The organism is Erwinia mallotivora, assembly GCF_000590885.1.
GTDB classification, from domain to species: Bacteria; Pseudomonadota; Gammaproteobacteria; order Enterobacterales; family Enterobacteriaceae; genus Erwinia; species Erwinia mallotivora.
The window spans coordinates 1-57,671 of the sequence record NZ_JFHN01000025.1 but is presented as its reverse complement, the minus strand read 5'-3'; the positions used below and the strand labels follow the sequence as shown (position 1 = coordinate 57,671).

Here is a 57,671-nt window from a genome sequence, read left to right as displayed (position 1 = left end):
GATGAAAACTATCCGGTTAAAATATTTTTCGCTTTTCACCACGCCACCTCAAAAATATTTCCCCATCCTTCGTTTCGCAAGTAGGGACTGATTCTGATAACGCTGGGATTTAATCCAGGGGAAGTAATGAAGTCGAATTCTATTTTCAATTCTTCTTCACTCTCTTTCATTAATGTATTTTTAATTTCCTCAGCGTGGAATATTTTTTTCTCCAGAAGGTCGTTATTTTTATTGTAAACGCCTATGTGTAATTTCACTATGTCTGTAAAAGAAAATTCAAGCTTAGCTCTGGGCAGGGACAAGGTCTTTTTATTTAACCTGATAAGTCTTTTGCGCCAGTCTTCTCCGTTATGACTGACAAAAAATGCGCAACGTTCTTTTTCGACAACTTCAGGTAATACGCTACATAACCTGAAATCTACGCCTGTTATGTCTTCAAATTCTTTTAGTGAACGTTTATTTCCCAGAGAATAGCGTGCGTCAATGCTTTGTTCATTTGATTCATTTTCAAGTAAACAGCGCACTCGTTTTTTAGCGTCACGATCTCTGTCCCACCACGCCTTGTCCACGGCACCCGTATTTTTAGCTTCACTATTATGATCCGACCAGATTTTGTTATGATCTTTTCGACCATAAAAATGCCACAGTAAAATTTTATGAGGATGCCAGATGTCATAACCAGAGGTATAGGCTCTTGCAGCCATGGCAATTTCTTCGCCCTCAAAAAATATCTGAGGATCATTAGGTACATCAACAACAAATGATCCTTCGGCAAAAATAAATCCACCAGCGAGATAACTTCCTCTCACCGGTGCATCTGCTTTGAAATCAACAGAGCTCAGTTGGAGGATTTTTTCATTTGAGAAGCCCCGAAACACCAGGCGGCTGACAAAATTCTTCCTGCTACTGTCATCACCGGGTTGGTAGGCAGGTGGATATGAGGAGAGAACAGGGTGGTGACTTTTATCTTTTAACAGGGTAAGCATACACATCATTTCTTTATCCCAGTTTTTGATAAAACGACAGTGTGAGTCAATTTGCAAAAAATAATCTTCTCCATGATAAAATTTTTCGCATATGCTTCTTGCCCAACACGCCCCCTGACTGTGGAAATAATGAATGCTCAGGATAGTAATCTCAACATTACAATAACTGAAAATGTAAAGAGGGTGGCCGTTATGAATTTTTTCCTCAAGCAACGCCATTCCATTCTTCAGAAATAAATTAATATCACCCTTATCTTGCCAGCAAACAGCAATTCTCAAGAAACACGAACCCGAAGACATATTTATCATGTCATGCAGCGTGGGAAGCAGTTCCGTATCTCTGTAGCTGGCAATGCTTACAAAAATTCCAGGCTTCAAATCCATATGTCACCAGTTTTTAAACTATATTAAATTAATTTAACTGTAATAAAATCTCTGCCTGCGCAGTAAAACTGCCATTTTGTGGCCTTGTTTTATCTGTGCCAGCGTTAACAAGTTTTGCGGTCCAGTTAAATTCTGCGGCAACACCACTGGCAACGGTACTTGATTTTTCCAGGACATTACCACTTAAGCTCATCTGACCACCGCTGCTGTTATAAATTTCTATACCCAGTTGATTGTCACTGTTTCCACTTGAGTCTGTCACACGAATATATTTATTGTCAGTTGAGCTGGTTGTGGAAGTAATGGATGCGTTTGCTGAATAAGAGCCATAATCTGTTTTACAGGTCAATCCGAAAACCAGCGGCTTTTCAACACCCCCACTGGTCAGCATGGCTGGCGTTACGGTCGAGAAATCAATGGTCTTACTGGAATCAAAGGTACATGCCGGTGTGCTGATTACCTTTATCTGGTTGATGGTAAGACTGATTCCGCGTGTCGCATCATCCTGGACCCATTCATACGCCAGAGAACCAGCATCAAGCACCACATCTCCAGTTGGGTCGGAAAGAGAGAGGGTATCCGCAGTTTTGTAAAACTGTACCCGGTAGTAGCTCCCTGCCTTCCAGTCAAAAGTACCTGTGCTTTCACCACCACTAAAAGATACAGTGTAATCAAGAGGATAAGTACCAAACCCCGTTCCGGTATAAGCCTGTACTTTTACTCCGATTCCTTCTACGTTGGTTTTAAATAGCTTGGTTGCAACAGTTTCGCTTAAACCTATCAGGACTCTGCCTGCGGGAATACCGGCAACGCAACCATCGTATCCAATATTTGTAGGTATGGCTGACGTGGTGTATATCGCCCCTGAAATGGGTGTTGACGTATCGGCAGCTGCATCAGCACTGACGGTAATAGTCTGGGCTGCCAGCGTTAATGTGGTTGGCGTTCCTCTGGCAAGGACACATTCGGCGGCGGCGTTCGTTGCTGCTAATCCGCTGAATGATAAAAGTATAACCTTCCGTAGCATCAGTGTTACTCCTTGTCTGTATTCATCTTCTCTATCATGTCGACGGGTAATAGTTTCAGCAAAGCCGAAAAACTCTTACCAACGGTTGATTCTGCAAATGCCAATAAAGGAATGACAGGACTACTGGGTTCCATTTTGGTAAACCATGTCCGTATTTCTCTGAGTTTTTGAACTGCATCTGAGCGTGTTTTAATTCCTGTTTGTACAGGCAGATGAGCGCTTTTAATGACCGGATCTTCCGGCGCAGTAATAACAGCATCAGTTGGCACGACAGCCTGCGGCTCGGCTTCTGGTTGTTCACTCAGAAATGGTGGCGCAGATTCAGGCAATACCGCGGGCTGGGAAGAGGAAGAGACAAATAAACTCAGTAAAGCCCCAAGTCTTGCGAAGTCGGGGGCATCATTTCCCAATGATTCGTCAAGAAGGCTTTTTATCTCTTTCAGACAGATCCCGGCTGCATAGAGTGAGTGGATGGTCGGGTCTTCCCGCTCCTGCCATTCATTGAGCAGGGCAGAGATAACGGATTCTGGTAAAGCTCCTTCTTCACGTGGAGAAGCGTTACCCTTTTCGAAATCTTTAATCGTAATTTGTAAACCTGCACCCTTCGGTAGTGGTTGATTACGAATATCGCCCAGCAGACCACCTATATCCTCAAGTTCGGAGAATGCGTTCGCCCTCAGCAGTGGGACAAATTCATCTTCATCCAGAAGCTGTGGATGAAGGTCTGCCGGGAAAGCAATCAGTAAATGACGAAGAGCGTCCAGACCTTCATAAAGTGCTGCCAGACCAATTTGCCGAATGCGGCAGCGGATCAGCGCAATCACCAAACGGATATCTTTGCTTTTTTCCAGTAATATCAGACATTCCCGTTCCGTTTCTGCCCAGTTAATGGGTTCCGCCGCTTCTGTGAAGCTGCCATATTCCACATTAAGGCGCGGCTGCAATCGGGACTGAAGCATGATAAACCCGGGATCATATTCCAGACTTTCGCCGCAGGCGTGTTCTTCGGATATTTTGTTCAGCAGGTGCTGATAATACTTACTGAGTTGCTCTCTGTTTATTTCAGCCATAGCTAAATCATCCTTATTTGAAAAATGGCTGTTATTGATCCTGTCCCTGTTCGCGTTACCAATAATGGTCTCTGTCATGCTCCTTCCTGATAAAGTTCAGGTTCAAAGCTCATACCGTAGACAGGAAGATCGGTTTCATATCTTTCAAGCCAGGTGGCGTAGCCCAACTGATGCTCACCGCCCAAAGTGGCCTGAGGGACTTCACTGGCTGCCAGCATTAATTGGGTATCCCACGCATACTCAAAGCCAATAAAGTTGCGTACCCATTCGCGCAGGACGGGTAAATCCTGTCCCCAGGGGCTGAAACGCATATATTGTTTCAGCGTCAGCGGTCCAAGAATGAGTTTAAATTTATGCTGTCTGTCTTTCACCGTATTGCCCAGAATAGCGCCATCGCCTAACGTCATTGCACCGCTGTCTTCGCCTAAGATTGACTGATCCTGTGGCGCCAGAAAAATCCACTGGCTGGCAAACTCTTCTAATCTGGCTGGTACTTCAAAATAATATTGTAATGCGCCAAGCAGACCTTCCGGATTACGCGCTTCCCTAATTAAATGGGCAGTAGAAGCAAGACGCGCATGCGTCGGCAGAACCTTGCTGTTGAGTTCCTGCGGGTCCATGCCAGCCAGGCTTGCGACATAGAAGGAAAATCGCTCATCATCAGCGCGATCCAGTGACGCGGTATCCTGTGCTACAAACCATGCCCGATAAAACAAAGAGAGTGCGCGGTGATGAAAAATATCCAAAAAATCAATCATCGTCTGGTCATGCAGTTCTGCCCGGGAGTAGATCAATTCTGATATACCCAACGGCATTGCGCCCTGGGGGCCCCATATGCCAAGACCGAAAAGCTGTAACCTCGTCCTGCCCTCTTCAGTGCTGATACGTGCTATCTCGCGTGGCGAAAAAATCATCGTGGCCAACTGGCCGATGCGGTATTTCTCCTGAGAAGGCAGCGTTGATGTACCCGGATGAGGTGTTGATGGGTTTTTGGCTGCAATAGCCCGCATCAGGCTGATAAAACCCGCATCCCATGGCTGCTCGTTGTTAAACCAGGCGTCCAGCGCCGACAGATTACTTTCCACTTCAGAGCGCCCCTCTCTTACCAGGACGTCCCTTCCAGCTTGCAATCAGCCCTCTCTGCATTGAATGCAATTCAGTTTCAGTAAAAATATTGATGGCGGCATGGCGGGATAAATAATTTTCCATGATCAACCCGAACAGATACGGGCTCACTCCAGAAAAACCTTCTTCATCGATAGTCAACGTACAACGCACTCCACGACCATAGACCATCAATCCATCACCAGGGAGTCTGCGAATCACCGGTTCGCTTTTACAACCAATCAGACTGTTGACCTGGCTGCCAGACTCATGATCTGAACTGTTAAGAAAAAGTCGCAACATGCTGCGCAGGGATTCTCCTCCCAGACTGTGTTCCATATCAGAAAGTGGCAGGTAGTTGAAACTTAATTGACGAATCAACCGCCATGCAGACTCACCAAGTGCGAAAGGAGCACGGGGGGCACTGGGCTGACAAATAAAAGTCGCACCCGTAACCGGTACTGCATCATTCATTGAGAGTTCAAAGCTACCACTTCTTGAGATCAGACGAGGAAGATCCCGGTTTGTAACCATGGCTTCGACGGTCAGATATCTGATGTGATCGGCATACGGCGCTTCCTGTTGCTCGACCAGTGATACGAAGACTTCTGTGCCCATATAAGGCGTTCTTGTATCGTATTTTCTGGTCGTTTCTTCTTTGGTCCTGATTTCGCGTTGAATTGAAAAATACCGGCTGAAATTGCCGAAGTCGCAGTGCCGTGTCTGATAAAGTGGATTAAATACAACCTCTTCGCTTTTTTCCGCCTGTTGACCGAGAACCTTGTTGACTGAAAATACCTCGAAATCCATAGGCCGGCTGCGGTCGGGAACAACATGAAAGGCATTGAGCGCTCGGTTAACTTCAATCCTGTCGACGACTTTGGAAAAAAGATTAATCACCGGGGTGCAAAACAGGAGAAACTTAGAGGGGTCAACGTGTCCGATCAGATTCTGGGGCAGGCGATCTAACAAGATAATTAATTCTGCTTCATTGGTTTGATTGTGCCGTAACCCTTGATCCAGTTGAGTTAAGGTAAAGAAGTAAAAACGCTGGCGGCAGGCAAAATATTCATGGATTAAATTATGTCCATGGAACATGTTCCATGCCATTGGCAGCAGGGTTTGATCAGGTTTCAGTCCTTCGAAAGCCAGTGGCTGCTGGTTAATCACCACGTCTGGTGTTTTCGTATCACCGGAACGGATGATCATCGCAATATTACTGGTATGTACCAGCTCAAAAATATGGGAAACCACTCTTTCATCACCATCGATATAAAGTGGTAGTTCGCTCAGGCCTTCCAGTTGCGAAAAAGTCTTATCGCCCTGTAGTTTTAACTTTATACGTAATGCACCTTTAAGCTTTGAATACGCAATACGGTATTTTTCAAGATTAGGAAGGTCAGGGGGAATAGAAGTTAAACGCGCTTCGGTCATTTCTATTGGCCAAAGCGTGACCTCCTGTCCGCTGCGAAACTCGCAACGTGAATTTTCTCCGGGTAATATTCTGGTATAAAACGCGCTGTTTTTGGGAACCAGATAGCCATGAGTAAGATCACCTTCTTTCAGGTTTGGTGTCAACTGAACAACACCCATTGAAGGAGTAGGTGAGTTATAGTTTGGATAAACAATATCCAGAAGTCTTCTGGTGAATTTTGGAAATTCAGCATCCAGTTTTATTTGTGTTCTGGCAGATAAAAAACAAAATGCTTCAATCAGCCTTTCAACATAAGGGTCGGCAACTTCAATCCCTCGCATCCCCAGACGGGCCGCTATTTTTGGGTGTTTATCGGCGAACTCACGTGACATTTCTCTCATAAATGTCAGTTCATGATTATAATAATCAAGAAATTTATGATCCAACTGTGTAGCCCCATTATTTAATTATTTATTAAATTTCCGTTTTCCTGGGATATCAAGCCCTGGCCCGCGTCATTCCACACGGCCTGATTGCTGGGTGAATATCACCCGGTAGTTGTAAACTTTTCGATGATAATCGTAAAGAGCACAGCCTGAAAGATGGCTAAACTAAACATAGTATTAATTCCCGAAAACACCTGGGTGGGTGAGGTGTCAGGGGCTTTATTTAATGTGTCAGATAATAACAGAGATGGTATGCCTTTCACCCAGTATCCTGCTGGAATCATTATGCGCCCCTCCTTGTTCGCGTCCGGAACCTTATATCATGCCAGTTATGACGACTCAATCTGAAGATGTCTGTAATTGTTCATCCTGAGATTTATTTTTCAATATCTTCTGAAGAAGATACCTTTAATAATAAACAATTGACCTTGGTGCGTAATGGGAGGAAGGATTTTTTTTCGGTCAAAAATCCTAAAATTGGATCGACGATGGTTGTCTGATTTGTTTTTCTGTGACCTTCGCGGCATAGTATTACACGTTTGAGGCACGATGGATGTGCACGTATAAAAGCCCAAAGGAATTGGACTATCATTATGGCTATTACCCGGCAGAATTTATTTGGAAAGCTTAACGCTACATTATTCAGAAGTATTGAAAACGCGACAACCGTATGTAAATTACGTGGCAATCCTTATGTTGAGTTGGTTCACTGGCTGAATCAGCTCTGGCAGCAGGAAGAAAGTGATTTACGTTTAATAGCGCGTCATTTTGAAGTTGATTTTGATGCTATGGAACGTGGATTCGCTCAGGCATTAACTCGTTTGCCTTCGGGCGCAAGTACTATTTCTGACTTTTCCTATCATATTGAGTTGGCGATTGAAAGAGCCTGGATTTATGCCAGTCTTGAATGTTTTGACCATCATATCCGCAGTGGTCATTTATTGATTGCGATGTTAACCACAATGGAACTACGTCGCGCATTATTTGACATTTCTCCCGCATTTGAGCGTATTTCTCTGGAACATCTGACCAACGATTTTGGTTATATCACCCAGACTTCTGCTGAAAAGAACGAAGCCGCAAGTGAGGGCAGCGCCCAGAGAGAAGGTGCAATTCCAGGTGAAGCCAGTCACGCATTGGCAGGACAAAAAAACAGCGCTGGTTTAGCGCAATATACCACCGACCTTACCGCGCTGGCTCGTGAAGGGAAGCTTGATCCTGTGCTGGGACGCGATCATGAAATTAATACCATGATCGATATTCTGCTACGCCGTCGCCAGAACAATCCGTTGCTGACGGGGGAGGCGGGCGTGGGGAAAACGGCTGTTGTTGAAGGACTTGCTCAGTCTGTTGTGGCGGGTAATGTGCCTCCTGCGCTTTCCCATGTACGTCTGCTGACGCTGGATGTTGTAGCACTCTCAGCAGGTGCCAGCATGAAAGGTGAATTTGAGGCCCGGCTTAAATCGGTTCTGGAGGAGGCTATTGCTTCGCCCCAACCCGTTATTTTATTTATTGATGAGGTGCACACGCTGGTCGGTGCGGGAGGCGCAGCCGGTACCGGCGATGCGGCTAACTTGCTTAAACCCGCTCTGGCGAGGGGGCAGCTGCGAACCATTGGCGCAACGACCTGGAGTGAGTTCAAACGGCACATTGAAAAGGATCCGGCGTTGACTCGTCGTTTCCAGGTATTGCAGGTCAACGAGCCTGATGAGGAAACTGCAATCTCGATGCTTCGGGGACTTATACCGATGCTGGAGAAACACCACGGTGTCTGGATTATGGATGAAGCTATCCAGGCTGCGGTTCGCCTTTCTCATCGTTACATTCCGGCTCGTCAGTTGCCTGATAAAGCAATCAGTCTGCTTGATACCGCGTGCGCAAGGGTGGCGGTTGCGCAGCATGCTCCACCTGGAGAGCTACAGATTCTGAAATTCAAGACGGAGACAGTGCAGACCGAGCTTTCGCTGGTTGAAAAAGCGTTACATTTCGGTAAAGGGGAGAACTATCGTGCCATTTCACTGCGTGAGAACATAGCAGAGCACACAGAGAAGAAAGAACTTCTTGAGCAGCGTTGGCAGCAGGAGAAAGAGCTGGTTTCTTCTGTTATCGCTGTACGAAAAGAGCTCCAGGATTTGGCCAAACAGGGTAATCCGGATGATGATCAGATACGTCAGCTGCAAAGTCAGCTTTGTTCCCTGGAAGCCAGTATCCATACAGCTCAACACGAACAGCCCATGATTCAGGCGGAAGTAAATTCGGGCGTTATTGCCAGTATTGTCGCTGACTGGACCGGAATTCCTGTTGGTCAGATGATGAAGGACGATATTCGAGCCGTACTGGAGTTGCCACAAAGACTGGCAGAGCGGGTGATTGGCCAGCAGTTTGCCCTGAACCAGGTCAGCGAAAGTATTCAGACCGCCCGTGCCGGACTGGCAGATCCGAGGAAGCCAATTGGTGTTTTTATGCTGGTCGGGCCTTCAGGTGTCGGTAAAACCGAAACGGCTCTGGCAATTGCTGAGCAGTTATATGGTGGCGAACAAAATCTTATCACCATTAATATGAGTGAATACCAGGAAGCGCATACGGTTTCATCATTGAAGGGGTCGCCGCCAGGCTATGTGGGTTATGGCGAAGGTGGTGTTTTGACCGAGGCGGTTCGCCGTAAGCCATATAGTGTGGTTTTACTGGATGAGATTGAGAAGGCGCATTCGGATGTACATGAATTATTCTTCCAGGTGTTTGATAAGGGATGCATGGAGGATGGTGAAGGACGCCAGATTAATTTTAAAAATACCATTTTATTGCTCACCAGCAATGTCGGTAGCGAATTAATAAGCAGCCTGTTTACCGATCCTGATACTGCTCCTGATGCAGAAAGTCTGAAAAAACTACTGCAACCTGAGTTATTGAAGTCTTTCCCGGCGGCATTCCTGGGGCGACTGGCTGTAGTGCCCTATTTGCCATTACATCAGGAATCGTTGCAACACATTGTCCGGTTGCACCTCGATCGTTTGGGAGAGAGGCTGTTGCAACAGCATGGTGCCCGTCTCCATTACACCGATGCATTAGTGCATTACATCGTCGGGCAGTGCCCGGTGGCGGAAACGGGTGCCAGGATGCTAATTCGCTTCATCGAACAAAACATCGTACCCGAAATGGGACGCCTCATATTGAATAGTGAAATGGCAATAGCAGGCCAGAATATTCGACTGGAAATAAGTCAGAAAAATGACATAGCGATTATCTTTCAACAACAGGAGGAAATGAAAAAAGAGGAAGTGAAAACAGAAGCAGAAATATATGAGTAGCAATGGAACTGACAGACACAAACACAGTTATGTGTGTGTCAAATGCAATTAATTCGTATTTATAAACAGGAAATTTTATGCGTAATTTAAAAGTGATTGTGTGTGCGCTGGCACTGGGCATGACGGCTTCTCAGGCTGCAAACGCTGCAACTCAGGGTACTGTGACATTTAATGGTGAGCTGATTACTGAAACCTGCACCATTGATACCGACAGCGAGAATATCACTGTAACCTTACCCACCCTGTCTACTACAACCTTAGCCACAGCCGGTGCTACCGGTGGCTCAAAACTATTTGATATCAATGTTAGCGACTGTCCTACAGCGATAACCTCTGTTGCTGCGCATTTCGAAGCGATTGGTGGTAGCGGTACTAATTCTTCTACTGGTAACCTGACCAATACTTATAGCGGTACAGATACAGCTGCAACTAACGTTGAAGTACGTTTGTACAATTCTGATGAACAGCCACTGGCTCTGGGGTCTACAGGGGATGCGGCGACCGTAAGTTCTGGTAAAGCTTCTATGCGTTACTATGGTGGCTACTACGCTACAGGTGCGACTACTGCTGGTAAAGTTTATGCCCAGGCTCAGTATACTCTGGCATATCCATAAACTAGCGTTTAAAGCACAAGTTAGTAAGAGTGACTCTGAATTAATGTAAGTTTACTCCTGCTTATATTATAAAGGCCTGGGATATTCTGAATCAGGTAGACCAGGCCTGTATTAAATTTGATTAAAAGCGAAAGTTTTCGGGTAAATCTATGCTGATTAAAATAATCATTTCAGCCCTTTTAATGCTCTCCGCAATTAATAACGGATGGGCAGCAATGACAATTAGTGGCACCAGGATAATTTTTCCAGGGAATGAAAAGGAGGTGAATGTTCGGACAAATAATAAAAGTGGAAACGCTGCATTAGTACAGGTCTGGGTGGATGATGGTGATGCTAATGCCGATGTTAATGCAATGAAAGTTCCTTTTATGGTTACTCCACCTGTTTATCGGGTTGAATCCGGTAAAGGGCAAAGTGTTCGTCTCATTTACAATGGAATGGCGTTGCCGCAGGACCGTGAATCGGTATTCTGGTTTAATTTACTGGAAGTGCCTCCGGTTGTTAAAAATATGGAGAATGTTGACCGGCTGGAGCTTGCCTTCAGAACCAGGATAAAAATATTTTACCGCCCAAAAGCATTATCAAGTTCTGGTACAGCTGAAGTGGATAAAATTCAATGGGAGATATTGTCAGGCGGTAAGGGAATCAAGGTTACTAATCCAACACCTTATTATCTTTCTTTTGACAGTATCAATGCTCAGGTTGGTAGTAAATCTGTAACCTTATCTACAGATATGATTGAACCATTTGGTAATAAAGAGTTCATTTCTGAAAATAAAAGCACCATTACTGGTTTAAGCGAAATAACCTTCAAGTTAATTAATGACTATGGTTCTACTTACAACGGTAAACTCAAAATTACTGATGGAAATAAATTAGTCTTGCAGCAAGATAATTAAATCTAATATCGGATTGTGCAAAGTCAGACAGGGGGAGTGAATGCGCAGTCCGTAGTCCGTAGTCCGTAGACAGTATGCGGCAGTCGACTGGAAAAGGAGCTTACCAGGTGCATCAATCAAAAATGAATTTACTTAGCAAAGCGAAGATCACGCCGCTGTGCGCAATTTCATCCAAAAAGATCATAACAACAATCAGTGTTGTTTGTGTAGTTGTTGCTCCTGTCGGGAGGGCAGAGACTTTGCTTTCTTCTGAGGCAAGCGCGGCTGCTGCACCCGCAGTTATCGAATTCAATCCGTCGTTCATGCATGGCGCTGCCGTCGATGTTTCACGTTTTAATCGGGGAAACTATGTCTCTCCCGGAAGTTACCCCGTTATTGTTATTGTCAATAATCAGAACCGTGGAAAACACACTATACGTTTTACCGCCACGGAAGATGGTCAGACTGCCCGTGCCTGCTTTACCCTGAGTGAAATTGAGTCGCTCGGAATTAAACTGGGTGACAATAATCCTGCACAAAATATAGCCGGGCAAACAATTTCACAAAGTGACGCTGAGCAATGTTACCGGCTGGAGACATTAATTGTTGGCAGTAGCGTAAACTATGACAGCGGCGACTTCCTGCTTTCTGTTGTCGTGCCGCAGGTTAATATTGTCCAGTTTCCACGTGGTTATATCGACCCTAATACCTGGGATTCTGGAGTTACCGCAGGATTTATTGATTATAATGCCAACCTTTACAGCCTGAACTACGGATCGAGCACATATAGTGGAAGTAGCAAAACGACCTATACGAATAATATTGGTCTGCTGGCCGGATTTAATTTCGCCGGGTGGCGCTTAAGAAAAAGATTGAATACAAACTGGTCGAATCGATATGGCATGAAAACGCAGAGCCTGCTGGGATACGCGCAGACCGATATTACACCATTAAAAAGTCAATTGACGATTGGTGACAGTAATACTCGGGGTGAAGTATTTGACAGCTTTACCATACGCGGCATACAGCTTCAATCAGATGAGCGAATGTTACCCGAGGGTATACGCAACTATGTGCCTGTTTTACGTGGAACGGCTGAAACGAATGCAAAAGTCAGTGTGACGCAACGTGGTCAGATTATCTATGAAACAACGGTACCACCGGGGCCATTTGAACTAACTGATATCGGTGCAATGGGGTATGGCGGTGATTTATTATTAACAATTACCGAAGCGGATGGCAGGCAGCGCACTCAGAATGTCCCTTTCTCTGCCCCACCTATGTTGCTGCATGAAGGTGTTTCAAATTTTGGTTTGTCCGCCGGGCAGTTAAGAGACGATGTTTTGCGTGATAACCCTACTGTATTGCAGGGGGTATATCAGTATGGTCTGACGAGCATGTACACTTTGTACGGCGGTATGCAGGCATCCGAGCGTTATAATGCATTTGTTTTAGGTAATTCAATCAATACGCCAGTAGGCGGTATTTATTTCGACGGCACCTACGCGCGAAGCGAACTTCGTGATGGTAAATCAGAGGGTAATAGTTTCAGAGTGGGTTACAGTAAATATCTGGAACCAACCAGAACAGATTTCACCTTAGCGGCTTATCGTTACTCCACAAAAGGTTATTATACCTTCAGAGATGCCAGTATTGACCGATATGGTTCTCGTTCCAGTTACAAAGAAGTTGATTATCGTGCCCGTGAAAAACTGACTTTAACAATGGGACAACGTTTGTGGAATAACTCATATATTAATGCATCTGGCAGCATATACAGTTACTGGGATGAGAGGTCAACGGCTAAACAATACACCCTTAGTTTTAATAAAACTGAGCGCTATTTTTCCTGGTCTCTTGCAGCATCCCGATCCTACTCGGGCAATGGTAAGAATATCAACAACTACACCTTTTCGGTAAGCGTACCTTTAGGTCGAAATAATACCGTTTCCAAACCCGCATTCAGTTCACTGTATTCCACATATACTCGCGACAGTTCGAATAATGCCACCTTGCAGATGAATGCAAACGGTAGTCAGGGTGACAGGAACGAATTTAACTACGGTATAGGAACCTCATATGGTCGATCCAGTTCTGGCTCACATGTGGAAGGCGTAACAGGTAATGCTAATTATCGTTCACCTTATGGTCAGATTGGGATGACCGCTTCGTATAACAGTGAGTCGACAAAGCAGATGTCGTTATCGGCAAATGGCAGCCTTGTTGCGCATCAGGGGGGAGCGACACTGGGTCCGCAATTGGGAGATTCTCCTTTTGCCATTATTGATGTGCCCGGCGGGGAAGGCGCGAAATTATCAAATGGTTATGGGTCAACAATTGACAGTAATGGTTATGTGATTATGCCGTCACTTACACCTTACCGTGAGAACACCGTTTCTATAGATGCGAAAGGATTACCCGATACCGTTGACGTTTTAGAGAATGAAAGGGTTATTGTGCCGCGTGCTGGTTCAGTTTCATTGATTCACATGAAAACACTTATTGGTATTCCTGCCATCCTGACGGTCAGGGATAGTAATGGGGTATTTATGCCAATTGGTACTGAACTGGTTAATAAGGATGGCGTCAGCCAGACCGTTATCGGCCAGGGTGGTAAAGGCTTTATACGTGGGTGGGATCCCGACAGTGGTTCACTCTATGTCATGGGAGATGAATCTGTTAATTGTCGTATTCTTTCGGGTAGCAATGTCTCGGCAACGGGAGAAAATAAGATGGCACAACTGGAGGTGACATGTACTCGTTAAATAAGCATATACGACTGACAGTTTCTGCGATGATGTTTTCAGGTCTTTTTTTCCCTTTGCAGCTTGCAGCTGATACAGATTGTAGCAATGGGTGTAATATTGAAGTACTTTTTCAGGGTGTTTATAACGAAGAGACTTGCATTGTCAGCATTAATAGTGGAACTTATTCAGAGGTAGTATTATTACCAACAATCAGTACTTCATCATTGCAAACTGATGGTAATGAAGCTGGCAGTAAGAATTTCGATATTACATTGCAGGAGTGTCCTTCTGATCGCACTGTGACGGTTAAATTTGTCAGCAACTTGAGTTCGGCTGATTCCACTACGGGCAATCTCATTAATACAACAGGGGATGGTTACAGTGAAAATGTCCAGGTCAGAATCCGCAAAGAAGATGGCACGCAGGTTATCATTGATGATACGGAAAGTGGTCAGGATTATGTTGTTTCTTCCTCTGGAGACGATGTTACTCATCAATATACAGCGAGTTATTATGCCAGCGGGAATAATGCCGTTACGGCAGGGGTTTTAAAATCACTTGCCGGAGTTGAACTCGTTTATAATTAGATTAGGGAGGGATGGTTGCCTTTATTGGGGGCAGTGAGTAAAAATTCATTATGTAATTACTGTTAGGCAACAGATATTTAATATTTTATGTGCACAGTGAAAGGGATATCGTGATGGCTGGTAAAAGCAGTTCTCAAAAATTTATTGCAAGGAATCGTGCTCCCCGTGTTCAGATAGAATACGATGTGGAAATTTATGGCAGCGAAAAGAAGATTGAACTGCCATTTGTCATGGGAGTACTGGCTGATTTATCTGGTAAAGCACTTGAGCCTTTACCTCCGGTCGCTGACAGAAAGTTCCTGAGTATTGATATCGACAATTTTGATGAGCGTATGAAGGCGATGAAACCAAGAGTCGCCTTTGCGGTGCCGAATACGTTGACTGGTGAAGGTCAGCTGATGGTTGATATGTCATTTGAAAGTATCAATGATTTTTCTCCTGACGAAATTGCTAAAAAGGTTGACTCACTTTCTCAACTTTTGGAAGCGCGGACACAGTTGGCCAATTTACAAACCTATATGGATGGTAAAGCGGGTGCCGAAAGTCTGGTAATGAAAGTGTTGAATGATAAAACGCTGCTCAACACGCTGGCTGCTGAACCTAAGCCCAAAAATGCAACCAGTAATCTATCACGGAAAGATTGAGTCAGAGAAGGGAATCATGGCTATTAATGTAGAAAACAATAAGCAGGTTACAGCTGCCACTACAACTTATAGTGATTTTAATGCTTTATTGAATAAAGAATTTAAGCCGAAATCCGATCAGGCGAAAGCCGCTGTTGAAAATGCAGTAAAGACGCTTGCGGAACAGGCTCTTGCAAACTCTGTTACTGTTGCTGAGGATGCTTATAAAAACATTGCAAGATTTATCGCTGAAATTGATCGGAAATTGTCGGAGCAAATTAATTTGATTTTGCATCATCCGGAATTTCAGGCTTTGGAAAGTGCATGGCGTGGTTTGCATTATCTGGTTTATAACACGGAAACAGATGAAAAGCTGAAACTGCGCTTTATGGATATTTCCAAGGATGATTTAAGACGTAACATGAAGCGCTACAAAGGAATCGCATGGGATCAGAGCCCTTTGTTTAAGCAGATTTATGAAGAAGAATATGGTCAGCTCGGCGGTGAGCCATATGGCTGTCTTGTTGCCGATTACTTTTTTGACCATACTGCGCCGGATGTGGATTTGTTATCGTCAATTGGCAAAGTTGCCGCATCGGCACATGTCCCTTTCATTACCGGAGCATCACCTTCCGTATTACAGATGGACTCGTGGCAGGAACTGGCCAACCCGCGAGATCTGACCAAAATTTTTACCCAGAACCTGGAATATGCAGCGTGGAATTCACTGCGCCAGTCAGAAGACTCTCGTTATATTGGTCTGGCGATGCCACGTTTCCTGGCGCGTCTGCCTTACGGTATCCGAACCAATCCGGTAGATCATTTTAACTTTGAAGAAACCACCGATGGTGCAGACCACAGCAAATATGTCTGGTCTAACGCAGCCTATGCGATGGCGGTAAATATTAATCGTTCATTCAAGCATTACGGTTGGTGTACCTTAATTCGTGGAGTGGAAAGCGGTGGCGTAGTGGAAGGCTTGCCCTGCCATACTTTCCCTACGGATGATGGTGGAATCGATATGAAATGTCCGACAGAAATTGCTATTTCTGATCGCCGTGAAGCTGAATTAGCCAAAAATGGCTTTATTCCACTTATTCATCGTAAAAACACTGACTATGCGGCTTTCATTGGTGCACAGTCTCTGCAAAAACCGGCTGAATATTATGATCCGGATGCAACAGCAAACGCCAACTTATCGGCCCGTTTGCCTTACATGTTTGCCTGTTCACGCTTTGCTCATTACCTCAAATGTATTGTTCGAGACAAAATCGGTACATTTAAAGAACGTGATGAGATGCAACGCTGGTTGAATAATTGGGTAATGAATTATGTGGATGGTGATCCGGCCAACTCTTCTTTCGAAACAAAAGCACGTCGCCCGCTGGCTGCTGCTGAAGTCGTGGTAGAGGAAGTGGAAGGTAATCCAGGATACTATCAGGCAAAATTTTTCCTGCGGCCACATTTCCAGTTAGAAGGTCTGACGGTTTCACTACGTATGGTTGCTAAACTGCCTTCACTGAAAGGCGTTGCCTGATATAAAAAATTGTATTTAGCTTGTCGGAACTGTATTTACGGCTCCAGGTTGACTGTTACATAAAAATATTAGCAGAGTAGTGTTGCTTTACATTAAGTAAAGTTCTCTGTTTTAGCAGGTCGTTACACCACGTGTAACGTTTTATATTAGTGTCTAATAAGGAAATTATCATGGCACAAGATATGTTTATTAAGATCGATGGCATCGAAGGTGAATCACTTGATGCTTCTCACACTAATGAAATTGAAGTTCTGACGTGGCAATGGGATGTCGCTCAGCATTCAAATATGCACAGTGGTTCAGGTGGTGGCTCCGGTAAAGCAACTGTAGACGATTTTTGTTTTACTCACTATACCGATAAAGCCAGTCCTAACCTTCTCAGTTATTGTCTGACGGGTAAGCACATCAAGAATATTGTTTTTGTTGTTCGCAAAGCGGGCGGCGACCCGTTGGAGTATCTGACTATCACATTTACTGACGTCATTATTACTCGTGTTGGCATGACTGGCTCTTCTGCAGACGAAACCCGTCCATGTGAAGAAGTTAAATTCTCTTTCACTAAAGTCACTCAGGATTATGTCATGCAAAATTCTGAGGGTAGTAAATCTGGTGTTATCTCAGCCAGCTATGATGTTAAAGCTAATCAGAGTAGTTAATTGACTTTCAGTGTTGTAATAAAACTTGCCATCTTCAGGTGGCAAGTTTTTAACTCGGTATCTTAATTGATGCTACCAGGAAAACTTGGAGTAAGTATTTGTTTTTCTACCATTTGGTGGGTTGAGGTACAATAAGATGCAGCATGTTAAAAAATAAATAAGTCCGAATGGAAATTCATCGATTATTCAGTGGTTCTGCTGTTGTCTTTTTTTTTATCTGGCTGTGGTTTTTCACTACCAAAAAAACAGGAATCAGATTCTTTTAAAATTAGTTTAACCGCAGCAGACGATATCAATATTAATGAAAAAGGCGAGGCGTCACCATTAAGCATCAGTGTTTATGGATTGAAAGCGGTGGATAATTTTGAAAATAGTGATTTTTTTTCAATTACTGATAACACCAACCCTGCACTGAAGGAAGAGGTCTCAAAAATTTATGAAGGAATAATAAAGCCGGGTGAAAAAAGGAAAATTTCTGTTTCTCCTGATAAGGATGATATTGCCATAGGGATCACGGCTGCTTATCGGGAGATAGACAAAGCAGGCTGGAGCGAAATTATTTCTCTTGAAGAAAAACATAAGAAGAAATCCTGGTGGCGAAAAATAGCGCCTGGGGAACAGGTTGTATTCGGCGTGCATTTCAACACATTAGCAATCTCAATCGATAAAATGGACTGACCGATGAGAACAAATAAAGTGGTCTGGAGCGAAGGGCTCTTTCTTCGCCCTCAGCTTTTTCAGCAGCAGGAACGGTATTTAGAATATTATGCCCATAAACGTGCGGCGACTATTACCCCTTTTTTTTGGGGGTTTGCGCACTATGACATAGATTTGGATGCGCTTTCTTACGGTAAACTTGTTCTTCGGTCTGGAAGAGGCGTTCTCCCTGATGGAACACCGTTTGATATTCCAGGTCATGCCGAACTACCAGAACCGCTTACTATCAGTCCGGATCATTTAGGAAAAATGATCTATCTGGCGGTGCCACTGCGGCTGGATAACAGTGATGAAACTATTTTTGATCCCGCCGATTACGGTTCACTGGCGCGTTTTTATGCCTTTGAAACCGAGCTGAGCGATACCAACTCGATTCGTCAGGGGCCTAAACCCGTTCAGTTAGCGAGTCTGCGGCTAAAACTGGTAGCTGAAAGCGAGATGACCGAATCCTGGATAGGTTTGCCTTTAACCAGAATCAGAGCTATTCAGCCTGATGGTAGCGTACTGTTGCACGTTGAAGATTATATTCCACCCGTGACCGGATACGCCGCCAGTCGTTTGCTGACCGAATGGCTGATTCATCTTAATGGCCTGGTAAAAATGCGAGCTGAAATGCTGGCGGAACGTTTATCTAACAGTGATGGTAAAGCCAGCGGTGGAGCAGAGGTTGTCGATTACCTGCTTTTACAGATCTTTAACAAATATGAACCTGTTCTTGACCATCTGAGAAATATCCCCGAGTTAGCCCCTATTGTGTTGTATCAGGAACTGGCGAAATTTTCTGGTGAGCTGTCGACCTTTATTCGCACTAAAACGCGTCGGCCTAAAAGTGCCCCGGGCTATGACCACGCACGACTCTATCAGTCTATCTATCCATTGGTTGAAGAACTACACGATTTACTCAATCAAATCCTGATTCGTGCCGGACAGCTAATAGATCTGCATGCGAAAGGCAACGGTGTCTGGTCTGCATCAGTATTACCCGGCGAATTACGCTCATTCTCTAATCTGGTACTCGCAGTTAATGCACAGTTACCCATGGATGTTCTGCAACAGCAATTCTCAGCGCAGACCAAAATCAGTGCTCCACAACAGCTACGTGAGCTGGTTCGGTCGCATTTGCCTGGCCTGGTTTTACAGGCGTTGCCAGTACCACCGCGACAGATCCCTTATCAGTCGGGGTTTGTCTATTTTGATCTGCTAAAAAGTGGCCCTTTCTGGGATAAGGTTGCAGGGACAGGAGCGCTGGCTCTTCATGTTGCGGGTGATTTCCCTGAACTGAAAATGGAGCTTTGGGGAGTTCGAAACTGATGAGTGAAGCTGACCAGCTGAAGGATTTTGACATCCCTGATCCAACACCGGCACCTGATGAAACATTGACGCCGCAGGCCATGGGCAAATTTTTGCTTGATGATGGTTATGAGGCGCCTGACATTGCATCAACCGCCAGTTTTAACGGTTTTGCTGTAAGGGGCGCTGACAAAAATGAAGCCACGTTGAAAAGTGAAGGTGTTCAGCAACGCGTATTAAAAGTTAAAGCTGCCGTCAATCCATTACTGGAGGCTGTGCAACCATTGCTCAGGGCATTAAGCGATATGCCTGAAACAATGTCATCGCCTGAACATGCGGATGTGTTGAAACGCATTCTTAAAAATGAAATTAATTTGTTCAGCGTGGTGTGCGATGAGGTGGAAATCTCATGGAAAAAAATGGCTATTGTGCGCTATTGCATTTGTACTGCTCTGGACGAGGCGGCTCACACCACCAGTTGGGGAGCGCAATGGGGATGGTCACAAAGTAATATTCTCAACCATTTTGAAGGGGACAATGACGGCGGAAATAAATTTTTCCTGCTCATTGGCCGGCTGTCGATGAATCCCCACGAATATGTTGATGTGCTGGAAGTTTTGCTCCGCATTCTGGGGCTGGGATTTGAAGGTCGTTACAGCATCCTGGAGGACGGTGATCGTCAACTGACCAAGATTCGCCAGCGATTGCTGACGATTATCCAGAGCACCAGAGATTCGATGCCTCCCGAGCTTTCTCCTCATGGTCTGGTTTTTCGCGGTAAGGCAAAAAAAGAACGCCTGATTATACCTGTTCGGGTGACATTTTTATTTGCCAGTGTACTGGTAGCCTCAACCTATATCTGGTGTAAATACTGGTTATCGAAGCATGAAATTAATTTGCAGCAGAGAATTCACGCTATGCAGTATCTTAATTACACCCGACAGCCTGTTGTAGCCCGACTCCGGTTGGCTATTTTATTAAAAGAAGAGATAAGAAAAAATTTAGTCAGTGTTGATGAGACGCAGATTCAAAGTAAAGTTGTTTTTCGTGGTGATTCAATCTTTATGTCAGGTTCGGATAAGATAATTCCTGAGATGGAACCTGTTCTGCGGCGCGTTGCGAAAGAAGTTCATCGTGTAAATGGCGTAGTGAAAATTGTTGGGCATACAGACTCGGTGCCCGTTAAAACAAAAGCGTTCCCTGATAATAAAGTGCTGTCGGAAAAGCGGGCTGAATATGTCTCTCATTATTTTATTGATGAAGGGATTTCACCAGAAAAAATAACTGCACAGGGGGTTGGTGATACTCAGCCTGTAAGCAGTAATAAAGACAAACAAGGGCGTGCGCAAAACAGGCGTGTGGAATTTTTTGTGACTTATTAATGAGTTAAATAATGTCCTATTTAAACAGAATCTTCTCAGGGCGATTTACCAGACTATTTATGGTGGTTGCTTTTTTTGCTTTACTTATCGCTGCAATCTGGTTCCTCGGTCCTTTTTTGGGCTTTGGTGAAACACGTCCTCTGGAAAGCACAGAAGCTAGTATCATCTTTATTATTCTGGCGCTTCTCTGCCTGGTCAGTTTTTGGTTTAATATTCCTTTTTTTATGGTGATGATGGCCACAGCCTGTGTAATAGTCTGGGTTATTGGTCCCTATGTTTTTATTGGTTATGGTTATCCTTTAGCGGGCATAATGGCAAGATTTTTTGTCATCAGTGTTATTCTTTTTTGTGCGTTGATTTACGGAATCTGGAAGCTTCTTCTGGCATTAAAAAACAATCCGAAATTACTCGATACACTGTTTAGTAATAAGGACGTGAAAGTTGATACCCAGATTTACGAAGTTGATGCGATAATCCGTGACGCGGCTGAATACATTAAAAAAATCAGTAAGAATATATCGTTTGTTCGCCGTTTTATTCAGCCCAAAAAGTCGCTTAGCGACCTTCCCTGGTACATGGTATTAGGAACCCAGGGGGCAGGTAAAACGTCGATTATTTTACACTCCGGTCAAAATTTTCCTTTGCCGGAGCAGTTGAATCGTATTTGTAAAGAGAGTTCACCCACCAAAAACTGCGAGTGTTGGTTTGCCAACGAAGCTTTGTTTATTGATACTGCGGGTAAATATATCGACGCGGCTCACAGCAATATGCCAGAGTGGGAAGTATTGCTGAAGTCGATTAAAAAATATCATCCAATTAAAGCGCTAAATGGCGTCATCATTACCGTTTCTGTCTCTGATGTAATGGGCCGCAGCAAAACGGAACTCTACGACCTGTCAGCAAAAATTCGTTCCTGTCTTGATGACACGAGAAAGTTTTTGGGTGTACGTTTTCCGGTGTATGTCGTGGTCACCAAACTGGATCAACTAAGCGGTTTTGCCGAATATTTTCGTATCCTCACTGAGCAGGAACGTGAGCAGATTTGGGGAGTCACGTTCCCTTATGGCGATGATATGAAGACCGCCGTTGCGGAATTGCGAAGCGTTGTCGAGTCAGAACTTACCTTGCTGGAGAACCGCATTGAAAGAAACATGACAATGCGACAGCAGGAGGAGTACGAAAATACTGACAGAAAAAAAATGTATGCCCTGCCGCAGGACTTCAGGATGTTGACGCAGGGGGTGGCGGAGATCCTACAAAATATTTTCTTCGCTTCACGTTATGATGAAACGCAAAGCTATACCTCACTGCGTGGAGTCTATTTCAGCAGTAGCCATCAGCCAGAGAAGAGTGTAATGGTAAATGATATTACACTGATTCAAAAATGGCGGAATTTCATTAATAACCGAATTCCGGATGCTCAGGCTTATTCAGCTTCATTGCAGGAAGATGCTGACTTTCTGATAAAGGATGTATCATATGGTCGCCAGTATTTTCTTCGTCAGCTTTTTTCCGAGATTATTATAAAAGATGCCGATCTGGTCAGGCACAATTTCCGTGTGGTAACGAAATATCGCTTCCAGAATTTTCTTGGTCACTGCTTTTGTATAATGATTTCGGTTTTTCTGCTAAGTGGTCTTTATCATAGCTATCATAATAATGGCAATTATCTGGATGCGGTGGAGGTGAAAGTTGCCAGGCTGGAGGGAGAGGTAAAAACATTTCTGAAAACGGCAAATCAGAATATGCTTCCGACCTTACTGAACCTTGCCCAGTTCCTGCCCGATTTCGCCGGGCTGGATGTGCTCAATCCAGATTTGGAATACCGCTATGGCTTGTATGTTGGCAAAAGTCTGAACCGGAATTCTGATGGTCTCTACCATTTCTTTCTCAGAAAATTGCTTTTTCCAATGATTGAAAGCCAGTCTCATGCTGCTTTGCAGAACGCGATTTACAATAATGATCCGGCGGAAGTGTATAGTGCTCTGAAGCTTTATTTGATGGTTTCAGGTGAAGGGGAATTTAATCAGGAATATCTGATAGCCAGTATCACTACTGCCTGGGATATTTCCGGTAAGATCCAGCCGTACGAAGAAAGAAGTTTGTTTATGGCTCACCTGAAAAAATTATTCAGTCAGCCTGACTGGCGACAATATGGTGAGCCGGCAGATAAAGAGCTTATCACTGAAGCCAGAGAATTGCTCAACCGTAATCTCCTGAGCGCACGTCTTTATGACCGGGTAAAGTCTGCAATGCAGGCTGATGCGCCAGAAAACCTGACGTTAAATAAGATAACTGACGAGGAAGCCGGGCAGGTTTTCACCGTCATTGACCCCGCTATGGCCGAAAAAGGGGTGCCAGGGCTTTTTACTTATAATGGTTATCATCAGGTATTTAAAAAAAAAATTAGTGGCATCCTCAGGAAGCTTCAGCAGGAGGATCGTTGGGTCATGGGCAATGCGCAACCGCTGGCTTCGCTGAAAGCACTAAAGGCAGATCCGAATGCAGCCATTACTGACCCGCTAAAAGATGAATTAACCCGGCTCTATCTGAAGGAGTATACCCGGACCTGGCAAACCTTTTTAAAGAGTATTCGTCTGAAGTCTGACGAGCTGGATAATAACAGCATGGGTTTGTCATTTGATATTTATATGATGCGTACTCTGGTTTCCACAAATTCGCCGCTGGTGAATCTGGCGAAGGAGGCGGTTAAGCAGACGACGCTGGCCGCCGATCAGCCGGAAAGCCTGCTCAAAGGTCAGGGTAGCAGTATGGGAATGAACAGCCAGTTGCTTGATGCTGCCTCAAAACTCAATCTCGCCATAGCGGCCCACGAGAAGGTAATTTTGCGACAGGGTGTTGATAATTTTTTTACGCCTCTACGCAATTTTGTGGGTGGTGGTAATAGTAATAATGGTGCAGCTGATACATCGAACTCAGGGGCAAAACTGGCAACGATCATGGGAGTATTAAATGATCAGTATACGCTTTTAGTGATCTCCGACAGCGCGATTAAAAATGGAAATCTGCCAGACGTTTCAGATGCTGGTCAACGGTTAAGCGCAGAGTCTGCGGTATGGCCAGATCCTTTTAAGTATATTATTGCCCCACTGCTTAATGGGGCCTATAAGCGGGTAAATCATCAGGTTGTTAATAATACGAATAAAACGATTACAGCCAGTCTCGGTGAAGTTTGCCGTACAATGCTTCAGGGGCGTTATCCTTTCGCAGATGCATCTGAAGAGGTAAGCCTGCGGGATTTTGAGCAGTTTTTTGCTGCCGGCGGTATTGTTGACGATTACTTCAAAAAGAGTCTGGCTGATAAGGTGGACACATCAACCCGCCCGTGGCGCTATAAAGGTGAGGTCGAGACACAATCTTCTGAAGCTCTGGATATCTTCGAGCAGGCTCAGCAGATCCGTAAGGCTTTTTTTCAGAATGGTGACAACAAACTGGCAATTAATTACACGGTGGCAATTCCCTACATGTCGCCTTCAGTGACTCAGTTAACACTTAATTTTGACGGAAATGTCATGACTTACGCGCATGGCCCTGTGTTGCCGAAGTCTTTTAAATGGCCTGGAAATCGTTCTGAATCTGTTGTAAGTATGAGCACCCGGCCGCGTGTGACGTTGGAAGATAATGGTGTAACCAAAAAAGGCCCCTGGGCGTTAATGCGTTGGCTGGATACGGTGGAGGATATTGAAACTTCTGATACCGGGCAGCCAATTCTGATATTTGATATGCATAATCGTCAGGTTAAAGTTGAAGTCACCGGATTGACATATAAAAATGAATTAATCATCGATTTGTTAAAGAATTTTTATTGTCCGTGAAGTTTCTGATTAAGTTCAGAAGCCTATTTTTATTATCAGGAAAGAATATGGACATCAGGATATCCGTCAGGGAAAAGCCAGGTTACAGACTCTTCAGTCAACTTCGTAAGAAGCAGGAGAATATCTCAGATATTCTCCTGGAGGGTATCATCCCAAAAATGGTTTTAACTTTACCTGGAAAAAACCTCAGCATTAATCACTCCTGGTGTTTTGTCATGCCAGCCAAAATCAAAAAGAAAAATTATTTCTGGCTGGGGGCTTTTTTACCGGAGGCCAGCACCTTTGAAATTAATTCGGTATTTGCACTCTATGTTTGTGTGTCATATCCAACACTTTGTGAAAACCTGCGATCTAATTTTCACGTTGCTTTCTGGCTCTCAAGGCTTCTGAATGGAACTCAGAGGCAGGAGGGCATTGTCAGTAACCGGGCTAACTTAAGTGAATGGATAAAAGCGTTACAGCGTTCTTATTCTCCCTTTTGGGAAAAATTACTGAATGAGCAATATAAATTCAGTAATCGTTCAGAATTGCTGCTTTCTGAACTGACTGATAATGAAGAAAAAATAAATAGCGACAATGGGGTTGAAATCATGCCATGGAAGGGTTGGCCGGGCTGTATTCAAACGGATATAAACGTATGGCTGTGGAGGCAAAGCAGGTATGGAAGAATAATCGACTCACAAAAAGTTTCATTGTAAATGTGGGGCAGAAATTTTTGCCTGATACTTTGAACATTTATTTCAGCAGGTATTGATATGTCTAGAACGATTACTCTGAGCAGTTCAGCAATGCCTCAGTTGCTGGGCGAGCCAGCTTTAGTCCTGACAAAACTTAAAGGTAAAGAAACCTACTCAACTTTATATACCTACACTCTTACCGTTAAGACACCAGCTAATCCTCTGATTCCCTGGCAGTCTGCTTCAAATGTAGATATTAAAGCATTAATTGGTAAGGAAATGACCGTCACTATCGAACTTGACGGTAACGGACTGGACGTACTGTTGGGCACCGGAAAAGGCACACGAGAGATTTCCGGTCTGGTCCAGCAGGCGCGTTTTGTGGGCAGGGATGCCAATCAGGCAATCTTTGATATTATTCTCCGGCCCTGGCTGTACCTGAGTGAGTTAACATCGGATTTTAAAATTTTCCAGCAAAAGACCGTAGTGGAAATAATTGAAGAGGTGCTTTCAGAATATAATTTCCCGGTTGAACAAAGGCTGACAGGCAGTTATCCCTCTCTGGATTTTCAGGTGCAGTATGGTGAAACAGACTTCAATTTCATTGAACGTTTGATGGAAGAGTGGGGAATTTACTGGTTTTATGAACATATTGATCAAAAGCATAAGCTGGTATTGGTCGATCACGTTGGCGCACATAAGAAATCCGCCAGCGAAGCTTATCAGATCATCCAGTACATGCCAGATGAACCCAAGGCAGATCAGGAATATATCAACAGCTTTGTCTCCCAGGAAACGATCGTTTCCGGTAAGTGGTACACCAATGATTATGACTTCACCAAATCACGTGCTGATATTTCGGCTATAGACAGTAAACCCCGCAAAACCAGTTTTAATGAGATGGAACTTTACCACTGGCCTGGTGATTACGATCAGTCCAATATTGGTGAGCAATTAGCCAAAATTCGTATTGAAGAGCGTGGCGCTGTTGGTTCTCGTGCGGTAGGGAAAGGTGAACTGAGAGGAATTGCCTGTGGTATTGTTTTTGAATTACAGGGATATCCGGTAGAAAAAGCCAATCGTGAATATATGGTTATCTCCAGTGAACTGGAAATTACTGAGATAAGTCAGGTAACAGGATTGGGCGAATTCAGTTATGAGAGTGAATTTACAGTTCAGCCCACTACCAAAATTTATCGTCATCCTCAGCTTGCCACCCGCCCTAAAACCAGTGGTCCCCAAACGGCAGTAGTGGTTGGGCCGCCAGGTGAAGAAGTCTGGACCGACACCTATGGTCGTATCAAAGTGCGCTTTCTGTGGGATCGTTACGGTACTAATCGCGAAACAGACTCCTGTTGGATCCGGGTTAGCCAGCCCTGGGCTGGGAACAACTTTGGCGGAATCTGTATTCCCCGCATTGGTCATGAAGTGATCGTTGATTTTATCAACGGCGATCCCGATCGTCCGATGGTTCTCGGAAGTCTTTATAACAATGTCACCATGCCTCCCTGGGATCTTCCCGAAAACGCCACGCAAAGTGGTCTGGTTAGCCGCACCATCGGAGGAGGGCGTACCAACTTCAACGGCATCCAGTTTGATGATAAGCCAGGCGAGGAGTATTACTGGGAACAGGCCGAACGTGATATGTCACGGCTGACGAAGCGTAATGAAGATCAGGTTATCGGTGAAAACTCGACGACAAAGATTGGGCTTACCAGAAGCACCTTTGTTGGAACCGATGACACCACAAATGTGGTCGGCAATCAGAGCCTGCTGGTTGGCGCAAACCAGTCAACCAACGTTGTTGGTAATAACAGCCTTCTTGTTGGGATAGGTCTGGCTATTCAGGTTGGTGCGTCGCAATCCGAGATTATTGGCGGAGCGAAAGGAATCAATGTTGGTGGCGCTTTTGCGACCAATGTTGGTGGTGCCTATACCCTGGCCGTGGGGGGGCCATGGCTGAGAATGTTGGTGGGGCATACAATCTGGCTGTTGGTGGATCTCATACCAATGCCATTGGTGGCCCGCATACGATGACCGTTGGTGGGCCTTTTGTCATGACCGCGGGTGGAAACCTTTGTATCACTGCCCCCAAAATCAAACTGGTGGCTAATCATATTGTTCTTCAGGGAGGACAAATCGATCTGAACCCCGGTGATTGCTGTGATTGCGGTGGCGGAGGTGGCGGCGGCGGAGGTGGTGGTGGTGGCGCTGGCGCGGTTCCCGGACTGCCCGGAATATCAGCGTTTGGTTTTGTCGGTATGGCTTTGCCATTGCCGGTATTGCCCACTACCGCACCCACTGAAGCACCCACTGAAGCACCCACTGAAGCACCAACAGAGGCACCAACAGAGGCACCAACCGAAGCGCCAACCGAAGCCCCAACCGAAGCGCCTACACCTGATCCAACGGGAAGCGCTGGGCCATCAGATGAGTAATAAAGTGCTGCTTCTGGTGGCAGTTTCTCGTCAGCCAGAATTGTCGTAGTGATGATGGAGTGGACAGCAGCCCTGTCCCACTCCACAAAAATAAGCTCTGATTTATTTTTCAATGGAATGAGGTGGGATATGTCACAAAATGCTGCCAGGTTGGGAGATGCGACGGGACATGGCGGAGCGCTGGTCAGTGGCTCTGGCAATGTTTTTATCAACGGATTGCCCGCAGGGGTCGTCGGAGTAAGCGTGGCCCCTTGTGCTTTGCTGCATGGCGCTGCGCCGGTTGCCTGCGGGTCTGGAACGGTATTTATTAACGGTTGTCCTGCGGCAAGGTTGGGTGATGTTACTGGCTGCGGTGCGCCAATTGTAAGTGGTTCTTGCGATGTATTTATAGGTAACTGAACAATGCAATTGTTAATGACCTGGCCAGATAATCAGCGCATCTTTCTTCTGTCAGCATCCTGTACTTTTGAAAATGCAGCTTGTTTCAATGTACAAAATGGAACATTCAGCCTGTCCGGACAGGAAGAGCAGGATGACGCTATTTATTTTTACAGCTCTACGGGGGGGGCAGTTATCTTAAATAATTGTGAAAAGTATATTTGCCGGGTTGATGATGTCGAAATACGTCATGGCCAGACCTGTATTTTACGATTTGGTGCTTTTATTCAGCTTGGCAATTTTACCTTTGAAGTCGGAAATGATGAATCTTCCGATCATGAGGATATGCTACACAATTTACTGAACGTGCATTATGAAGAGGAAAAAGACCATCTGATTATCCCGGAGGTAGAAGATATTTTACCCAATGGTGGTCATTATACGGGTGATTTGCGTTATTTCAGTGATGCAATGGAGAGTGCTGAAACCGAAACTGATGTTTTGAAGAAGCTTGAGCTTGAATATAAAAAATTTCTTATCTGGGGGGAGCAAAACAGAAAATTCTTTGATGACAGTCCTGAAATCAATAACAAACTTTCCGGAGATGATGATTACTTTGACGCCATCAGAGATGAAATGAAAACAAAAACACTGACAGAATGCATCGTTCCTGCCCCTTCACTTTTTGAGAAGGTTTGGAAGGAAATGAATATAACGGAATCTTATGACGAGTTATTGGGTGAGGAAGAAAAAACTGACATTCTGAAATCACTGGCCCCTGAAAATATCTCATCGAAAGAGAAAAAACACGTACCTGAATTAGTGTTTCATGATTTATATAAAACCGGGCTGGACAGCCTCTATTAATTAAAAAGGAAAATAATATGTCTGATGCACATGGTCTGGCTGAATTATTAAAATCCTCATCGCTGGAAAACATTATCAGCGATGTATTGTCGCAGGTGAAAGCAAAACCCGAAGATATTCAACTACGTAAGACATTATTCAAATTGTACTGCATTGAGGGATTATGGGAAAAAGCGTTAATGCAGATTCAGACCATTGAACTGATTGATGAACACTCACAGCAAGAAGCTGAGCTGTGCAAAAATCTGGTATTCAGTGAGCTGGTGCGGGAGAACGTACTGATGGGCACGCGTACCGCCGGATTACTTGATGATTCATCAACTGAGTGGATGACGTTACTTCTGGAAGCGAACAGATTGCACGCGGCGAATGAACCTGAACAGTCGGAAGCGCTGCGTAGTCAGGCATTTGAACTGGCGCCGGAGAGTGCCGGTGGCGGAGAGATGATCGGCGCTTTTAACTGGATAGCTGACAGTGACGGGCGAATCGGTCCGGTTTGCGAGTTTGTCAGTGCCGGTGGCTATCGTCAGGTTCCTTTCTCGCTGATTCAGATGATGAGTGTGGCGCAGCCCAGGGATTTACTGGATCTGGTGTGGGCTCCCGCTCATATCAAAGTCAATAATGAAATCTATTATGGCTATATTCCGGCTCGCTATCCGTTATCGCCGCAGGCTGACCAGAAGATAAAACTGGGTTTAATCACCGAATGGCAGCAGCAATCCGAACTTTTTTCCACCGGCATGGGGAGAAAAGTATTGATCACCGATCGTGGTGAGTTTTCATTACTGGAAGTCGCAGATGTCAGATTTGCGTGACGGAGCCAGCCGTGGAAAAAAAACTTCACTACCTGCCGACACTGTTTGAAAGACTTCTGGACGATGAGCCGCAAAAAAGCCAGGAGGCGCACGATGCCTTTTATTTTGACGCGAGAAAGATGCGTGCTGTGGTGCAAAATGATATCGCCAGTCTGTTGAACAATACGAATATTGAGGATCGCCTGGATGAACATCGCCATAAAGCCGTATGTGGTTCGGTGATGAATTACGGCATTGCCCCTTTTTCCGGGCAATATGCGAATCACCATAACTGGAACATTATTGAGAAAAGTATCAGGAATGCATTGCTGCGCTTTGAATCAAGAATTATTCCGGAATCGTTGCTGGTTCGCCCGTTAACAGACAAAGATCTGCTGGGTAAAAATGGTCAGGTGCTGTTTGAAATTCGTGGCTTAATTGAATGGCACCCGCAGCCCATCGATCTCTGCATCAACGGTGCTTATGATGTTGAAACCGCGAAAGTGGATTTGAAAAGTGTCTGAGGGCGGCTGACCGCCCCTTTGCATCTGCGCAGCACAGTGGTTAAATTAGGGCTTTATTGCCAGAATTCAGGAGTTGTTGTGCTGTCATCGCAAACCGTTAGTCTTGCCATTCCCCGCAACTGGGTTGACCTGTACGAAACCATCTGGAAGCCTGACTATTTCCCAAAATGGGCTACGGGACTGACTGCTTCCCCTCTGGTTCAGGAAGGCAATTACTGGAAATCGGCCGAATCGGGTCAAAACCTGAAAATCCGTTTTACCGACCACAATCCCTTTGGCGTGATGGATCACTACATTGACAGTGGTTCCGGCAGGGAGGTGTATATGCCAATGCGGGTGATTCCTAACGAGCAGGGGGCTGAGGTGTTAATTACCGTCTTCCGCCAGCCGTTGATGTCCGACGAGAAATTTGCCCAGGACATTGAAGCCGTGAAACGCGATTTGCAGACGCTGCATACGCTGTTGACCACCTGAATCTGGCGATAAGTTCACCTCAGTGAACGCTGGTAGAAAACTGACCCGCTCTGCCTGCCCTCTGCGCCAGCCATTTTTATATTTTTTTTACATCCACTCTCTGCTTTTTTACATCAACTTTGCACCCCGGCGGCAACAATATCGGCATCCTTAAGCGCCCCGGAGGTGTGTTGTGAGCATGGCCTTAATTGCCGGCATTGTGCTGGTGTTTCTGCTGTTGGGCTATCTGGTGTATGCCCTGATTAATGCGGAGGCGTTCTGATGGCCGCCAGCGCATTTTTGTTAATTGCCAGCTACATGGCTGTTCTGTTAATTCTTGCCAAACCATTAGGCAGCGGGCTGGCCCGACTGATTGATGATCGACCCTTACCTGGTCTGGCGGGTTTCGAATCTCTGCTGTGGCGTGTCAGCGGCGTCGAGAGTCAGCCAATGGACTGGCGTCGTTATCTGTTGGCAATCCTGCTGTTCAACCTGGGTGGAACTGTTCTGCTGATGGTGATGTTGATGGCGCAGGCCAGCCTGCCGCTTAATCCACAGCATCTGCCAAATCTCAGCTGGCATCTGGCACTGAATACCGCTATCAGCTTTGTGACTAATACCAACTGGCAGTCCTATGCGGGCGAGAGCACGCTGAGCTATTTCAGCCAGATGGTTGGCCTGACGGTGCAGAACTTTCTCTCTGCGGCAACCGGGATCGCCGTGGCCTTTGCTCTGATTCGGGGTTTTGCTAACCGCTCTCTCGGTACGCTGGGCAATGCCTGGCGCGACATGACGCGCGTCACCTTGTATGTGCTGCTGCCGCTCTCTCTGTTGATTGCACTGTTCTTTGTCAGCCAGGGCTCGCTGCAAAACTTTTCCGGCTATCTCGATTTAACCACGCTGGAAGGGGCGAAACAGACGCTGCCAATGGGGCCAGTCGCTTCGCAGGAAGCGATCAAAATGTTGGGAACCAATGGTGGTGGTTTCTTTAACGTCAACTCGGCTCATCCTTTTGAAAACCCGACCGCGTTAAGCAATGTGGTGCAGATGCTGGCGATCTTCCTGATCCCGGCTGCGCTCTGTTTTGCCTTTGGTGATGTGGTGAAAGATCGCCGCCAGGGCCATGCGCTGCTGTGGGCAATGTCGCTGATGTTTATTGCGGCGGTGGTCGTGGTGATGTGGGCTGAACTGCGTGGAAATCCACATTTCCTTGCTCTTGGCGCTGACAGTGCCAGCAATATGGAAGGTAAAGAGACGCGCTTCGGCATTCTTAACTCCAGCCTGTTTGCGGTGATCACCACGGCCGCCTCATGTGGTGCGGTAAACGCGATGCACGACTCATTCACCGCCCTGGGAGGCATGGTGCCAATGTGGTTGATCCAGATTGGCGAGGTGGTGTTCGGCGGTGTCGGTGCCGGTCTGTACGGCATGTTGCTGTTTGTGCTGCTGGCGGTGTTTATCGCCGGACTGATGATAGGCCGCACGCCGGAATATCTCGGTAAGAAGATTGACGTCTGGGAAATGAAAATGACCGCGCTGGCTATTCTCGTCACGCCCACGCTGGTTCTGCTGGGCACCGCGCTGGCAATGATGACCGATGCCGGACGTAGCGGGATGGCGAATCCTGGCATTCATGGTTTCAGTGAAGTGCTGTACGCCGTTTCCTCCGCCGCCAACAACAACGGCAGTGCCTTTGCCGGTCTGAGCGCAAACACACCGTTCTGGAACCTGCTGCTGGCGTTCTGCATGCTGGTCGGTCGCTTCGGCATCATCATCCCGGTGATGGCAATTGCCGGTTCGCTGGCGGTGAAAAAAATCCAGCCGGTTGGCAATGGCACCTTACCCACTCACGGCGTGCTTTTTATCGCGCTGCTGATTGGCACCGTGTTGCTGGTAGGTGCATTGACGTTTATTCCTGCTCTGGCCCTGGGGCCGGTGGCAGAACATCTGCAAATGTTCGGTCATTAATCGCCGGAGAAAAGAATCATGAGTCGTAATCAACAGGCGCTGTTTGATGGTGCGCTGATGCGGACAGCCGCCAGCGATGCGCTGAAAAAACTCAGCCCAAGCGTGCAGTTTCGCAATCCGGTGATGTTTGTGGTGTGGCTGGGTAGCATACTGACCTCACTGCTGGCTGTCGCGATGGCGATGGGCGAAACGCCTGGGAGTGCCGGTTTCACTGCCGCTATTTCGCTGTGGCTGTGGTTCACCGTGTTGTTCGCCAACTTTGCTGAGGCGCTGGCAGAAGGGCGCAGTAAGGCGCAGGCCAACAGCCTGAAAGGGGTACAGAAAACCAGTTACGCTAAAAAAATGGCCGCGCCGCATTATGGCAGTTCGCATCAGCAGGTGGCGGCAGATTCGCTGCGTAAAGGCGACGTGGTACTGGTGGAAGCGGGTGACATCATTCCCTGCGACGGTGAGGTGGTGGAAGGCGGCGCATCGGTAGATGAAAGCGCCATTACCGGCGAATCCGCACCGGTCATTCGTGAATCAGGCGGTGATTTCGCGTCGGTAACGGGCGGTACACGCATTCTTTCTGACTGGCTGGTGGTGCAGTGCAGCGTTAACCCCGGTGAAACCTTTCTTGACCGGATGATTGCGATGGTTGAGGGAGCCAAACGCCGCAAAACGCCGAACGAGATCGCCCTGACCATTCTGCTGGTGGCGTTGACCATTGTGTTTGTGCTGGCGACGGCGACGCTGTGGCCGTTCTCTGCATGGGGCGGCAATGCGGTCAGTATCACGGTGCTGGTGGCACTGCTGGTCTGTCTGATTCCGACCACCATCGGTGGCCTGCTGTCGGCTATCGGCGTTGCCGGGATGAGCCGGATGCTCGGCGCGAATGTCATCGCCACCAGTGGTCGTGCGGTTGAAGCCGCCGGAGACGTCGACGTGCTGATGCTGGATAAAACCGGCACCATTACCCTCGGCAACCGTCAGGCAACTCAGTTTCTGCCTGCCCCCGGCGTCAGCGATGAACAGCTGGCGGATGCGGCACAGCTGGCCTCGCTGGCTGATGAAACGCCGGAAGGTCGAAGCATTGTGGTGCTGGCGAAGCAGAAATTTAATCTGCGCGAGCGCGATTTAAACAGCATGGGCGCGACCTTTATCCCCTTCTCGGCACAAACCCGCATGAGCGGCGTAAACGTGCAGGAGCGGGTGATCCGCAAAGGGGCGGTGGATGCGGTACGCCGTCATATTGACAGCAATGGCGGCCAGTTCCCAACCCAGGTTAATCAGCTGGTTGAGCAGGTGGCACGCGCAGGTGGTACGCCGTTGGTGGTGTGTGACGGCCCGAAAGTGATGGGCGTGGTGGAGCTGAAAGACATCGTCAAAGGCGGCATTAAAGAGCGCTTTGCCGAACTGCGTAAGATGGGTATTAAAACCATCATGATCACCGGTGATAACCCGCTGACCGCCGCAGCTATTGCCGCCGAAGCGGGCGTCGATGATTTTCTCTCTGAAGCGACGCCTGAAGCCAAGCTGGCGCTGATCCGCCAGTATCAGGCAGAAGGGCGGCTGGTGGCGATGACCGGCGATGGCACCAACGATGCCCCCGCGCTGGCGCAGGCTGACGTGGCGGTAGCGATGAACTCCGGCACCCAGGCGGCAAAAGAGGCGGGCAACATGGTGGATCTGGACTCCAACCCCACCAAGCTGCTGGAGGTGGTCCACATCGGTAAACAGATGCTGATGACCCGTGGTTCGCTGACCACCTTCAGTATTGCCAACGATGTGGCGAAATACTTTGCCATTATTCCTGCCGCCTTTGCCGTCACCTACCCGCAACTGAATGCGTTGAATGTGATGCGCCTGCATTCGCCGGACTCGGCTATCCTGTCGGCAGTGATTTTCAACGCGCTGGTGATTGTGTTTCTGATCCCGCTGGCGTTAAAAGGCGTGAGCTATCGTCCGCTGAGTGCGGCAGCGCTGCTGCGGCGTAACCTGTGGATTTACGGTGTCGGTGGTTTGCTGGTGCCGTTTGTGGGCATCAAAATTATCGATATGCTGCTGACCGTAACCGGTTGGTTCTGAGGAAAACATCATGAGTCAGTTACGTCCCACCGTGATTTTGCTGCTGTTACTGTCAGTCATTACCGGTCTGATTTATCCTTTAGTCACCACCGCGCTGGCGCAGTGGTGGTTTCCGGCACAGGCTAATGGTTCGCTGCTGGAGATTGACGGCAAGCCGCGCGGCTCGGCGCTGATTGGGCAGAACTTCAGCCGTCCGGACTATTTTCAGACCAGACCGTCAGCCACCAGTGATGCTCCCTATAATCCGCTGGCTTCTTCCGGTAGCAATCTGGCCGGGAGCAACCCGGCTCTGGATGAGGCAGTGCGCCAGCGGGTGGCCGCCTTGCGTAAGGCAAATCCGCAGGCTGATACCGCCGTGCCGGTGGAGCTGGTGACCGCCTCCGGCAGCGGTCTTGACCCGCAGATTTCACCTGAAGCGGCAGTCTGGCAGGCTCCACGGGTGGCGGAAGCACGTAAGCTGCCACTGGCTGAGGTGAAGCGATTGATCGACGAGAACACCGCCGCGCCGGTTCCGGACTTTATCGGTGAGCCTGTGGTCAACGTGGTGAAGCTGAACATGGCACTTGATGCCATACGATAAGGTTCGCAGAAGCTGAGAGAGCGGGCTGACAATGATAATTTTACGGGTGGACACGGTTCCACCCGTATTGCATTGATAAACGCCGCCAGGCATTACGCCTGATGGCTGGCTGTGCCAGGCTTGTTCAGCTGCGCGGATTTTAAGGATTAATGCTTGCCAATGAATGATGAACTCCAGCGTCCCGACCCGGATGCACTGCTGCAACAGGCCAACGAAAGTGGCCGGGGCAAACTGAAAATCTATTTTGGTGCCTGTGCGGGCGTGGGAAAAACCTGGGCGATGCTACAGGAGGCCAGGCGTTTGCGAGGGCAGGGGCTGGAGGTGTTGGTGGGGATTGTGGAAACCCACGGACGTGCAGAAACCGCTGCCCTGCTTGAAGGGCTGACCGTGTTACCCCGCCGGGCGACCGGACAGAACCGTCATCCGGAGTTTGATCTTGATGCGGCGCTGGCCCGCAATCCGGCGGTGATCCTGATGGATGAACTGGCGCACACCAACGCGCCCGGTTCGCGTCACCCGAAGCGCTGGCAGGATATTGAGGAGCTGCTGGATGCCGGGATTGATGTGATGACCACCGTCAACGTTCAGCATCTCGAAAGCCTTAACGACGTGGTTGGCGGTGTGACCGGTATTCGCGTACGGGAAACCGTGCCCGATCCCTTTTTTGACGCCGCCGATGAAGTGGTGCTGGTTGACCTTCCTGCTGACGACCTGCGCCAGCGGCTGAAAGAGGGCAAGGTGTACATCGGTGACCGGGCTGAACGCGCCATTGAGAACTTTTTCCGTAAGGGCAATCTTTTTGCTCTACGCGAACTGGCCCTGCGCCGCACGGCGGATCGCGTTGACGATCAGATGCGTGCCTGGCGTGACACTCAGGGGCGAGAAAAAGTGTGGCATACACGGGATGCGATTCTGCTCTGTATCGGTGATAACACCGGCAGTGAAAAACTGGTCAGGACCGCCGCCCGGCTGGCCGCCCGTCTGGACAGCGTCTGGCACGCGGTTTATGTCGAGACGCCCCGCCTGCATCGCCTGTCAGAAGCGCGGCGGCGCGGTATTCTGCGCACGTTACAGATGGCGCAGGATTTGGGGGCGGAAACCGCCACGCTCTCCGATCCCCACGAGGCTGATGCGGTGCTGCGCTACGCCCGGGAACATAACCTGGGCAAGATTATTATTGGCCGCCGCCCGGTGCGACGCTGGAAATATGACGGCTTTGCCCGACGGCTGGGACAGTTGGGGCCAGATTTGGATCTGGTGATCGTGGCGCTGGATGAACCGCTTGCTGCACCTGCCGGTCCCGCGCCGTTAAACCGGACGCCGGGTGAAAAGTGGCGGCCGCAGCTGAAGGGCTGCGCGGCGGCGGCGGTACTCTGTTCTCTGGTCACGCTGGCCGGTCGCTGGCTGTTGCCGGGTGTCGATTCGGTGAATCTGGTAATGGTCTATCTGCTGGCGGTAGTGGTGGTGGCGCTGCGCTATGGCCGCTGGCCGTCCGTGGTGGCAACGGTACTTAACATCGTCGCTTTCGACCTGTTTTTTGTCACGCCCACCGGCACGATTGCCGTGTCAGACGTGCAGTATCTGGTGACCTTTGGTGTGATGCTGGCCGTGGGGGTCATCGTCGGTAATCTGACCGCAGGCGTGCGCTATCAGGCGCGCGTGGCGCGCTACCGTGAGCAGCGGGCGCGGCATCTGTATGAAATGGCAAAAACCCTCAGTCGGGCGCTGAGCCAGCAGGATATTGCCCAGACCTTACCGCGCAGTCTGGATGCTACTTTGCAGGCAAGAAGCGAACTGTTGCTGCCGGACAGCGAAGGCGAACTGGTTACGGTGGGCGAATCCCGCCTCAGTGCGGTGCCGGACCGGGCAATTGCCCGCTGGAGCTTTGACAAAGGTCAGCCTGCCGGTGCCGGGACAGATACGCTGCCGGGTGTGCCCTGGCAGATCCTGCCGCTGAAAGCCGGCAGCGAAACGCTGGGGCTGCTGGTGCTGGAGCCGCTTAATCTGCGCCAGCTGATGATCCCGGAGCAGCAGCGGCTGGTGGAAACCTTTACCGTACTGCTTGCCAACGCGCTGGAGCGCATTGCTCTCAGCCAGCGCGAGGCGGTTTCCCGTCTGGCGGCGGAACGGGAACAGCTGCGCAATGCATTGCTCTCCGCACTCTCGCACGATTTGCGCACCCCGCTGACCGTCTTGTTTGGTCAGGCGGAGATCCTGACGCTGGATCTGGCCAGTGAGGGTTCGAAGCACGCGCCGCAGGCCAGCGCGATGCGTGAGCAAACCCTGAATACTATCCGACTGGTCAATAATCTGCTGGATATGGCGCGATTGCAGTCCGGCGGCTTCAGCCTGCGGGCTGAGTGGATGGCGCTGGATGAACTGATTGGCAGCACCCTGAAAATGATGGCCCCGTCGCTGGAAGGCCGCAAAATCGAGCTGGATCTGCCGCCTGAGATGCTGTTGATCCACGTTGACGGGCCACTGATGGAACGGGTGTTAACCAATCTGGTGGAGAACGCGCTGAAGTATGCCGGGCCACAGGCCACGATTGGCATCAGCGCTCACCTGCCTTCGCGCCAGTGGCTGGCAATTGCCGTGTGGGATAACGGCCCCGGTATCGCCGATGGGCAGAGCGAACAGATTTTCGAGAAATTTTCTCGTGGTAATAAAGAGTCAGCCGTGCCCGGCGTCGGCCTTGGGCTGGCTATCTGTCAGGCCATTGTTGATATTCATGGCGGGAAAATTCATGCGGAGAACCGCCCTGAGGGCGGCGCACGTTTTGTCATCACCCTGCCAATGGAAGAACCGCCGCAGCTGGAGGAGTACCAGTAGCTATGCCAGGCATCGGGCGATAAAGGCGGCGGCGTGGCCCGCGCCCTGCGCCGTAATGGTGTGCCCGGTGCCCGGTTCAAACTGGCTGCTGACGGTGATGCCAGACTGACGCAATGTTGCCGCAGCTGCCTCGCTTTCTGCAAAGGGAATGACGTTGTCAGCCATACCGTGGATCAGCAGAACCGGCGTTTTTTGCGCCGCATTAAAGGGTTCAGGGGAGGCCAGCCTGCCTGAGAATCCCACCACACCCGCCACCGGCCAGCGTCCGGTCACCACGGCATCCAGCGCCATAATCGTACCCTGCGAAAAGCCAGCCAGCACGACTTTGTCCAGCTGGTCGTGCATCTGATGCTGAATCAGGATGTCGTTGAGCAGGGCATCAAAGGCTTCGCGAGCTTCTGTAACCCGCGCTGGCCGATTATCCGGCGTGATACCTGCCAGGCTGAACCACTGGTAACCGGCACCATGCTCGAAATGAAACGGGGCATCCGGGCTGACGGCGTGGAGATCGTGCAGGCTGGCGCACCAGTGCGCGCCCAGCCCGGCTAAATCGTCACCGTTGCTGCCTACACCATGCAACAGAATCACCAGTTTTTTTGTCATATTTAACCTCACAGGGGGGACTGACGCGTCATCCTTCAGATTGCAGGCGTTTGCCACTTTGTGCATCAAAAAGATGAAGTCTATCGACGTTGACAGCCAGCGCCAGCGGTGTCTCCGGGGATGCGGAAACGCGACCGGCAAACTGCACGTGCATCGGGAATCCCTGCCAGTCAATGTGCAGCAGGCTGGATTCACCGGTGACTTCCACCAGTTTCACCCGTGCCTCCGGCAGGTCCGTGACCCTGTTCAGCACAAAATCCTGCGCACGTATCCCGACGATCACTGGCCGCTGGCCCTGCTCCGAGGCCGCCTTCTGCCACTGTGCAGGCAGGGCGAACCATAAGCCATTGCACTCTACGCCGGCCACTCCCTGACGATTTTCCAGCTGGCCTTCCAGCAGGTTCATCGGCGGGGAACCAATAAAGCGTGCGACAAAGGTATCTGCCGGATGGTCATAAATTTCCAGCGGTTTGCCCTGCTGCACGATCTCGCCCTCACGCATCACCACGATTTGATCGGCCAGCGTCATCGCCTCGACCTGGTCATGAGTGACGTAAACCATGGTGGTTTTGAAACGCTGATGCAGGGCTTTGATCTCTGCACGCAGCTCCATGCGCAACTGTGCGTCAAGGTTGGAGAGCGGTTCGTCGAACAAAAAGACCTGGGGATTACGCACCATTGCCCGTCCCATCGCCACCCGCTGGCGCTGACCGCCTGATAATGCACGGGGATAACGGTTCAGCAGCTTGCTGATGCCCAGGATTTCCGCCACGCGAGCGATCTTGCTCTGCTGTTCCTCACGCTTTACGCGCCTGACCTTCATATGAAAGCCCAGATTTTCGGCCACCGTCAGATGGGGATAAAGGGCATAACTTTGAAACACCATCGCAATATCGCGATCCGCCGGATCGAGATCGTTAATCTTCTGGTTATCCAGCATTATTTTTCCGTCTGAGACGGTGTCCAGCCCTGCCAGCAGGCGCAGCAGGGTGGATTTTCCGCAGCCGGAAGGGCCAACCAGCACGGTAAAACTGCCATCAGGAATGATCAGATCCAGCGGGCTGAGTACCGTTTGTTTGGCATAGCGTTTTGTCACGCCAACCAGTTCAACACGAGCCATACAGCTATCCTCTTAATTCTGTTGCGGTCAGCCTTTACTGCCGCCACTGGCCAGTCCGCTGACCAGGCTTTTTTGTAGCCAGATGGCAATAAACAACGGGGGAACCGAGGCCAGAATACCAACGGCGGCAATCAGCCCGTCATCGGTGGCGCGTCCCGCCGTGAAACCGGCGATGGTCACCGGCAGCGTTTGTGCGCTGATGTTGCTGGTAAACAGCAGCGCATAGAAAAACTCGTCCCACGCCAGCAGCCAGCCAAACAGCGCGGAGGCACCCAGCATCGGTTTCGCCAGCGGCAGGGTAATGCGCAGCAGCACCTGCCAGAAACGCAGACCGTCAAGCCGGGCTGCCTGCTCAATATCCAGCGGCAGCGTATCAAACTGATTTTTCAGCATCCAGGTGAGAAACGGCAGGATCAGCGAGCAGTAGACCAGCACCAGCCCGGCATGGGTGTTGAGCAGACCGAGTTGTTGCAGGATGAAATAGAGCGGCAGAACGAAGGCCACCGGCGGCACCATGTAAATGGCCAGGCTGCCAAACAGCCAGCCATCGCGTCCCGGATAACGGGAGAAACTGAATGCCGCCGGGACAGCCAGCAGCAGCGAGATAGCAGTGGCTCCGCAGGCGACCAGCAGACTGTTACCCAGCGCATGCAGGAACAGGGCTCCGGGCTCGCCAGGCTGTAGCGACACCAGCCGGGCATAGCGACTGAAATCCCACTGGCGCGGCAGCCACTCCAGCGGCACGCGGGTCAGATCGGTGTTGGAACTGACGCTCATCATAAACAGCCACAGCATGGGGCCAAGGATACTGGCAGCCACCAGCAGGGCGGCAAAATAACGGAAGAAAATACGCAGATTACGTTTCATGAGCGGTACTCCGACGGCGTTGACGCCAGACCATCGCCATATAAATAGCAATCAGCACGCTGCACATCAGCGTCATCAGGATGGCATAGGCTGCGCCGCTTCCTGCACGCAGGTAGCTGAAAGACTCCTGATAGACATAAAAACTCAGCGTTTTGGTGCTGTCTACCGGGCCGCCTCGCGTCATGACATAGATGATGTCGAACACTTTAAAGGCGTCGATGGTGCGCAGGATCAGCGCCACGCTGAGTGGACCGACAATCGCCGGGAAGGTGATGGCACGAAACCGGCGGAAGGCGGATGCGCCATCAAGCCTGGCGGCCTCGAACAGGTCATCCGGAATGGATTGCAGCGCGGCCAGCACCAGTAAGGTCACCAGCGGGTAGTTTTTCCATACGTCGGCCAGCATGACTGCATTCAGCGCCGAATCCGGCGAGCCAAGCCAGCTGCGGTAACCATCAATAATTCCCAGCTGGGTAAGCAGTGCGTTAATGCTGCCGTAGTCGGGATTGAAGTTCAGCCGCCACATCATCGCATTGACAATGGTTGGCAACGCCCACGGCAGGATAACTAATACCCTGAGCACGCTTCGGCCATAGAATTTCTGATTAAGCAGTAGCGCCACCAGCACCCCGATAACGCCTTCCAGCGCTACCGACAGGACGGTGAAGTACAAAGTACGCAGTAGTGATGAGAGGAAATCGGGATCGGTCAGGGCGAAAAGGTAATTCTCCAGACCAGTGTAGTTAATGCTGCCGCCATTATTAATTAATGCGGCATCGGTGAAGCTTAGCCAGATGGTACGCAGCAGGGGCCAGGCAGTTAACAGGCCCATCACCAACAGCATGGGTGCCAGAAGCACCCATGCCTGTCGCTGCTCACGTCGTTGCAAACTGAGCATTAATACCTCTTAACGCAGGCGCTGGGCGCTTTTGGTCACAGATTCCATCGCGGATTGAGGCGTCTGTTGGCCTTGCAGAACCTGCTGAAGCTGCTGCTGAAGGGTGTTAGACAAACGTGAGTAATCTGCGGTAATCGGACGCATCAGCATCACGTTCAGCGCCGGTTTCGCCGCCGCGATCAGCGGTTCCTGGCCCTTTTGCACCGCTGGATCATCATAGGATGATTTCCAGATTGGCAGGCTCAGACGGGCATACTTGTTCTGCACCGGCTGCGATGTCAGATAACGGATATATTGCCAGGACTGATCGGGGTGGCTGCTGGACTGGGTTACGCCCAGGCCCATTGAGCCGTTCATGGCTGCCACTTCCCCCGGTTTTTCTGACGGGGCAGGGATAATACCCACCTCTCCGGCCACTTTACTCTGCTTCGGATCGTTAGCCATGTTGTACATGTAAGTCCAGTTCAGCGCGAAGGCCGCATCGCCATTGGAGAAGACTTTACGCACGTCCTCTTCCAGATATTCGCGAGAGTTCGGATTACTGACACCTTTATCCAGCGTGGCTTTCATATAATCAACCGCTTTAATCGAACCGGCGTCGCTGAAGTTCAGTTTGCCATTCTGATAAAACTGCCCGCCAAAGGCTGACACCAGCGTGGTGTAGTCACACACCAGCGCCTCTGCCTGCGACCAGCTCCAGACCAGAGGATATTTAACAATGCCTTTTTCTTTTAACGTTTGCGACTGCTCCATCACCTGCTGCCAGGTTGTTGGCGGCGTGGTGATCCCGGCTTTAGCCAGCATCGCTTTGTTGTAATAAAGGTATTTGGTATCGAGGATCCACGGCATCCCCCACTGTTTGTTATTCCAGCTGACCGTACTCCAGGCTCCGTCGAACACTTTGGCTTTCTCGTCCGCAGAGATCAGGGGAGTGACATCTTTCAACATGTTGAATTTACTGAATTCCGCTGGCCACATATCGTCAAACAGCACTACGTCGTAACCGTTACTACCGGCACCGCGAGCGGCCACGATCTTGTCGTGCAACGCTTCGTAGGGGACGAATTCCAGATTAACCTTGATATCCGGATGGGTTTTCTCGAAGTCGCTGGTCATCGAGCGGACATCACTTTCGCTGTACGCCGCCTGTGACATGAAAAGTGCATTGACTTGCGTTTGTGCTGAGGCCACGCCAGCAGCGCTCAGCGCCAACAGGGTGACTAAACATTTGCTGAAGCTGGGTGTAAATCGACTCGTCATAACAATTCTCCATAACGATAAATGAGAAGCGATTGATTAGTGAGGTTAAGGCCAGAAAAATGCCTGGACCCATCGTAAATTAAATGGACCAGGCATGAATTAACAGCATTTTATTATTTATAACTTACAGTTGGCGGGATTCCCTGTGTATTGGCCGTATTGGCTACCCCTGGCACGCCCGCCGCGTGACCTGGGGATATTTATTAGTTTATTTTACAACTTATGGTTGGCGGGTTCCCCGTAGCGTTGGCAGTATCGCCGCCCCCAGCGCGCCCGCCGCGTCGCCAAGAGCAGATTGTGAAATCTTTCGGTTAACGGCATAGCCGTCAGCGCGGTTCAGAGCGGTATCCAGCCCTGACTGGAAAAGCGGCAGTAGTGCGGCAGCACTGCCGCTCAGCACGGTAACATCCGGCCCATATAACGCCAGTAACGTATTCAGACCACGACCAACCATCTCACCATACTGGTGGAGAATTTTGGCTACACGAGGCCGTGTTACCATCATGTTCTGGAGTAATGCCGGGGTATCCGCACCCCACTGTAAATCTGCTATCTCCTGCTCCAGCTTCTGTTGCAGGAAACCGCGTGAGGCCAGCGACTCCCAGCAACCCTGCAAACCGCAGTAGCAGCTGGTCGCATCTGCGGAAACCGGGATGTGTCCGGCTTCCGGATGCCTGCCGTCAGCAGCGCGAAATGGCTGACCCTCATTCAGTAACGCGACGCCAATACCTGTCCCCAGCGTGACCATCATCATGCGTTTGCTACCCTTACCCGCCCCCAGATGGTATTCACCCAGGGCGGCGGCCACGGCATCGTTATCAATGGCGACCGGAACAGCCAGTAACTCCCGCAATTGTGAAACCAGCGGATAATAAGAGAAGCAGGTCAGCGTATCGTTATTTTCAATAATTTCCGTGGTGTTATTAACCGGCCCACTGGCACCAATGCCAAGACTGACCAGAGAACCTCCCGCTGGTAACAGCTGGCGAATTTTATCGACCAGCGCGCCCGCTCGCGAAGCCTGGGGAAGTGTGGCGAACCAGGCTGTCGGGATGTTTTCAACTGCCACTTCACGTTCTTCATGCAGCAAGATTATTCGGGTGCCGGTGCCTCCGATATCAATGCCTGCGCGAAACAGAAGTGCAGTCCGGGTCATATTTTCACCGTTACCTTTTGGCCGTACAGAAATTCGCCTGGCACCATCCCGTTACCCCTGGCAAGGGTGACGGTCAGGTGTTGTACCCAGAGCATAGTGCTTAATAAACGGATCAGTGTAGATTCCCCTGGTGTTGGCAAATGTTGACTGCCGGAGTATGCCACTGGTCCTATGGTAACGACTTCGGTTCCGTTGTCAGCCAGATCGCTGGCCAGCGTCTTAAGCGTTGTTCCGCTGCCGTCGCCGAACAGTAAAGCCAGCATGCCTTTACCTGAAGTCTCCATCGGGCCATGACGGAATTCACCGCCAATAAACCCTTCCGCACTGACTTTAGAGGCTTCTTTAGTAATCAGTGCGCCTGTCAGAGCCGTTGCTGCGTCGGCTCCCATGCCGATCAGCGCCACCCGAGGTTTGGCATGGGTGAAAAACCGATCGGTTATTGCCTGCACCGGCGCGCGTTTTTTGATGATCTCCGCGAGCTCGGGCAATGATGCGTTGATGTTACGCAAAAAGGGGGTTTCATCCCGTCCGGTCAGCGCCCAAAAGGTGCGGTAACTGGCAATCAGCGTGTTCAGATAGCTTTTAGCGCTGACGGTTGATTCCTCGCCACTCTTAAGTTCTACTAAAATATCAGCACGTTTTGCCAGCAGGCTCTCCGCGTTGTTGGTCACGCCAATCAGTGTTTTGGGTGCCGGGATTTTTTCCAGCACTGCAACAATCTCACCGCTCATGCCGGACTGTGACGTTAACCACAACAGGGTCTGTGGTGTGACCAGTTGTGGCATGTCCAGCAGGGGACCTGCATCAATGCGCCAGACGGGCAAACCCAGAGCAATAAGCTCTCGCTCAACCGGGATCAACGCATAATCTGATGATCCCATCCCGGCCAGTACAATACGATCAAACTGGTCAAGATTGAGCGTCTTCAGCGCCGCTGGCAGAGTATGATTCAGCTGGTCGGTCAGGGAGCTGACCTGCTGATCTAACTCTTGTTCGTAAGCACTGAAATTGATGACCGTCATGGAGCATGTTCTCTTAAAAGGTAAATATAACTGATGTGTTTAACATATATGCACGAATTCGTGCGGTCAATACTATATTTCGTGAACGAGGCGATTTTTTTGCCCAATTAAACACGCTTAAGATGACATTACATCTTATGTAAGCCAGTATATGCATGAAAACGTGCAATTATAGACAGTAAGGAAGGCAGTATGACGGCGGCACAGCGTAGAGCAAAAATTGTGGAAATGCTCACAGAAAAAGGCTATCTGAACGCGGCAGAACTTTCAGAAATCTTCGGCGTGGACAGTTCGACTATCCGTCGTGATCTCTCATTGCTGGAGAAAACCGGCAAAGTGATGAGAACGCATGGTGGATTGTTACCGATTGAGGCCGCGCACACGTTTGACACCCCCTATGATGTCCGACTTGAAATGAACGCGTCAGCCAAAACTGCTATTGCCCGCTATGCTGCCAGTCTGGTTAAGGATGGTCAGTCGCTGATCCTGGATAATGGTTCAACGGTTTATGCCTTAGCGCTGGCCCTGAAAGACAAAAAGAATCTGACCGTTGTCACCAATGATATTTATTGCGCGATGGCAATGGGGCAGCATCCGGGGATCACCCTGCATGTCGCAGGAGGGCTGATGCTGGATAAGGTTTACACTTTAGTCGGTCAGGAGACGGTGGATAAAATCAACAGCGTGCATGTTGACTGGGCTTTTCTGGGATCGGAAGGCGTGCATTACGATAATGGTATCACCAATATCAATACCATTGAGATCCCGGTAAAGCAGGCGATGATCAAAGCCGCAGATAAAACGGTGGTGCTGGCTGATAGCAGCAAAATTGGCTATCGTGCGCTGGCACATGTCTGTCCGTTGAGCGATATCAGTATGGTGATCACTGAAGCGTCGCCTGAGCTTAAGCAGCGCAGCAAATATGGTTCACAGTTAGTGGTGGTTGAGCCTGATGCAGAACAGAACTGATACCCCAGGTATCAGTTCTTCATTTATGTTCGCCACTGTCAGGTTAGTGATGGACGAACTCAGTGGTGCAGCATTTCGTCGACGATTTGTTCTTTACTCAGGCTCCACGGATAAAAAGTTGGCCAGTTATCCATCTCGCTGAGCAGGGCTTCGTGCGACTGATTGCCGAAAAAGATGTGGAAGTGTTGAGATTTGCGTGGTCCGATAATGTGATCGCTGAACTGCACATAAGCCGGTGCCTGAGAATTTTTATCCTGGCAGGTAAACAGGTAGCGTACCCCTTTCTTCCCGGAAGCATAGGTCAGTATTTTAAATCCGGCATAGTCATAATGGCAGGCACTGACTTTGTCGCCGCGATGAAATTCAATGACGTTTTTTTCAATGCCAATCATATCGATATCCGTGGCATACCCTTTTTTGTAGTAAGCCCGGTACTCTTCCACCGATTTTTCCCCGCTTTTGGCTTTCTGTTGCAGCACAGGGTCCAGGTCGCCTTTTAATAACCAGGGATTGAGTGACTGCCAGATACCATCCCAGTCGCTTAACTGGCGGTCTTTAACGTTCTGGTCGTCAAAAACACCCTCGCTGGCTTTGCGCTCAATGTCCGTCAGCGGGGCACCGTGATCGTGCGCATCGTGGGCAAATGTGCCCATGCTGGTCATGCTGATGCCTACGGCCAGCAGGGTAGCAGATACTTTCCTTAACATTTTCTTCTCCGGTGAAATTCTTTGTGTTATCCGGAAATGTTATAACATAACATTTCATATGTTAAAAGAGCAGCTGCTGACCCGTTTTGCCGGTGCGAGATTTATTCTGTTGCGCACTAACTGTCGCAAGGCCGGGCGAAAATGCACTAAGATCCGTTTTTTGGCCTGTGAAGTGAGCCCCCTATGCTGTATCGCCGCTTTGAACGACTGATCGACATTTTTCAGGATGCGCCCGCCAGTACACCGCCAAATCGCGTCTGGGCTTTTTATATCTATTATCTGCGTCAGGTGTGGCAAAGCTTCGCCATGCTACTGGTAGTCGGGCTGATTGCCTCACTGATTGAAGTGGCGCTGTTCCGTTATCTGAGCACCATTATCGATATGGTTAACAGTACCCCGCCGGCGCGTTTTTTCAGTGACCATGCCAGTGAGCTGATCTGGATGGCGGTGGTGGCATTGTTGTTACGGCCGGTTTTTATCGGGCTGCACGACTTGCTGGTGCACCAGACCATTAACCCCGGCATGACCAGTATGATCCGCTGGCAGAATCATAACTACGTGCTGCGCCAGAGCCTCAATTTCTTCCAGAGTGATTTTGCCGGGCGTATCGCTCAACGAATTATGCAAACCGGTAACGCGCTGCGTGATTCTGCGGTACAGGCGGTCGATGCTTTGTGGCATGTCCTGATCTACGCCATTACCTCGCTGGTGCTGTTTGCTGAGGCCGACTGGCGGTTGATGGTCCCATTGCTGGTGTGGATCCTGGGGTACGTCATCAGCCTGAGATATTTTGTGCCAAGGGTGAAATCCCGTTCTGTCGCGTCGTCTGAATCCCGCTCCCGGCTGATGGGAACTATCGTCGACGGTTACACCAATATCACCACCCTCAAATTGTTTGCGCACAGCTCTCTGGAACGTTCCTTTGCGCGTGAGGCGATTGGCGATCAGACCGATAAAACCCGCCAGCAGGGGCGTATGGTGACCAATATGGATGTGGTGATCACCACGCTTAACGGCATGTTAATTGTGACGACGACCGGCCTGGCGCTGTGGCTCTGGACAGAATCACTGATCAGCGTCGGTGCTATCGCGCTGGCGACCGGTCTGGTGATCCGCATTGTCAATATGTCCGGCTGGATCATGTGGGTGGTGAATGGCATTTTTGAAAATATCGGTATGGTGCAGGATGGTCTGAAAACCATCGCCCAGCCTATCGCTGTGACTGACAAACCGCAGGCTGCGGCGCTGAAAGTGCAACGCGGTCAAATCAGCTTTGAGGGCGTGGACTTTAACTATGGACCTGAGCGTCGGGTTATTACGGATTTGCAGCTGGCGATCGGTGCGGGTGAAAAAATCGGGCTGATTGGGCCGTCCGGGGCAGGAAAATCCACGCTGGTTAATTTGCTGTTGCGTCTGTATGACCTCGATGGGGGCCGGATTGTGATCGATGACCAGGATATTGCGCATGTCAGCCAGGAAAGCCTGCGTGCGCAGATTGGCATGATTACTCAGGATACGTCCCTGCTGCATCGCTCAATTCGTGACAACCTGTTATATGGTCGGCCAGATGCCACTGAAGAAGAGTTGCAGCAGACTATCCACCGGGCCAGAGCCGATGAGTTTATTCCCATGCTCTCTGATTCACAGGGCCGTTACGGGCTGGATGCGCATGTTGGTGAGCGTGGAGTGAAGCTCCCCGGAGGACAGCGCCAGCGTATTGCTATCGCCAGGGTGCTGCTGAAAGATGCGCCAATCCTGATTATGGATGAGGCGACCTCCGCCCTGGATTCAGAAGTGGAAGCGGCAATTCAGGAAAGCCTGGAGTCGCTGATGGCCGGTAAAACGGTGATTGCTATCGCACACCGCCTGTCGACCATTGCCAGAATGGACCGGCTGGTGGTACTGCAACATGGCAGGATCGCCGAAATGGGTAGCCACGCCGAGCTGCTGGCTAAAGGAGGACTTTATGCCCGCCTGTGGCAGCATCAGACCGGTGGTTTCGTCGGCGAATCAGAATAAAACCGGCCTGCTGAGGTAACATCTTGTCAACGTACGGGAGGGGCTCCCTGCGTTGGCGGATCGGGCCTGTCAGGTTCTCATATGCGGCAGGTCAGGGAGGGTGGGCGGCCTGAATCAGCCCGTTAAGCCGCCTGCATCCCGACGATAAGGGAGTGCGTCCCGCGCCTCTTCCATCCAGGCCAGTACGCCTTCCCGCTCCTGTTGCAGATAGTCTGCTACCGCAGCCCGTAGGCCTTCATGCCGCAAATAGTGCCAGGAGTGCGTAAGAACAGGTTCAAATCCTCGCACCAGCTTGTGCTCGCCCTGTGCGCCGGCATCAAACCGTGGCAGATGATGAGCAATGGCATAATCCATCCCCTGCCAGAAACAGGTTTCAAAATGCAGTCGGTTAAATTCTGCCAGACACCCCCAGTAGCGCCCGTAGAGAGATTGACCGTCTACCAGGCTGAAAGCCATTGCGGCCATCAGGCCATTTTGCTTAGCCAGGACCACACGGATTGCATCAGGCATTTTCTCGCTGAGCAGGCTGAAGAATTCACGGGTCAGATAGGGATGCTGGCCGCGAACAGCATAGGTGTTGGCATAACAGTGATATATAAAATCCCACTGCGCCTCACTTAGCTGATGGCCGGCCAGCCACTCAAATTCAAAGCCCTGGCTGGCAACCAGCTCGCGTTCTTTACGGATCTGTTTGCGTTTACGGGACATCAGAGTATCAAGAAAATCCTGAAAATCACGATAGCCGGGATTATGCCAGTGATACTGACAGCCAGTGCGATGCAACCACTGACTTTCATCAGCCATCAGCGCTGCGGTTTGTGCATTGCCGAAATTAATATGTGCGCTGTACAACTGGGCCTGTGCTGAAAACGCCGGGATCGCCTGCAACAGCTGCCTCGCCGCGTCAGGTTCGCCCAGCAAACGTGCGCCGGTGACCGGGCTGAAAGGCACAGCGGCCAGCCATTTGGGATAATAGGGTACACCGGCACGCTGACAGGCATCCGCCCAGGCATGATCAAACACATACTCACCTCTTGAATGGCGTTTGCGATAACCCGGTATGGCGGCGCGCAGTTCGCCGTTTTCCATCCACAGCAGATGCTCAGAATGCCAGCCTGTTTCATTATTCACACAGCCACTCTCTTCCAGCGTGCTGAGAAAGGCATGGCGCAGGAAAGGCTGACTGTCAGGGATGAGGCAATCCCACTGGCTGGCGGGAAGGTCTGCCAGCCGGGTCAGAAGGGTAAGTGACATCAATACGCTCCGTTTTCAGTCCGCCAGCAGTAAAATCACTGCCGTTAAAGTGACGGGGTTAACGCTGAAGATCAATGTCTTCTGCCAACTGCATACCTGGTGGCAGTTGCTGCCACCGTTGCAAATGAATCTGTCATTACGTTCAGCAGGCTGCCCGTTTTCCTTTTACAGACAACCACTTTTACGGCCTGGCTCAGGCGGAGATCATCATCGGGGCGACCTGGCGCAATATATTGAAAAACCAGCTTTTGGCGGTGATATCACCAATTTCAGTATGAGAGTAGAGAAACACTTCGGAATCAGCCACCTGGAAGGGCAATTCCAGCACCCGGCCATTTCCCCTCTGCACATAAATTGCAGCGGCGTTATAAGGCAGGGTCACTAACAATTCGCTGGAGGCGATTAACTCGCCCAGCGCGGCAAAATGCGGTACTTCAACCACAACTTCCCGCTCCAGGCCGAACTCCTTCAGACGATCTTCCACCAGACCGTATCCGCTGGTAGCTGAAACGACGACATGCTGTTCATGCATATACTCATCCAGGGAGAGTTGCTGGCCGATCCGGGGATGGTGAATATTCAGCAGGCAGACGTAGCGTTGGTGCATCATCAGCTCGCGTCGGGCGGATAATACAGATTCATTACGATTACAGATAGCGGCATCAATCCTGCCTGTCAGCAACCATTCTTCCAGTTTTTGCATCTCTACCGGGATTACTTCCAGCTGCACACCGGGGGCCATCTGCCGCAGATGTGCCACCAGACGCGGCAGGAGTAACAGCTCTCCCAGATCCGATAGCGCCAGGCGAAATTTATGGCGCGATGTTTCAGGGGCAAAAGTGCGCGTTTCAGCGACGGCTTTCTCAATCCCCGTCAGCGATTTTTTAAACACTTTATACAGCTGCATGGCGTTGGGGGTGGGTTCCATCCCGTTCCGACTGCGCTTGAACAGCTCATCGTTGGTTTCCCTGCGTAGCCGTGCCAGCGCATAACTGGCGGAAGGCTGGGTGATAAACAGACGCTGTGCAGCACCGCTAACGCTGCGGGTTTCGTAGATGGCGGTGAACACCCGCACCAGGTTGAGATCTAACATCAGGCCTCTGTATAGATTATGTCTATAAATCAGGATTCAAATTATCTATTTGAACTATTTTAAGCATCTTTATAACATTCACTCCAGAAAATTTTCATAAGTCACAGTATCAGTTGCATATTTATTTTATTCATTAAAAACAATCTATTGAAATTTAACATCATCGCAAATCAGCAACGTAACATGCAGGGCGGGGCTGGAAGGAGAGAATAAATGAAAGGTGAAATTGTGGATGTCATTATCGACTGGATTGAGGAGCATCTGGATGATGGTCTGAATATTGAAGCGGTTGCTGCCCGGTCTGGCTACTCAAAATGGCATCTTCAGCGTGCATTTAAAGAGAAAAAAGGCATTACCCTGGGGACCTTTATCCGCCGCCGTCGGCTTGATGAGGCAGCAAAAAGTCTGGTCAGCTCACGCAAAACCATTATGACTATTTCCACCGACCTGGGCTTCTCTTCACAACAATGTTTCCAGCGCGTGTTTAAAAAGCACTTTAATGTGACGCCCAAAGACTACCGTAACCAGCATCGCGAGTTTCACTGAGTTACCGGGTCCGGGCAGCGGTCTGTCCGTCAACGGTGGCAAGCTAATGAAAAAATATCTTCTTATTATCCTCGCTCTGGCAATGGGCGAACCTTCTGTGGTGAGTGCCCGAAGCCTTACTGCACAGGCCAGCACGGCTACCGTGCCGTGTGAACCGGCTTACTGTATTGATCCTGTTATTGCCGGTGACGAACTGACACAAGGAATGATGGGTTACCAGCGCCAGATTCAGCGTGTGCTGGAGTCTGAGCAGCCAGACCAGCCGGTCATGTTGTCAGGTAAAGTCAGTTAAATTGCTGATTAATGCCGTATCCTGATGCAGAATTTACCCCCTCATCAGGTATACTGATGCCGTGTTAAATTGCTCACGGGATGATATGGAACGTTTCACTGAAAATCTAATTTATGCTTCGCGCTGGCTGTTGGCACCGGTATATCTCGGGTTGTCACTGGGCCTGCTGGCGTTGACGATCAAATTTTTCCAGGAAGTTCTGCATCTGTTGCCAAACGTGTTGGCGATGGCGGAGAACGATCTGGTACTGGTGCTGCTGTCGATGATCGATCTGACTCTGGTGGGCGGCTTACTGGTGATGGTGATGCTTTCCGGTTACGAAAACTTCGTCTCCAGACTGGATATTTCCGAACATAAGGAGAAACTCAGCTGGTTAGGAAAAATGGATTCCGGATCGCTGAAGAACAAAGTCGCAGCGTCGATTGTGGCTATCTCTTCTATTCATCTGTTGCGGGTATTTATGGATGCGAAAAATATTCCGGACAATAAGCTGATGTGGTACGTCATTATCCACCTGACCTTCGTGCTGTCCGCCTTCGTAATGGGGTATCTGGACGGCATCTCCCGCCGTGAGAAATACACCAGCAGCTAACCTTTCCCGATCTGCCCGGCCTGTCCCGGGCAGATTTTCCCTGTTGCATGATTTTTCTTGCCCGGAAAGGGCAAAATCGCATAAAAAGCGGTGCAGAAATCGGACCGCCATGCCGATAAAATAATCGCGTTCATTCAAAGGCTGGCAGATTGCCTGCATTAACCAGAATATATTGGCACCCACTTTGCATCTTTAAAATGTCTGTCGGCAATCTGCTGTTCGGCACGACGGAACAAGAGTGAGGGTCACAGAGGAAAGAGATGTCAGATGATTAGTCGTCGTCGGTTAATACTGGGTACCGGCGCCACTTTACTTGCGATGACAACCGGGAAGCTGTTTGCCCGCGAAGATATCATTCCTCTCTGGCAGGATGAGCCGCCGGGGGGCGGTGGCCCAAGTGGTGATTTACATGTTACCGCTAATGGTTCCTGGTCGAATATTGTCAGCCCGGCTATTCAACGTTTCCAGCCAGAGAATCCCAATGGTGCGGCAGTACTGATTGCGGCAGGGGGAGGCTATCGCTGGATTGGAATGGGGGGCGAGGCCTGGCCCGTGGCGCGCTGGCTGAATGCCCGTGGCTATACGGCTTATGTATTGAGTTACCGTTTGCCGCGTGAAAAATGGCGGGCAGGGCGGCTGGCACCTTTGCAGGATGCGCAACGTGCGATTCGACTGGTACGCTCAATGGAGCGCAAAGTGCATCTGCTTGGCTTCTCCGCCGGGGGGCATCTGATGGGGATGGTTGCAGCACGACCGGACTTTATTACCTATCAACCGCAGGATCCCCTTGATCAGATCAGGCCGCTGGCAGACAGCGTGGGGCTGATTTATCCGGTTATCACCCTTGAACCGCCTTACACCCACACCAATACGCACTTTGAGCTGCTGGGCGAAAATCCGTCTGCGGCTGACGAAGCCGGCTGGTCGGTGGAAAACTATGTCACCCGGCAATTCCCGCCGACGTTTCTGGCGCAGGCGGAGGATGATCTTGTTTCCAATCCGCACAACAGCCAGATCATGCATGATACCTGCCGTAAAATGGGGGTGCCGGTCGAGCAGATTAAAATTACGCGTGGCGGACATGGCTTTGGTTTGGGAAGAGCGGGGAGTCCGGCAGCAATATGGGATGAAGCCTATGCTGTCTGGCTGGAAACACGCAGAAAAAAAGAGGGGACCATCGCATGACGCGATGGTCAGAGACTATTTTCTGAGTCGCACCAGATCGACCGCATGATTAACACTTTTCGTCATAATCAGGCTGGCACGTTCGCGGGTTGGAAGGATGTTTTCTTTCAAATTCATCAGGTTGATCTCTTCCCACAACTGACCGGCAATGGTAATGGCTTCTGCCTCTGGCAATTTTGCGTAATGGTGGAAATAAGAATCGGGATCGGTAAACGCCCCCTGACGGAATTTGAGGAAGCGGTTAATGTACCAGTGCTGTAGCAAATCTTCAGGTGCATCAACATAAATTGAGAAATCCACAAAGTCTGAGACAAATACGTGATGTGGGTCGTGGGGATAATCCATGCCGCTTTGCAGCACATTCAATCCTTCAAGAATCAGAATATCCGGTTGTTGTACAACCTTGTCTCCATCAGGGATTACGTCGTATATCAGGTGCGAGTATACCGGCGCGGTAACCTGAGCCGCTCCGGATTTCAGGTCGGAAACAAAGTTCACCAGTCTGTGCATGTCATATGACTGAGGAAACCCTTTTTTCTTCATCAGCCCGCGCTCTTTCAGCACCTGATTAGGATGCAGAAAGCCGTCAGTGGTAATCAACTCAACGCGGCGGTGCTCTGGCCATCGGCTAAGCAGAGCTTGCAGAACACGCGCTGTGGTGCTTTTGCCAACGGCCACGCTACCGGCAATGCTGATGATGTAAGGGATTTTTTGTCCGTTGGTACCCAGAAACTGTTCCAGTACGGCCTGCCGACGCAGATTAGAACTGATATAGAAATTAAGCAGACGAGAAAGCGGCAGATAGATTTCAGTCACTTCATCTATGGATAAATCTTCGTTTATACCTTTAAGACGAGCGACTTCTTCTTCGCTGAGGGTCATCGGAACCGAATCACGTAAGGCGGCCCATTGTGTGCGGTTAAATTGTAAATAGGGTGTGGTTAGCAGGGACTCTTTTTTAATCATATGGATGTTTCTGCCAGCAAGAATTTGCCTGATGTGGCGTAAAAAAACGAGGGAAGGAGGCAAAGAGTGCGCTTCCGGCTCACAAGCTCAGGAAAATTTCAGAAAACAATGCGCAGGAGATTACCACCAGACGGGCAGGAACCAGAAGGAAAAATAAAATCAGCGGGTGCAAACGCAACGGCTCCCGCATTTATCAAATAATTAGCTGGCAATCATGCGGATAACCTGATTTGCCGCCATCAACCGTTTGTAGTAGATCACCGCGGCATGTGAGTAGCCCTCAGGGGAGCAGGAAAAGTCGGGCAGCTCTCCCAGGCAGCGATAACCCTGAGCGCGGTAGAACGCCTCTGCTGCACCACCTGCTGGAGTATCCAGATAAAGAAGACCACGTTGCAGGTTCACCGCTTCCTGTTCAAGTGCCGCCATCAGCTTTCTGCCGGTCCCCAGGCGTCGCGCACGATCGTGAACCAGAAGCTGCTGAATTTCCGCACGATTTCTGCCTTCAGGTTTCTGACATATTTCCAGTTGCACACTTCCACTGATGCCCTGTTCATCACGGGCAATCCACAATTTTCTCTCTCCTCTGGAGAGCGCTGCCCGCAGGCTGTGGAAATAACTCTCGGCCTGTTGCCGCGAAAGACGTTGTTGTTCACCATCAGGAGCGTCGCGGGTTGCGGTGTTCAACAGCAGGTTTGCAAGCTCACTGCGATAAACAGGCAGGGTGGCGGCATTGATCATTACGATTTTCATGCTGTGTCCTCCACTGATGATGAAATATTAATCATGCAATAAGCGATCCAGGCTGTTTTAAGCGGCAGGCTGCGCAAATCTGACGTGAGATGAATAAAACAATGCACGATCAATGTGCAGGACGACCGCGATGGTGCAAAAGATCGCCTTTTAAACCTGGCAGGAGTGCCCACAGATTCAGCTTAACAATGGGCATCGGTTAAAAGTGCTGGTGATTAAAACGCCACAGAGGTGATTAATTGAACGAAAGTCCTGGTGGTATGTGGCAATTTGCGAAGAATTGCACAAATAACAGGCATAAGAACATTTATCGCAATTTTTTTGTTGCATCACGCGGCCGGTCTTCCTAGAATGCGCGTCACTTGATGCCGGCTTAGCTCAGTAGGTAGAGCAACTGACTTGTAATCAGTAGGTCACCAGTTCGATTCCGGTAGCCGGCACCATCAAGTACCCCTGGTGGGGTTCCCGAGCGGCCAAAGGGAGCAGACTGTAAATCTGCCGTCATCGACTTCGAAGGTTCGAATCCTTCCCCCACCACCATCTCAACCTTGAGTTTAAGGCTGAGGGCACAGAGGAATACCATATTATTTCTCTGGGTCGAAGTGACATAGTGATTTTAGACTGAGCTCATGCGCAGTCGGAGTCATCAAGCGTATGCGGGTTGACTCGAATAGTAAGGCTTTCCTTATTATTCAAAAGCTACAGAATGAACAGGTAGCCGAGTTCCAGGATGCGGGCATCGTATAATGGCTATTACCTCAGCCTTCCAAGCTGATGATGCGGGTTCGATTCCCGCTGCCCGCTCCAAGCCGTGCTGATATGGCTCAGTTGGTAGAGCGCACCCTTGGTAAGGGTGAGGTCCCCAGTTCGACTCTGGGTATCAGCACCACTTCTAATTCTCCCTCCCTGATTCTTCTCTGTTACGTTAAAATTCAACAATTCAGGCAATGCCTGGTTGATGTGGTGATATCACCGATTTATCCGTGTCTTAGAGGGACAAGCGATGTCTAAAGAAAAATTTGAACGTTCCAAACCGCACGTCAACGTTGGTACTATCGGCCACGTTGACCACGGTAAAACTACCCTGACCGCAGCTATCACTACCGTTCTGGCTAAAACCTACGGTGGTTCTGCTCGTGCATTCGACCAGATCGATAACGCACCAGAAGAAAAAGCACGTGGTATCACCATCAACACCTCTCACGTTGAGTATGACACCCCAACCCGTCACTACGCTCACGTTGACTGCCCGGGCCACGCCGACTATGTGAAAAACATGATCACCGGTGCTGCGCAGATGGACGGTGCGATTCTGGTTGTTGCTGCGACTGACGGCCCAATGCCGCAGACCCGTGAGCACATCCTGCTGGGTCGTCAGGTAGGCGTACCTTACATCATCGTGTTCCTGAACAAATGTGACATGGTTGATGACGAAGAGCTGCTGGAACTGGTTGAGATGGAAGTGCGTGATCTGCTGTCTCAGTACGAATTCCCGGGCGATGACACCCCAATCGTTCACGGTTCCGCGCTGAAAGCGCTGGAAGGTGACGCTGAGTGGGAAGCCAAAATCATCGAGCTGGCGGGCCACCTGGATAACTACATCCCGGAACCAGAGCGTGCTATTGACAAGCCGTTCCTGCTGCCAATCGAAGACGTGTTCTCCATCTCCGGCCGTGGTACCGTTGTGACCGGTCGTGTTGAGCGCGGCATCGTTAAAGTGGGTGAAGAAGTTGAAATCGTTGGTATCAAAGATACTGTGAAATCAACCTGTACCGGCGTTGAAATGTTCCGCAAGCTGCTGGACGAAGGTCGTGCTGGTGAGAACTGTGGTATCCTGCTGCGTGGTATCAAGCGTGAAGATATCCAGCGTGGTCAGGTACTGGCTAAGCCAGACACCATCGAGCCACACACCAAATTCGAGTCAGAAGTTTATATTCTGTCCAAAGATGAAGGCGGCCGTCATACTCCGTTCTTCAAAGGCTACCGTCCACAGTTCTACTTCCGTACTACTGACGTGACCGGTACCATTGAACTGCCAGAAGGCGTTGAAATGGTAATGCCAGGTGATAACATCAAAATGGTTGTTACGCTGATCCACCCAATCGCAATGGACGACGGTCTGCGTTTCGCAATCCGCGAAGGCGGACGTACTGTTGGTGCGGGCGTTGTTGCTAAAGTTATCGCTTAA

48 protein-coding genes, 4 tRNA genes and 1 pseudogene (1 of these 53 running past the window's edge) are annotated in these 57,671 nt (G+C 49.4%); 35 read left to right on the top strand and 18 right to left on the bottom strand.

Translation table 11 applies throughout. The annotated features are described in order from the left end of the window. The 6 genes from BG55_RS04095 to tssF form a co-directional block, all read right to left on the bottom strand. On the bottom strand, window positions 1-39 hold the 5' end (the start) of the coding sequence (locus BG55_RS04095; RefSeq protein WP_052018676.1) for a hypothetical protein. It extends 576 nt beyond the left edge of the window; 39 of the gene's 615 nt are visible here — the first part of the coding sequence; the start codon lies at window positions 37-39; the stop codon falls past the left edge of the window. Then, window positions 36-1,370: a GlcNAc-transferase family protein gene (locus tag BG55_RS04090; protein ID WP_034934591.1), complete on the bottom strand. Its 1,335-nt coding sequence runs from the start codon at window positions 1,368-1,370 to the stop codon at window positions 36-38. Before BG55_RS04090 ends, BG55_RS04095 begins: the two co-directional genes overlap by 4 nt. 28 nt (window positions 1,371-1,398) lie before the next feature. After that, window positions 1,399-2,397, bottom strand: coding sequence for a fimbrial protein (locus BG55_RS21715; RefSeq protein ID WP_034934588.1), 999 nt, complete (start codon window positions 2,395-2,397; stop codon window positions 1,399-1,401). A 5-nt stretch (window positions 2,398-2,402) separates the two neighbouring features. Next, the gene (locus tag BG55_RS04080; RefSeq protein WP_034934694.1) at window positions 2,403-3,467 is read right to left on the bottom strand and encodes a type VI secretion system protein TssA; all 1,065 of its coding nucleotides are present in this window, start codon (window positions 3,465-3,467) and stop codon (window positions 2,403-2,405) included. A 74-nt stretch (window positions 3,468-3,541) separates the two neighbouring features. Next, on the bottom strand, window positions 3,542-4,552 hold the full coding sequence (gene tssG, locus BG55_RS04075) for a type VI secretion system baseplate subunit TssG (RefSeq protein ID WP_034934586.1): 1,011 nt from the start codon (window positions 4,550-4,552) through the stop codon (window positions 3,542-3,544). A gap of 1 nt (window position 4,553) precedes the next feature. Continuing rightward, the gene (tssF, locus tag BG55_RS04070; protein WP_034934583.1) at window positions 4,554-6,431 is read right to left on the bottom strand and encodes a type VI secretion system baseplate subunit TssF; all 1,878 of its coding nucleotides are present in this window, start codon (window positions 6,429-6,431) and stop codon (window positions 4,554-4,556) included. Between the two features lie 593 nt (window positions 6,432-7,024). Between tssF and tssH the strand changes: the two genes are divergently transcribed. The 24 genes and pseudogenes from tssH (at window position 7,025) to kdpD (ending at window position 38,184) form a co-directional block, all read left to right on the top strand. Continuing rightward, window positions 7,025-9,739: a type VI secretion system ATPase TssH gene (gene tssH / locus BG55_RS04060; RefSeq protein WP_052018674.1), complete on the top strand. Its 2,715-nt coding sequence runs from the start codon at window positions 7,025-7,027 to the stop codon at window positions 9,737-9,739. Window positions 9,740-9,816: 77 nt separating this feature from the next. Further along, window positions 9,817-10,353, top strand: coding sequence for a fimbrial protein (locus tag BG55_RS04055; RefSeq protein WP_034934580.1), 537 nt, complete (start codon window positions 9,817-9,819; stop codon window positions 10,351-10,353). Window positions 10,354-10,502: 149 nt separating this feature from the next. Then, a complete protein-coding gene (locus BG55_RS04050; RefSeq protein ID WP_034934578.1) occupies window positions 10,503-11,252 on the top strand; it encodes a fimbria/pilus periplasmic chaperone in 750 nt (249 codons plus the stop codon). A gap of 122 nt (window positions 11,253-11,374) precedes the next feature. Continuing rightward, window positions 11,375-13,996, top strand: coding sequence for a fimbria/pilus outer membrane usher protein (locus BG55_RS04040; protein ID WP_084276186.1), 2,622 nt, complete (start codon window positions 11,375-11,377; stop codon window positions 13,994-13,996). Beyond that, the gene (locus tag BG55_RS04035; RefSeq protein ID WP_034934573.1) at window positions 13,984-14,565 is read left to right on the top strand and encodes a fimbrial protein; all 582 of its coding nucleotides are present in this window, start codon (window positions 13,984-13,986) and stop codon (window positions 14,563-14,565) included. Before BG55_RS04040 ends, BG55_RS04035 begins: the two co-directional genes overlap by 13 nt. A 113-nt stretch (window positions 14,566-14,678) precedes the next feature. Next, complete coding sequence (tssB, locus tag BG55_RS04030; RefSeq protein WP_034934571.1) at window positions 14,679-15,209, top strand: type VI secretion system contractile sheath small subunit; 531 nt, start codon at window positions 14,679-14,681, stop codon at window positions 15,207-15,209. 16 nt (window positions 15,210-15,225) lie between these two features. Continuing rightward, the gene (tssC, locus tag BG55_RS04025) at window positions 15,226-16,725 is read left to right on the top strand and encodes a type VI secretion system contractile sheath large subunit (RefSeq protein WP_034934567.1); all 1,500 of its coding nucleotides are present in this window, start codon (window positions 15,226-15,228) and stop codon (window positions 16,723-16,725) included. Between the two features lie 170 nt (window positions 16,726-16,895). Then, a complete protein-coding gene (locus tag BG55_RS04020) occupies window positions 16,896-17,381 on the top strand; it encodes an Hcp family type VI secretion system effector (protein ID WP_034934565.1) in 486 nt (161 codons plus the stop codon). A gap of 189 nt (window positions 17,382-17,570) precedes the next feature. Beyond that, on the top strand, window positions 17,571-18,059 hold the full coding sequence (tssJ, locus tag BG55_RS04015; RefSeq protein WP_052018672.1) for a type VI secretion system lipoprotein TssJ: 489 nt from the start codon (window positions 17,571-17,573) through the stop codon (window positions 18,057-18,059). A gap of 3 nt (window positions 18,060-18,062) precedes the next feature. Then, a complete protein-coding gene (gene tssK, locus BG55_RS04010) occupies window positions 18,063-19,409 on the top strand; it encodes a type VI secretion system baseplate subunit TssK (protein ID WP_034934560.1) in 1,347 nt (448 codons plus the stop codon). Beyond that, the gene (tssL, locus tag BG55_RS04005) at window positions 19,409-20,770 is read left to right on the top strand and encodes a type VI secretion system protein TssL, long form (RefSeq protein WP_034934558.1); all 1,362 of its coding nucleotides are present in this window, start codon (window positions 19,409-19,411) and stop codon (window positions 20,768-20,770) included. The genes tssK and tssL overlap by 1 nt, the downstream gene beginning before the upstream one ends. An 11-nt stretch (window positions 20,771-20,781) precedes the next feature. Next, a complete protein-coding gene (gene tssM, locus BG55_RS04000; RefSeq protein WP_034934555.1) occupies window positions 20,782-24,606 on the top strand; it encodes a type VI secretion system membrane subunit TssM in 3,825 nt (1,274 codons plus the stop codon). A 47-nt stretch (window positions 24,607-24,653) separates the two neighbouring features. Next, window positions 24,654-25,304, top strand: a complete 651-nt coding sequence (locus tag BG55_RS03995) for a hypothetical protein (RefSeq protein WP_034934553.1) — start codon at window positions 24,654-24,656, stop codon at window positions 25,302-25,304. Window positions 25,305-25,361: 57 nt separating this feature from the next. Further along, window positions 25,362-27,463: pseudogene (locus BG55_RS03990) on the top strand (type VI secretion system Vgr family protein); the annotation flags it as partial. Between the two features lie 387 nt (window positions 27,464-27,850). Continuing rightward, window positions 27,851-28,120, top strand: coding sequence for a PAAR domain-containing protein (locus BG55_RS21710; protein ID WP_071994973.1), 270 nt, complete (start codon window positions 27,851-27,853; stop codon window positions 28,118-28,120). A 3-nt stretch (window positions 28,121-28,123) separates the two neighbouring features. Continuing rightward, window positions 28,124-28,966, top strand: a complete 843-nt coding sequence (locus tag BG55_RS03980) for a TagK domain-containing protein (protein WP_034934547.1) — start codon at window positions 28,124-28,126, stop codon at window positions 28,964-28,966. A gap of 17 nt (window positions 28,967-28,983) precedes the next feature. Next, window positions 28,984-29,781 (top strand): type VI secretion system accessory protein TagJ, encoded by a 798-nt coding sequence (locus tag BG55_RS03975; protein WP_034934545.1) that lies wholly within the window; start codon window positions 28,984-28,986, stop codon window positions 29,779-29,781. Between the two features lie 11 nt (window positions 29,782-29,792). Beyond that, window positions 29,793-30,284, top strand: a complete 492-nt coding sequence (locus tag BG55_RS03970; protein ID WP_034934687.1) for a type VI secretion system baseplate subunit TssE — start codon at window positions 29,793-29,795, stop codon at window positions 30,282-30,284. Between the two features lie 78 nt (window positions 30,285-30,362). After that, window positions 30,363-30,758 carry a hypothetical protein gene (locus tag BG55_RS03965; RefSeq protein ID WP_034934542.1) on the top strand — a complete coding sequence of 132 codons (396 nt, stop codon included), beginning with the start codon at window positions 30,363-30,365 and terminating at the stop codon, window positions 30,756-30,758. A gap of 178 nt (window positions 30,759-30,936) precedes the next feature. Continuing rightward, window positions 30,937-31,020 carry a K(+)-transporting ATPase subunit F gene (kdpF, locus tag BG55_RS21705; RefSeq protein WP_071994970.1) on the top strand — a complete coding sequence of 28 codons (84 nt, stop codon included), beginning with the start codon at window positions 30,937-30,939 and terminating at the stop codon, window positions 31,018-31,020. Then, the gene (gene kdpA, locus BG55_RS03955; RefSeq protein WP_034934540.1) at window positions 31,020-32,705 is read left to right on the top strand and encodes a potassium-transporting ATPase subunit KdpA; all 1,686 of its coding nucleotides are present in this window, start codon (window positions 31,020-31,022) and stop codon (window positions 32,703-32,705) included. The genes kdpF and kdpA overlap by 1 nt, the downstream gene beginning before the upstream one ends. Window positions 32,706-32,723: 18 nt before the next feature. Further along, on the top strand, window positions 32,724-34,772 hold the full coding sequence (kdpB, locus tag BG55_RS03950) for a potassium-transporting ATPase subunit KdpB (protein WP_034934538.1): 2,049 nt from the start codon (window positions 32,724-32,726) through the stop codon (window positions 34,770-34,772). Window positions 34,773-34,782: 10 nt separating this feature from the next. Then, window positions 34,783-35,352 carry a potassium-transporting ATPase subunit KdpC gene (kdpC, locus tag BG55_RS03945; RefSeq protein ID WP_034934536.1) on the top strand — a complete coding sequence of 190 codons (570 nt, stop codon included), beginning with the start codon at window positions 34,783-34,785 and terminating at the stop codon, window positions 35,350-35,352. A 159-nt stretch (window positions 35,353-35,511) separates the two neighbouring features. After that, window positions 35,512-38,184, top strand: a complete 2,673-nt coding sequence (gene kdpD, locus BG55_RS03940; RefSeq protein WP_034934534.1) for a two-component system sensor histidine kinase KdpD — start codon at window positions 35,512-35,514, stop codon at window positions 38,182-38,184. Here kdpD and BG55_RS03935 read toward each other — a convergent pair whose 3' ends face one another. From BG55_RS03935 to BG55_RS03905, 7 genes are all read right to left on the bottom strand, one after another. Beyond that, window positions 38,185-38,787, bottom strand: coding sequence for an alpha/beta hydrolase (locus BG55_RS03935; RefSeq protein WP_034934531.1), 603 nt, complete (start codon window positions 38,785-38,787; stop codon window positions 38,185-38,187). A 28-nt stretch (window positions 38,788-38,815) separates the two neighbouring features. Further along, complete coding sequence (locus BG55_RS03930; RefSeq protein ID WP_034934529.1) at window positions 38,816-39,907, bottom strand: ABC transporter ATP-binding protein; 1,092 nt, start codon at window positions 39,905-39,907, stop codon at window positions 38,816-38,818. 27 nt (window positions 39,908-39,934) lie between these two features. Further along, window positions 39,935-40,774: a carbohydrate ABC transporter permease gene (locus BG55_RS03925; RefSeq protein WP_034934527.1), complete on the bottom strand. Its 840-nt coding sequence runs from the start codon at window positions 40,772-40,774 to the stop codon at window positions 39,935-39,937. Beyond that, window positions 40,764-41,672: a carbohydrate ABC transporter permease gene (locus tag BG55_RS03920; protein WP_034934524.1), complete on the bottom strand. Its 909-nt coding sequence runs from the start codon at window positions 41,670-41,672 to the stop codon at window positions 40,764-40,766. The genes BG55_RS03925 and BG55_RS03920 overlap by 11 nt, the downstream gene beginning before the upstream one ends. 9 nt (window positions 41,673-41,681) lie before the next feature. Further along, the gene (locus BG55_RS03915; protein WP_034934522.1) at window positions 41,682-42,932 is read right to left on the bottom strand and encodes an extracellular solute-binding protein; all 1,251 of its coding nucleotides are present in this window, start codon (window positions 42,930-42,932) and stop codon (window positions 41,682-41,684) included. A 220-nt stretch (window positions 42,933-43,152) separates the two neighbouring features. Then, window positions 43,153-44,088, bottom strand: coding sequence for an ROK family protein (locus tag BG55_RS03910; RefSeq protein ID WP_034934520.1), 936 nt, complete (start codon window positions 44,086-44,088; stop codon window positions 43,153-43,155). Continuing rightward, window positions 44,085-45,110 (bottom strand): SIS domain-containing protein, encoded by a 1,026-nt coding sequence (locus BG55_RS03905; RefSeq protein ID WP_034934517.1) that lies wholly within the window; start codon window positions 45,108-45,110, stop codon window positions 44,085-44,087. The genes BG55_RS03910 and BG55_RS03905 overlap by 4 nt, the downstream gene beginning before the upstream one ends. Window positions 45,111-45,302: 192 nt before the next feature. On the opposite strand from BG55_RS03905, the gene BG55_RS03900 reads away from it, so the two are divergent. After that, a complete protein-coding gene (locus BG55_RS03900) occupies window positions 45,303-46,079 on the top strand; it encodes a DeoR/GlpR family DNA-binding transcription regulator (protein WP_034934515.1) in 777 nt (258 codons plus the stop codon). Between the two features lie 59 nt (window positions 46,080-46,138). Here the strand turns inward: BG55_RS03900 and zinT are convergent, their stop codons facing one another. Then, window positions 46,139-46,786 (bottom strand): metal-binding protein ZinT, encoded by a 648-nt coding sequence (gene zinT / locus BG55_RS03895; protein WP_034934513.1) that lies wholly within the window; start codon window positions 46,784-46,786, stop codon window positions 46,139-46,141. A 183-nt stretch (window positions 46,787-46,969) separates the two neighbouring features. Here zinT and BG55_RS03890 point away from each other — a divergent pair, with 183 nt between their 5' ends. Beyond that, window positions 46,970-48,805: an ABC transporter ATP-binding protein gene (locus tag BG55_RS03890; RefSeq protein WP_034934511.1), complete on the top strand. Its 1,836-nt coding sequence runs from the start codon at window positions 46,970-46,972 to the stop codon at window positions 48,803-48,805. A 114-nt stretch (window positions 48,806-48,919) separates the two neighbouring features. Here the strand turns inward: BG55_RS03890 and BG55_RS03885 are convergent, their stop codons facing one another. Both BG55_RS03885 and BG55_RS03880 read right to left on the bottom strand, forming a co-directional pair. Next, on the bottom strand, window positions 48,920-50,059 hold the full coding sequence (locus BG55_RS03885; protein WP_034934509.1) for a GNAT family N-acetyltransferase: 1,140 nt from the start codon (window positions 50,057-50,059) through the stop codon (window positions 48,920-48,922). Window positions 50,060-50,252: 193 nt separating this feature from the next. Continuing rightward, entirely contained in the window at window positions 50,253-51,152 is a 900-nt protein-coding gene (locus BG55_RS03880) for a LysR family transcriptional regulator (RefSeq protein WP_071994969.1), read from the bottom strand. 213 nt (window positions 51,153-51,365) lie between these two features. Between BG55_RS03880 and BG55_RS03875 the strand changes: the two genes are divergently transcribed. From BG55_RS03875 to BG55_RS03860, 4 genes are all read left to right on the top strand, one after another. Then, window positions 51,366-51,698 carry a helix-turn-helix domain-containing protein gene (locus BG55_RS03875; RefSeq protein ID WP_034934507.1) on the top strand — a complete coding sequence of 111 codons (333 nt, stop codon included), beginning with the start codon at window positions 51,366-51,368 and terminating at the stop codon, window positions 51,696-51,698. Between the two features lie 46 nt (window positions 51,699-51,744). Continuing rightward, window positions 51,745-51,990 (top strand): hypothetical protein, encoded by a 246-nt coding sequence (locus BG55_RS03870; protein ID WP_034934505.1) that lies wholly within the window; start codon window positions 51,745-51,747, stop codon window positions 51,988-51,990. A gap of 85 nt (window positions 51,991-52,075) precedes the next feature. Next, the gene (locus BG55_RS03865) at window positions 52,076-52,582 is read left to right on the top strand and encodes a TIGR00645 family protein (protein WP_034934503.1); all 507 of its coding nucleotides are present in this window, start codon (window positions 52,076-52,078) and stop codon (window positions 52,580-52,582) included. Between the two features lie 267 nt (window positions 52,583-52,849). Beyond that, on the top strand, window positions 52,850-53,767 hold the full coding sequence (locus BG55_RS03860) for an alpha/beta hydrolase (protein WP_034934501.1): 918 nt from the start codon (window positions 52,850-52,852) through the stop codon (window positions 53,765-53,767). 15 nt (window positions 53,768-53,782) lie between these two features. Here the strand turns inward: BG55_RS03860 and coaA are convergent, their stop codons facing one another. Beyond that, window positions 53,783-54,733 carry a type I pantothenate kinase gene (coaA, locus tag BG55_RS03855; protein ID WP_034934499.1) on the bottom strand — a complete coding sequence of 317 codons (951 nt, stop codon included), beginning with the start codon at window positions 54,731-54,733 and terminating at the stop codon, window positions 53,783-53,785. Between the two features lie 201 nt (window positions 54,734-54,934). Further along, window positions 54,935-55,483: a GNAT family N-acetyltransferase gene (locus BG55_RS03850; protein WP_034934496.1), complete on the bottom strand. Its 549-nt coding sequence runs from the start codon at window positions 55,481-55,483 to the stop codon at window positions 54,935-54,937. Between the two features lie 367 nt (window positions 55,484-55,850). On the opposite strand from BG55_RS03850, the gene BG55_RS03845 reads away from it, so the two are divergent. The 5 genes from BG55_RS03845 (at window position 55,851) to tuf (ending at window position 57,671) form a co-directional block, all read left to right on the top strand. Next, window positions 55,851-55,926 (top strand) — tRNA-Thr (locus tag BG55_RS03845). Between the two features lie 12 nt (window positions 55,927-55,938). Beyond that, window positions 55,939-56,023 (top strand) — tRNA-Tyr (locus BG55_RS03840). 192 nt (window positions 56,024-56,215) lie between these two features. Then, window positions 56,216-56,290: transfer RNA gene (locus tag BG55_RS03835), tRNA-Gly, on the top strand. 6 nt (window positions 56,291-56,296) lie between these two features. Then, window positions 56,297-56,372, top strand: a tRNA-Thr gene (locus BG55_RS03830). Window positions 56,373-56,486: 114 nt separating this feature from the next. Continuing rightward, on the top strand, window positions 56,487-57,671 hold the full coding sequence (tuf, locus tag BG55_RS03825) for an elongation factor Tu (RefSeq protein WP_034934494.1): 1,185 nt from the start codon (window positions 56,487-56,489) through the stop codon (window positions 57,669-57,671).

Coding starts and splice junctions, on each gene's coding strand:
- BG55_RS04090 (WP_034934591.1), bottom strand. CDS start 1,370: ATGGATTTGAAGCCTGGAATTTTTGTAAGCATTGCCAGCTACAGAGAT.
- BG55_RS21715 (WP_034934588.1), bottom strand. CDS start 2,397: ATGCTACGGAAGGTTATACTTTTATCATTCAGCGGATTAGCAGCAACG.
- BG55_RS04080 (WP_034934694.1), bottom strand. CDS start 3,467: ATGGCTGAAATAAACAGAGAGCAACTCAGTAAGTATTATCAGCACCTG.
- tssH (WP_052018674.1), top strand. CDS start 7,025: ATGGCTATTACCCGGCAGAATTTATTTGGAAAGCTTAACGCTACATTA.
- BG55_RS04055 (WP_034934580.1), top strand. CDS start 9,817: ATGCGTAATTTAAAAGTGATTGTGTGTGCGCTGGCACTGGGCATGACG.
- BG55_RS04050 (WP_034934578.1), top strand. CDS start 10,503: ATGCTGATTAAAATAATCATTTCAGCCCTTTTAATGCTCTCCGCAATT.
- BG55_RS04040 (WP_084276186.1), top strand. CDS start 11,375: ATGAATTTACTTAGCAAAGCGAAGATCACGCCGCTGTGCGCAATTTCA.
- BG55_RS04035 (WP_034934573.1), top strand. CDS start 13,984: ATGTACTCGTTAAATAAGCATATACGACTGACAGTTTCTGCGATGATG.
- tssB (WP_034934571.1), top strand. CDS start 14,679: ATGGCTGGTAAAAGCAGTTCTCAAAAATTTATTGCAAGGAATCGTGCT.
- tssC (WP_034934567.1), top strand. CDS start 15,226: ATGGCTATTAATGTAGAAAACAATAAGCAGGTTACAGCTGCCACTACA.
- BG55_RS04020 (WP_034934565.1), top strand. CDS start 16,896: ATGGCACAAGATATGTTTATTAAGATCGATGGCATCGAAGGTGAATCA.
- tssK (WP_034934560.1), top strand. CDS start 18,063: ATGAGAACAAATAAAGTGGTCTGGAGCGAAGGGCTCTTTCTTCGCCCT.
- tssL (WP_034934558.1), top strand. CDS start 19,409: ATGAGTGAAGCTGACCAGCTGAAGGATTTTGACATCCCTGATCCAACA.
- tssM (WP_034934555.1), top strand. CDS start 20,782: ATGTCCTATTTAAACAGAATCTTCTCAGGGCGATTTACCAGACTATTT.
- BG55_RS03995 (WP_034934553.1), top strand. CDS start 24,654: ATGGACATCAGGATATCCGTCAGGGAAAAGCCAGGTTACAGACTCTTC.
- BG55_RS21710 (WP_071994973.1), top strand. CDS start 27,851: ATGTCACAAAATGCTGCCAGGTTGGGAGATGCGACGGGACATGGCGGA.
- BG55_RS03980 (WP_034934547.1), top strand. CDS start 28,124: ATGCAATTGTTAATGACCTGGCCAGATAATCAGCGCATCTTTCTTCTG.
- BG55_RS03975 (WP_034934545.1), top strand. CDS start 28,984: ATGTCTGATGCACATGGTCTGGCTGAATTATTAAAATCCTCATCGCTG.
- kdpF (WP_071994970.1), top strand. CDS start 30,937: ATGGCCTTAATTGCCGGCATTGTGCTGGTGTTTCTGCTGTTGGGCTAT.
- kdpA (WP_034934540.1), top strand. CDS start 31,020: ATGGCCGCCAGCGCATTTTTGTTAATTGCCAGCTACATGGCTGTTCTG.
- kdpB (WP_034934538.1), top strand. CDS start 32,724: ATGAGTCGTAATCAACAGGCGCTGTTTGATGGTGCGCTGATGCGGACA.
- kdpC (WP_034934536.1), top strand. CDS start 34,783: ATGAGTCAGTTACGTCCCACCGTGATTTTGCTGCTGTTACTGTCAGTC.
- kdpD (WP_034934534.1), top strand. CDS start 35,512: ATGAATGATGAACTCCAGCGTCCCGACCCGGATGCACTGCTGCAACAG.
- BG55_RS03935 (WP_034934531.1), bottom strand. CDS start 38,787: ATGACAAAAAAACTGGTGATTCTGTTGCATGGTGTAGGCAGCAACGGT.
- BG55_RS03930 (WP_034934529.1), bottom strand. CDS start 39,907: ATGGCTCGTGTTGAACTGGTTGGCGTGACAAAACGCTATGCCAAACAA.
- BG55_RS03925 (WP_034934527.1), bottom strand. CDS start 40,774: ATGAAACGTAATCTGCGTATTTTCTTCCGTTATTTTGCCGCCCTGCTG.
- BG55_RS03920 (WP_034934524.1), bottom strand. CDS start 41,672: ATGCTCAGTTTGCAACGACGTGAGCAGCGACAGGCATGGGTGCTTCTG.
- BG55_RS03915 (WP_034934522.1), bottom strand. CDS start 42,932: ATGACGAGTCGATTTACACCCAGCTTCAGCAAATGTTTAGTCACCCTG.
- BG55_RS03910 (WP_034934520.1), bottom strand. CDS start 44,088: ATGACCCGGACTGCACTTCTGTTTCGCGCAGGCATTGATATCGGAGGC.
- BG55_RS03905 (WP_034934517.1), bottom strand. CDS start 45,110: ATGACGGTCATCAATTTCAGTGCTTACGAACAAGAGTTAGATCAGCAG.
- BG55_RS03900 (WP_034934515.1), top strand. CDS start 45,303: ATGACGGCGGCACAGCGTAGAGCAAAAATTGTGGAAATGCTCACAGAA.
- zinT (WP_034934513.1), bottom strand. CDS start 46,786: ATGTTAAGGAAAGTATCTGCTACCCTGCTGGCCGTAGGCATCAGCATG.
- BG55_RS03890 (WP_034934511.1), top strand. CDS start 46,970: ATGCTGTATCGCCGCTTTGAACGACTGATCGACATTTTTCAGGATGCG.
- BG55_RS03885 (WP_034934509.1), bottom strand. CDS start 50,059: ATGTCACTTACCCTTCTGACCCGGCTGGCAGACCTTCCCGCCAGCCAG.
- BG55_RS03880 (WP_071994969.1), bottom strand. CDS start 51,152: ATGTTAGATCTCAACCTGGTGCGGGTGTTCACCGCCATCTACGAAACC.
- BG55_RS03875 (WP_034934507.1), top strand. CDS start 51,366: ATGAAAGGTGAAATTGTGGATGTCATTATCGACTGGATTGAGGAGCAT.
- BG55_RS03870 (WP_034934505.1), top strand. CDS start 51,745: ATGAAAAAATATCTTCTTATTATCCTCGCTCTGGCAATGGGCGAACCT.
- BG55_RS03865 (WP_034934503.1), top strand. CDS start 52,076: ATGGAACGTTTCACTGAAAATCTAATTTATGCTTCGCGCTGGCTGTTG.
- BG55_RS03860 (WP_034934501.1), top strand. CDS start 52,850: ATGATTAGTCGTCGTCGGTTAATACTGGGTACCGGCGCCACTTTACTT.
- coaA (WP_034934499.1), bottom strand. CDS start 54,733: ATGATTAAAAAAGAGTCCCTGCTAACCACACCCTATTTACAATTTAAC.
- BG55_RS03850 (WP_034934496.1), bottom strand. CDS start 55,483: ATGAAAATCGTAATGATCAATGCCGCCACCCTGCCTGTTTATCGCAGT.
- tuf (WP_034934494.1), top strand. CDS start 56,487: ATGTCTAAAGAAAAATTTGAACGTTCCAAACCGCACGTCAACGTTGGT.